This is a genomic window from Streptomyces sp. NPDC002835 (genome assembly GCF_053591995.1).
This window is the reverse complement of record NZ_JBSFUW010000028.1, coordinates 57672-103851: the sequence shown is the minus strand read 5'-3', so window position 1 is coordinate 103851 and position 46180 is coordinate 57672. Positions and strand designations below refer to the sequence as shown.

General features: G+C 71.8%; 49 protein-coding genes, 1 tRNA gene and 1 riboswitch. Of the genes, 24 read left to right on the top strand and 26 right to left on the bottom strand.

Features of this window, described 5'->3' with window-relative positions:
* Positions 1–255: 255 nt before the first annotated feature.
* The gene (locus tag ACWD01_RS26440) at positions 256–1005 is read right to left on the bottom strand and encodes a TerD family protein (RefSeq protein WP_451165293.1); all 750 of its coding nucleotides are present in this window, start codon (positions 1003–1005) and stop codon (positions 256–258) included.
* Between the two features lie 212 nt (positions 1006–1217).
* Between ACWD01_RS26440 and ACWD01_RS26435 the strand changes: the two genes are divergently transcribed.
* Genes ACWD01_RS26435 through ACWD01_RS26425 form a run of 3 tightly spaced genes read left to right on the top strand, consistent with a single transcriptional unit; the run spans position 1218 to position 5763 of the window.
* Complete coding sequence (locus ACWD01_RS26435; protein WP_451165292.1) at positions 1218–2381, top strand: HpcH/HpaI aldolase/citrate lyase family protein; 1164 nt, start codon at positions 1218–1220, stop codon at positions 2379–2381.
* Positions 2381–4909: a phosphoribosyltransferase gene (locus ACWD01_RS26430; RefSeq protein WP_451165291.1), complete on the top strand. Its 2529-nt coding sequence runs from the start codon at positions 2381–2383 to the stop codon at positions 4907–4909. Before ACWD01_RS26435 ends, ACWD01_RS26430 begins: the two co-directional genes overlap by 1 nt.
* Complete coding sequence (locus ACWD01_RS26425; RefSeq protein WP_451165290.1) at positions 4906–5763, top strand: HAD family hydrolase; 858 nt, start codon at positions 4906–4908, stop codon at positions 5761–5763. The genes ACWD01_RS26430 and ACWD01_RS26425 overlap by 4 nt, the downstream gene beginning before the upstream one ends.
* A gap of 111 nt (positions 5764–5874) precedes the next feature.
* Here ACWD01_RS26425 and ACWD01_RS26420 read toward each other — a convergent pair whose 3' ends face one another.
* The 4 genes from ACWD01_RS26420 to ACWD01_RS26405 all read right to left on the bottom strand — a co-directional run bounded on the left by ACWD01_RS26420 (position 5875) and on the right by ACWD01_RS26405 (position 9293).
* A complete protein-coding gene (locus ACWD01_RS26420) occupies positions 5875–6087 on the bottom strand; it encodes an FmdB family zinc ribbon protein (RefSeq protein WP_451165289.1) in 213 nt (70 codons plus the stop codon).
* A 10-nt stretch (positions 6088–6097) separates the two neighbouring features.
* Positions 6098–6853 carry a DUF4383 domain-containing protein gene (locus tag ACWD01_RS26415; protein ID WP_451165288.1) on the bottom strand — a complete coding sequence of 252 codons (756 nt, stop codon included), beginning with the start codon at positions 6851–6853 and terminating at the stop codon, positions 6098–6100.
* Between the two features lie 122 nt (positions 6854–6975).
* The gene (locus tag ACWD01_RS26410) at positions 6976–8421 is read right to left on the bottom strand and encodes a hypothetical protein (protein WP_451165287.1); all 1446 of its coding nucleotides are present in this window, start codon (positions 8419–8421) and stop codon (positions 6976–6978) included.
* Positions 8422–8504: 83 nt separating this feature from the next.
* A complete protein-coding gene (locus ACWD01_RS26405) occupies positions 8505–9293 on the bottom strand; it encodes a DUF4097 family beta strand repeat-containing protein (RefSeq protein ID WP_451165286.1) in 789 nt (262 codons plus the stop codon).
* A gap of 232 nt (positions 9294–9525) precedes the next feature.
* Between ACWD01_RS26405 and ACWD01_RS26400 the strand changes: the two genes are divergently transcribed.
* Both ACWD01_RS26400 and ACWD01_RS26395 read left to right on the top strand, forming a co-directional pair.
* Positions 9526–9600 (top strand) — tRNA-Val (locus tag ACWD01_RS26400).
* A gap of 347 nt (positions 9601–9947) precedes the next feature.
* Positions 9948–10049, top strand: coding sequence for a hypothetical protein (locus tag ACWD01_RS26395; RefSeq protein ID WP_451165285.1), 102 nt, complete (start codon positions 9948–9950; stop codon positions 10047–10049).
* Positions 10050–10107: 58 nt separating this feature from the next.
* On the opposite strand, the gene ACWD01_RS26390 is transcribed toward ACWD01_RS26395, so the two are convergent.
* The 3 genes from ACWD01_RS26390 to ACWD01_RS26380 are packed head-to-tail and all read right to left on the bottom strand — an operon-like array spanning position 10108 to position 11212.
* Positions 10108–10239 (bottom strand): hypothetical protein, encoded by a 132-nt coding sequence (locus ACWD01_RS26390; protein ID WP_451165284.1) that lies wholly within the window; start codon positions 10237–10239, stop codon positions 10108–10110.
* A gap of 17 nt (positions 10240–10256) precedes the next feature.
* On the bottom strand, positions 10257–10766 hold the full coding sequence (locus ACWD01_RS26385) for a hypothetical protein (protein ID WP_451165283.1): 510 nt from the start codon (positions 10764–10766) through the stop codon (positions 10257–10259).
* Complete coding sequence (locus ACWD01_RS26380; RefSeq protein WP_451165282.1) at positions 10697–11212, bottom strand: hypothetical protein; 516 nt, start codon at positions 11210–11212, stop codon at positions 10697–10699. The genes ACWD01_RS26385 and ACWD01_RS26380 overlap by 70 nt, the downstream gene beginning before the upstream one ends.
* Before the next feature lie 143 nt (positions 11213–11355).
* Here ACWD01_RS26380 and ACWD01_RS26375 point away from each other — a divergent pair, with 143 nt between their 5' ends.
* Together ACWD01_RS26375 and ACWD01_RS26370 are read left to right on the top strand one after the other, a co-directional pair.
* Positions 11356–12123 carry a GntR family transcriptional regulator gene (locus ACWD01_RS26375; protein ID WP_451165281.1) on the top strand — a complete coding sequence of 256 codons (768 nt, stop codon included), beginning with the start codon at positions 11356–11358 and terminating at the stop codon, positions 12121–12123.
* 638 nt (positions 12124–12761) lie between these two features.
* Entirely contained in the window at positions 12762–13892 is a 1131-nt protein-coding gene (locus tag ACWD01_RS26370) for a phosphotransferase (RefSeq protein ID WP_451165280.1), read from the top strand.
* Between the two features lie 163 nt (positions 13893–14055).
* Here ACWD01_RS26370 and ACWD01_RS26365 read toward each other — a convergent pair whose 3' ends face one another.
* Together ACWD01_RS26365 and ACWD01_RS26360 are read right to left on the bottom strand one after the other, a co-directional pair.
* Complete coding sequence (locus ACWD01_RS26365; protein ID WP_451165297.1) at positions 14056–14523, bottom strand: DUF4240 domain-containing protein; 468 nt, start codon at positions 14521–14523, stop codon at positions 14056–14058.
* 259 nt (positions 14524–14782) lie between these two features.
* Entirely contained in the window at positions 14783–15307 is a 525-nt protein-coding gene (locus tag ACWD01_RS26360; protein ID WP_451165279.1) for a TetR/AcrR family transcriptional regulator, read from the bottom strand.
* Between the two features lie 176 nt (positions 15308–15483).
* On the opposite strand from ACWD01_RS26360, the gene ACWD01_RS26355 reads away from it, so the two are divergent.
* Together ACWD01_RS26355 and ACWD01_RS26350 are read left to right on the top strand one after the other, a co-directional pair.
* Complete coding sequence (locus ACWD01_RS26355; protein WP_451165278.1) at positions 15484–15897, top strand: nuclear transport factor 2 family protein; 414 nt, start codon at positions 15484–15486, stop codon at positions 15895–15897.
* Positions 15898–15902: 5 nt separating this feature from the next.
* A complete protein-coding gene (locus tag ACWD01_RS26350) occupies positions 15903–16403 on the top strand; it encodes an anthrone oxygenase family protein (protein WP_451165277.1) in 501 nt (166 codons plus the stop codon).
* 118 nt (positions 16404–16521) lie between these two features.
* On the opposite strand, the gene ACWD01_RS26345 is transcribed toward ACWD01_RS26350, so the two are convergent.
* Positions 16522–16683, bottom strand: a complete 162-nt coding sequence (locus ACWD01_RS26345; protein WP_451165276.1) for a hypothetical protein — start codon at positions 16681–16683, stop codon at positions 16522–16524.
* Entirely contained in the window at positions 16680–16949 is a 270-nt protein-coding gene (locus ACWD01_RS26340; protein ID WP_451165275.1) for a DUF7848 domain-containing protein, read from the bottom strand. The genes ACWD01_RS26345 and ACWD01_RS26340 overlap by 4 nt, the downstream gene beginning before the upstream one ends.
* A 164-nt stretch (positions 16950–17113) precedes the next feature.
* On the opposite strand from ACWD01_RS26340, the gene ACWD01_RS26335 reads away from it, so the two are divergent.
* From ACWD01_RS26335 to ACWD01_RS26320, 4 genes are all read left to right on the top strand, one after another.
* Positions 17114–17704, top strand: coding sequence for a hypothetical protein (locus tag ACWD01_RS26335; RefSeq protein WP_451165274.1), 591 nt, complete (start codon positions 17114–17116; stop codon positions 17702–17704).
* A 323-nt stretch (positions 17705–18027) separates the two neighbouring features.
* Positions 18028–18213, top strand: coding sequence for a hypothetical protein (locus ACWD01_RS26330; protein WP_451165273.1), 186 nt, complete (start codon positions 18028–18030; stop codon positions 18211–18213).
* A gap of 365 nt (positions 18214–18578) precedes the next feature.
* Positions 18579–18725: a hypothetical protein gene (locus ACWD01_RS26325; protein ID WP_356891264.1), complete on the top strand. Its 147-nt coding sequence runs from the start codon at positions 18579–18581 to the stop codon at positions 18723–18725.
* A gap of 483 nt (positions 18726–19208) precedes the next feature.
* Positions 19209–20534 carry a phosphatase PAP2 family protein gene (locus ACWD01_RS26320; RefSeq protein WP_451165272.1) on the top strand — a complete coding sequence of 442 codons (1326 nt, stop codon included), beginning with the start codon at positions 19209–19211 and terminating at the stop codon, positions 20532–20534.
* Between the two features lie 181 nt (positions 20535–20715).
* On the opposite strand, the gene ACWD01_RS26315 is transcribed toward ACWD01_RS26320, so the two are convergent.
* Positions 20716–22326 carry a right-handed parallel beta-helix repeat-containing protein gene (locus ACWD01_RS26315; RefSeq protein WP_451165271.1) on the bottom strand — a complete coding sequence of 537 codons (1611 nt, stop codon included), beginning with the start codon at positions 22324–22326 and terminating at the stop codon, positions 20716–20718.
* A 430-nt stretch (positions 22327–22756) separates the two neighbouring features.
* Here ACWD01_RS26315 and ACWD01_RS26310 point away from each other — a divergent pair, with 430 nt between their 5' ends.
* Complete coding sequence (locus tag ACWD01_RS26310; RefSeq protein ID WP_451165270.1) at positions 22757–23230, top strand: carboxymuconolactone decarboxylase family protein; 474 nt, start codon at positions 22757–22759, stop codon at positions 23228–23230.
* A 48-nt stretch (positions 23231–23278) separates the two neighbouring features.
* Positions 23279–23665 (top strand): hypothetical protein, encoded by a 387-nt coding sequence (locus tag ACWD01_RS26305; RefSeq protein ID WP_451165269.1) that lies wholly within the window; start codon positions 23279–23281, stop codon positions 23663–23665.
* A 340-nt stretch (positions 23666–24005) separates the two neighbouring features.
* On the opposite strand, the gene ACWD01_RS26300 is transcribed toward ACWD01_RS26305, so the two are convergent.
* A complete protein-coding gene (locus ACWD01_RS26300; RefSeq protein WP_451165268.1) occupies positions 24006–24344 on the bottom strand; it encodes a hypothetical protein in 339 nt (112 codons plus the stop codon).
* Between the two features lie 272 nt (positions 24345–24616).
* Between ACWD01_RS26300 and ACWD01_RS26295 the strand changes: the two genes are divergently transcribed.
* Positions 24617–24982, top strand: a complete 366-nt coding sequence (locus tag ACWD01_RS26295) for a PH domain-containing protein (RefSeq protein WP_451165267.1) — start codon at positions 24617–24619, stop codon at positions 24980–24982.
* Between the two features lie 39 nt (positions 24983–25021).
* On the opposite strand, the gene ACWD01_RS26290 is transcribed toward ACWD01_RS26295, so the two are convergent.
* From ACWD01_RS26290 to ACWD01_RS26280, 3 genes are all read right to left on the bottom strand, one after another.
* Complete coding sequence (locus tag ACWD01_RS26290) at positions 25022–25750, bottom strand: class I SAM-dependent methyltransferase (RefSeq protein WP_451165266.1); 729 nt, start codon at positions 25748–25750, stop codon at positions 25022–25024.
* 303 nt (positions 25751–26053) lie between these two features.
* Positions 26054–26470 (bottom strand): four-helix bundle copper-binding protein, encoded by a 417-nt coding sequence (locus ACWD01_RS26285; protein ID WP_451165265.1) that lies wholly within the window; start codon positions 26468–26470, stop codon positions 26054–26056.
* Between the two features lie 59 nt (positions 26471–26529).
* The gene (locus ACWD01_RS26280) at positions 26530–27165 is read right to left on the bottom strand and encodes an NADPH-dependent F420 reductase (protein WP_451165264.1); all 636 of its coding nucleotides are present in this window, start codon (positions 27163–27165) and stop codon (positions 26530–26532) included.
* A 221-nt stretch (positions 27166–27386) separates the two neighbouring features.
* On the opposite strand from ACWD01_RS26280, the gene ACWD01_RS26275 reads away from it, so the two are divergent.
* The 3 genes from ACWD01_RS26275 to ACWD01_RS26265 all read left to right on the top strand — a co-directional run bounded on the left by ACWD01_RS26275 (position 27387) and on the right by ACWD01_RS26265 (position 28645).
* Entirely contained in the window at positions 27387–27521 is a 135-nt protein-coding gene (locus tag ACWD01_RS26275; protein WP_451165263.1) for a hypothetical protein, read from the top strand.
* Between the two features lie 75 nt (positions 27522–27596).
* Positions 27597–28253 (top strand): hypothetical protein, encoded by a 657-nt coding sequence (locus ACWD01_RS26270; protein WP_451165262.1) that lies wholly within the window; start codon positions 27597–27599, stop codon positions 28251–28253.
* 86 nt (positions 28254–28339) lie between these two features.
* On the top strand, positions 28340–28645 hold the full coding sequence (locus ACWD01_RS26265; RefSeq protein WP_451165261.1) for a hypothetical protein: 306 nt from the start codon (positions 28340–28342) through the stop codon (positions 28643–28645).
* Between the two features lie 24 nt (positions 28646–28669).
* Here the strand turns inward: ACWD01_RS26265 and cobN are convergent, their stop codons facing one another.
* Positions 28670–32302 carry a cobaltochelatase subunit CobN gene (cobN, locus tag ACWD01_RS26260; RefSeq protein WP_451165260.1) on the bottom strand — a complete coding sequence of 1211 codons (3633 nt, stop codon included), beginning with the start codon at positions 32300–32302 and terminating at the stop codon, positions 28670–28672.
* A gap of 54 nt (positions 32303–32356) precedes the next feature.
* Positions 32357–32429: riboswitch (cobalamin riboswitch) on the bottom strand.
* A gap of 136 nt (positions 32430–32565) precedes the next feature.
* Between cobN and cobG the strand changes: the two genes are divergently transcribed.
* The 3 genes from cobG to ACWD01_RS26245 are packed head-to-tail and all read left to right on the top strand — an operon-like array spanning position 32566 to position 36094.
* Positions 32566–33882: a precorrin-3B synthase gene (cobG, locus tag ACWD01_RS26255; protein ID WP_451165259.1), complete on the top strand. Its 1317-nt coding sequence runs from the start codon at positions 32566–32568 to the stop codon at positions 33880–33882.
* An 11-nt stretch (positions 33883–33893) separates the two neighbouring features.
* Positions 33894–34520, top strand: coding sequence for a precorrin-8X methylmutase (locus ACWD01_RS26250; protein WP_451165296.1), 627 nt, complete (start codon positions 33894–33896; stop codon positions 34518–34520).
* 41 nt (positions 34521–34561) lie between these two features.
* Positions 34562–36094, top strand: coding sequence for a precorrin-2 C(20)-methyltransferase (locus tag ACWD01_RS26245; RefSeq protein ID WP_451165295.1), 1533 nt, complete (start codon positions 34562–34564; stop codon positions 36092–36094).
* Here the strand turns inward: ACWD01_RS26245 and ACWD01_RS26240 are convergent.
* Positions 36082–36822, bottom strand: coding sequence for a cobalt-precorrin-6A reductase (locus tag ACWD01_RS26240; protein ID WP_451165258.1), 741 nt, complete (start codon positions 36820–36822; stop codon positions 36082–36084). The genes ACWD01_RS26245 and ACWD01_RS26240 overlap by 13 nt on opposite strands.
* 11 nt (positions 36823–36833) lie before the next feature.
* Between ACWD01_RS26240 and ACWD01_RS26235 the strand changes: the two genes are divergently transcribed.
* Positions 36834–37949 carry a cobalt-precorrin-5B (C(1))-methyltransferase gene (locus ACWD01_RS26235; protein ID WP_451165257.1) on the top strand — a complete coding sequence of 372 codons (1116 nt, stop codon included), beginning with the start codon at positions 36834–36836 and terminating at the stop codon, positions 37947–37949.
* Between the two features lie 292 nt (positions 37950–38241).
* On the opposite strand, the gene ACWD01_RS26230 is transcribed toward ACWD01_RS26235, so the two are convergent.
* The 3 genes from ACWD01_RS26230 to cbiE all read right to left on the bottom strand — a co-directional run bounded on the left by ACWD01_RS26230 (position 38242) and on the right by cbiE (position 41011).
* Positions 38242–38664 (bottom strand): DoxX family membrane protein, encoded by a 423-nt coding sequence (locus ACWD01_RS26230; RefSeq protein ID WP_451165256.1) that lies wholly within the window; start codon positions 38662–38664, stop codon positions 38242–38244.
* 362 nt (positions 38665–39026) lie between these two features.
* The gene (gene cobM, locus ACWD01_RS26225; protein ID WP_451165255.1) at positions 39027–39776 is read right to left on the bottom strand and encodes a precorrin-4 C(11)-methyltransferase; all 750 of its coding nucleotides are present in this window, start codon (positions 39774–39776) and stop codon (positions 39027–39029) included.
* Positions 39773–41011, bottom strand: coding sequence for a precorrin-6y C5,15-methyltransferase (decarboxylating) subunit CbiE (gene cbiE, locus ACWD01_RS26220; protein ID WP_451165254.1), 1239 nt, complete (start codon positions 41009–41011; stop codon positions 39773–39775). The genes cobM and cbiE overlap by 4 nt, the downstream gene beginning before the upstream one ends.
* A 177-nt stretch (positions 41012–41188) precedes the next feature.
* On the opposite strand from cbiE, the gene ACWD01_RS26215 reads away from it, so the two are divergent.
* Positions 41189–41488, top strand: a complete 300-nt coding sequence (locus ACWD01_RS26215; RefSeq protein WP_451165253.1) for a DUF2277 domain-containing protein — start codon at positions 41189–41191, stop codon at positions 41486–41488.
* On the opposite strand, the gene ACWD01_RS26210 is transcribed toward ACWD01_RS26215, so the two are convergent.
* The 4 genes from ACWD01_RS26210 to ACWD01_RS26195 all read right to left on the bottom strand — a co-directional run bounded on the left by ACWD01_RS26210 (position 41442) and on the right by ACWD01_RS26195 (position 46061).
* Positions 41442–42104 (bottom strand): DedA family protein, encoded by a 663-nt coding sequence (locus ACWD01_RS26210; protein ID WP_451165252.1) that lies wholly within the window; start codon positions 42102–42104, stop codon positions 41442–41444. The genes ACWD01_RS26215 and ACWD01_RS26210 overlap by 47 nt on opposite strands.
* 244 nt (positions 42105–42348) lie before the next feature.
* Positions 42349–42819: a DoxX family protein gene (locus ACWD01_RS26205; protein WP_451165251.1), complete on the bottom strand. Its 471-nt coding sequence runs from the start codon at positions 42817–42819 to the stop codon at positions 42349–42351.
* A gap of 337 nt (positions 42820–43156) precedes the next feature.
* Positions 43157–44896, bottom strand: coding sequence for an alkaline phosphatase D family protein (locus tag ACWD01_RS26200; RefSeq protein WP_451165250.1), 1740 nt, complete (start codon positions 44894–44896; stop codon positions 43157–43159).
* Between the two features lie 478 nt (positions 44897–45374).
* Positions 45375–46061, bottom strand: coding sequence for an HNH endonuclease family protein (locus ACWD01_RS26195; RefSeq protein WP_451165249.1), 687 nt, complete (start codon positions 46059–46061; stop codon positions 45375–45377).
* Positions 46062–46180: the final 119 nt, after the last annotated feature.

The window sequence follows — 46180 nt, the reverse complement described above, 5'->3', positions numbered from 1 at the left end:
GGTGGCCTCAATCTCCCCCTACGGCCTGGCGGCCGTGGGTGGGGGCACCTCCCACGCCGCCAGGCGTAGGGGGAGTACCCCCAGGCCGGGCTGGAAATGCCGCTGCGCGGCAAACCGAGCCCGGCCAATCCAGCCCCGCCGGCGTTTGAGGCGCCGGGTTCGGGGCGGAGCCCCGACAGGACCGGCAAGTTCCAGCCTCGCCGGCGACTACGCCGCGGGGTTCGGGGCAGCGCCCCGACGAGGGGGCAGGCGTGGCTAGGGGCGCTGGAACTGGGGGCCCATCGGCGGCAGCCGGAACGTGGGGTCGGGGGCGTACGCCGCCGCCGCGGCCGGCTGCGGGTAGCCGTAGGCCGGCGGCGCCGCCGGAGCGTACGCGGGCGCGGGCTGCGTCACGTCCGACGGCGGATAGCCGTACGCCGGCGCCGCAGGCGCCTCCGGCTCCGCCGGAGCCGCGCCGCCCGACTCCTCCACCGAGATGCCGAACGCCGTCGCCAGACCCACCAGCCCCGTCGGATAGCCCTGCGCCACCGCGCGGAACTTCCAGCCGTCGCCGCGCCGGTACAGCTCGCCGCAGATGATCGCCGTCTCCTCGCCGGTCTCCGGCTTCACATCGAAGACGGCCAGCGGTTCACCGCCGGCCGCCGCACCGGCGTCGTGCAGCAGTATCCGCAGGTCGTGCACGTGCTCGAAGGTGCCGCCGTCCGAGGACGCCGCGATCACGACCTGGTCGACCGACGCGTCCAGCGTCGCCAGGTCGGCCTCGACGGTGTCCGTCAGATGGTCGGCGACGCGCTTCTTCGGCAGCCGCCGCACCAGCCCGGAGGGATGACGCGGCTGGTTGTAGAAGACGAAGTCCTCGTCGGAGCGCACGCGGCCGTCGGTGCCGAGCAGCAGGGCGGAGGCGTCGACATCCGGCACCCCCGCGCCCGGCGTCCAGCGCAGCACGGCTCGTACGGCCGGGGCATCAAGAGGGACGTTCGAGCCCTTCAGCATCGCGTGCGTCATGTCCGTCATCCTGCCTGTACGAGGGGTCTGGGGACAACGCGGGGCCCAGTTCCGGGCCGTGGCGTCTCTCCCTTGGCCACATGGGGGACAGGGGCGAGAAGCGGACGAGTTACCTCGATTTCATGCACTTGGGGAACTCTTGACACCTGTGCTTACGTACTATTACCGGCCACATGTTGTCACGGCCTATCCGGCGGTACGGGGGATTCTTTATGCGTCATTTCGGGCACATCACGCCCGCGGTCCGGGCGCGGCTGTTCCACCAGGAGCCGTGCGACTTCGACGGGGACTCGTCTGCCCGGACGCTGGCCGCCGCCCTGGGCGCCACGCTGTACAGCCCGGCCACCCGCCCCCGGCTGGTGGACGACGTGCTCAAGCAGGCCGCCCGCGGGGTCGTCTCCATGGTGCTCTGCCTGGAGGATTCCATCGACGACGCCGAGGTGGCGGACGCCGAGGAGAACCTCGTCCGGCAGTTCGCCGAGCTTGAGGCGCGTGGCATGGAAGCACCGCTGCTCTTCATCCGGGTCCGCACCCCGGAGCAGATTCCGGACCTCGTGAAGCGTCTGGGGTCAGCGGGACGCCTGTTGTCCGGATTCGTACTACCGAAGTTCACCGAGGACCGTGGCGTACCGTTCCTGGACGCGACGGCCGCCGCGGAGGCCACCGGTGGACGGCGGCTGTTCGCCATGCCCGTCCTCGAGTCGCCCGAGCTGCTGCACCTGGAGACCAGGACCGAGGCGCTCACCGGCATCGCCCGCACCGTCGACAAGTACCGTGACCGGGTCCTCGCGCTGCGCCTCGGGGTCACCGACTTCTGCTCCGCGTACGGGCTGCGCCGCTCGCCCGACATGACGGCCTACGACGTACGGATCGTGACGTCCGTCATCGCCGACGTGGTCAATGTGCTCGGCCGCTCCGACGGCACCGGGTTCACGATCACCGGACCGGTGTGGGAGTACTTCAGGTCCCAGGAGCGCATGTTCAAGCCGCAGCTGCGCCGCAGCCCGTTCCTCGAGGGCCGCGCCGAGGAGCTGCGCACCGCGCTGATCGAGCACGACTTGGACGGTCTGCTCCGCGAGATCGAGCTGGACCGGGCCAACGGCCTGATGGGCAAGACCTGCATCCACCCCTCCCATGTGCTGCCGGTGCACGCGCTGTCCGTGGTCAGCCATGAGGAGTTCAGCGACGCGCAGGACATCCTGCGGCCGGAGCGCGGCGGTGGCGGAGTGCTGCGCTCCTCGTACACGAACAAGATGAACGAGGTGAAGCCGCATCGCGCCTGGGCCGAGCGGACTCTGCTGCGGGCCGAGGTCTTCGGCGTCGCCAAGGAGGACGTTGGTTTCGTGGAGCTGCTCGCGGCCGGGCTCATCGACTGATGACGAAAAGGGACGAAGAAGACGTGGTGTGGTCGGGAAGCTGGGTCGCGGAGCGGCTCGGAGTCGGACTCGTCGGCGAGGGACTCCAGGAGCTGCTGGGCCTGGCCCTGCGCCGCAACCCCAAGCGGGCGCACCTGCTGGTGTCGAACGTGCTGGGCAAGCACGTGCCGCAGCGGCCGAGCGTGGTCTGGGGGGCGGGCCACGACCTCGGCGTGCGTGTACGTGAGCTGCTCGGCGCGGACGAATGCCGGCGCGCGGTCGTCCTCGGGTACGCGGAGACGGCGACCGGGCTCGGCCACTCCGTGGCGGACGGCATCGGACTCGCGCCCTATCTGCACTCCACGCGCCGCCCGGTCGACGGCGTGCCTCCCGCGGGCGGCTTCGAGGAGTCCCACTCGCACGCCACCTCCCACCTGCTGCTGCCCGGCGACCCGGACCTGCTGGCGGGCACGGGCCCGCTGGTGCTCGTCGACGACGAGTTCTCCACGGGCAACACGGTCCTCAACACCATCCGCGACCTGCACGCGCGCTACCCGCGCGAGCGGTACGTGGTCGTCGCGCTCGTCGACATGCGCTCCGCGGCGGACCTCGGCCGGCTGGACGCCTTCGCGCAGGAGATCGGCGCCCGCGTCGACCTGGTGGCCATGGCCTCCGGCGCGGTCAGCCTGCCGGACGACGTCCTGGAGAAGGGCCGGGCGCTCGTCGCCCACCACGAGCAGCCGGACACGGACACGCCACCGGCCGCCGACCCGTCCCCAGCCGCCGACCCGCGCCATGTCCGGGTCGACCTCGACTGGCCCGCGGGCGTCCCCGACGGAGGACGCCACGGCTTCGAACCGGCCCACCGCGCCGCTCTGGAGGCCGCGCTGCCCGCGATGGCCGCCCGGATCGCCGAAGCCGTGGGGGACGCCCGCCGGGTGCTCGTCCTCGGCTTCGAGGAGCTGATGTACGCGCCGCTGCGCCTCGGCCTCGCCCTGGAGCGGGCCGGTGACGTGCCGGAGGTGTACTGCTCCACCACCACCCGCTCGCCCGTCCTCGCCGTCGACGACCCCGGCTACGCGATACGCACCCGGCTGGTCTTCCCGGCCCACGACGACCCGGCCGACGGCCCCGGCGAGCGCTACGCGTACAACGTGGCGGGCGCCGGTTTCGACGCCGTCGTCGCCGTCGTCGACTCGGCCGCCGACACCCCGCAGCTGCACGCACCCGACGGCCTGCTGGCCGGGCTGGCGGCGCACACCGGACGCGTCGTGCTCGCGGTCGTCCCCAGCTACGTACCGGAAACCGGCTACGTACGGGAAGCCGGCCACGTACGGGAAGCCGGCTGCGTACGGGAAACCGTCCGCGTACCGGAGAACCACGCCCTCGAAGGACCCGAAAGGCCCTCCATGCTTGCCGAGCCGCTCCGCGGACCCGCGTTCTCCTCCTACGCGCCCGAGGAGGTCGGCTGGCTGCTCCAGGACCTCTCCGGCGTGGAGCTCGAAGCGCCCACCGAGGAGCGCGAAGAGGCCATCCAGAGCGGCGGCGCGCACTACGCGGAGTCGCTGCCCGTCGAGTACCAGCCGAACGAGCAGTACCAGCAGCTGTTCGAGGCCGCGCTCACGGTGTCGGCCGCCCGGATCGCCCGCGCCGTCGGAACGGTCACCGACACCGTCCTCGCCGAACGGACGCCGCGGCCCGTGCTCGTGTCGCTGGCCCGCGCCGGCACCCCCGTCGGGGTGCTGATGCGCCGCTGGGCCCAGCACCGGCACGGCCTGGACCTGCCGCACTACGCCGTGTCCATCGTGCGCGGCCGCGGCATCGACGCCAACGCCCTGCGCTGGCTCGCCGAGCACCACGACCCGGCCGACGTCGTCTTCGTCGACGGCTGGACGGGCAAGGGCGCCATCACCCGCGAACTGGCGGATGCGCTGCGGGAGTTCCCCGGCTTCGACCCGGAGATCGCCGTACTCGCCGACCCGGGCGGCTGTGTGCGCACGTACGGCACGCGTGAGGACTTCCTCATCCCCTCCGCCTGCCTCAACTCCACGGTCTCCGGCCTGATATCCCGCACGGTGCTCCGTGCCGACCTGGTCGGCCCCGACGACTTCCACGGCGCGAAGTTCTACCGCGAACTCGCCGGCACCGACGTCTCCGGCCACTTCCTCGACACCGTCGCCGCCCGCTTCGACGAGGTCGCCTCCGCCGTCGACGCCGACGTCAAGGAACTGCTCTCCGCCGACCGCACTCCCACCTGGGAGGGCTGGCGCGCCGTCGAGCGCATCAGCGAGGAGTACGGCATCCACGACGTGAACCTGGTCAAGCCCGGCGTCGGCGAGACGACCCGCGTCCTGCTCCGCCGCGTCCCCTGGAAGATCCTCGCGAGCCGCGGCGCCGGCGCCGACCTGGACCACGTACGGCTGCTGGCGGAGCAGCGCGGCGTACCGGTCGAGGAGGTGGACGAACTCCCGTACAGCTGCGTCGGGTTGATCCACCCGAAGTACACGCGGGGCGCCACCGGCGCCGACGGCAGGGCGGTGTCCCAGTGACGGTGCTCGTCGCCAGTGACCTCGACCGCACGCTCATCTACTCGTCCGCGGCGCTCGGCCTCGCCATGCCCGACGCCGTCGCCCCCCGGCTGCTCTGCGTCGAGGTGTACGAACACAAGCCCCTGTCGTACATGACGGAGCGCGCCGCCGGGCTGCTCACCGGGCTCGCCCAGGACACGGTCTTCGTCCCGACGACGACCCGCACCCGGGAGCAGTACCACCGCATCAGCCTGCCCGGCCCGCCGCCCCAGTACGCGATCTGCGCCAACGGCGGGCATCTGCTCGTCGACGGCGTCAGCGACCCGGACTGGCGCGAAGCCGTCGCGGCCCGGCTCACCGCCGAGTGCGCACCCCTCGGCGAGGTCCGGGACCATCTGCACCGGACCGCCGACCCGGCCTGGCTGCTCAAGGAGCGGGTCGCGGAGGACCTGTTCGCGTACCTCGTCGTCGAGCGGTCGCTGCTGCCGGAGGACTGGGTCAAGGAACTCGCCGTGTGGGCCGAGGCCCGCGGCTGGACCGTCTCCCTCCAGGGCCGCAAGATCTACGCGGTGCCGAAGCCGCTGACGAAGAGCGCCGCCGTGCGCGAGGTCGCCCGCCGCACCGGCGCCGGACTGACCCTCGCGGCGGGCGACTCGCTGCTCGACGCCGACCTGCTGCTCGACGCCGACCGCGCCTGGCGGCCCGGCCACGGCGAACTGGCGGAGGCGGGCTGGCAGGCCCTGCACGTCGTCGCGCTGCCGCAGACGGGCGTCGCGGCGGGCGAGGAGATCCTGCGGCTGCTGGGCCAGGAGGCGCGCCGGTTCCGCCACGAGCGGCAGGCCGTCAGCGAGATCGTGGTCCCGCCCGTGGCGTGACCGACGGCGGGGCGTTTTCGACCGGGCGGTGGGGCGGGCGCGGCACGCTTGTGTGACGCTCCCCGCCCCGGGGCCCGCCCGCCCGGCCCGCCCGGCCCGGCAGCTGTCGGGTCAGCCGCAGCAGCCGCCTCCGCAGCAGCCCCCACCGCCACCGCTCGGTGCGGGCGCGGCGGACTTCGAGCCGCCGACGGCGACCGCGGAGAGCAGCTTCACGGTGTCGTCATGGCCCTCGGGGCAGTTGGCGGGGGCCGAGGACTCGGCCATCGGGCGGTTCACTTCGAAGGTGTCGCCGCAGGTCCGGCAGCGGAATTCGTAACGAGGCATGCCGGTAAGGCTAGCGGCGTGCGCGCGGCTTCAGGGAGAACAGCCGGCGTCTGGTCCTCGGCGGAGCGCCCGCCGGAGGTTCGGCGGCGCGTTCGGTCGCGGGCCGGGCCGCACGGGCCGGGGCTTCCAGGGACGGAGCTTCGGGGGACGGCCGGGCGAGTGGCTGCCGTGCCGCGAGGTCCGCTCGGCGGCGGCTCGCGCGCTGCTCCCGTTCGGCCTCCTCGGGGTGGCGGGCCTTCCAGTACGGGTTGTCGTGCGGCAGGCCCGCGCTGACCCGCCCGTACATGCCGAAGAACATCAGCATCACGCCCACCACGAAGCTGAACAGCACGTTCTGGATCCGGAAGGCGAGCGGGTTGAAGCTGCGGTCGAGCAGGGCCAGGTTCACGAAGCCGCTGAGGATGAACAGGACGCCCAGCACCATGTTCAGCGTGGAGGCGAAGTTCCCGCCGATGACCATGCCGACGAAGAGCAGCAGCCCGACGGCGATGGAGAGCACGCTCAGCGCGCCGTTGGTGTTCAGCCCCGCGACGGTGTCGCCGCGGGTGTCGAAGAAGCCGATCCGGTCGATGAGCCCGAGGATTCCGAACGCGACCAGGACCAGCCCCATCAGCCCGGCGCCGACGCGGTAGAAGCGGCTGAGCCGGTGGTCGACGGGCAGGTGCTCGTCCAGTCGGATACGCCGCCGGGCCGGACTCGGAAGCCGTTCGTGGCCCCGGCCGTCCGACCGGTCGGTTCTCCTCGAATGCAGTACGTGTGCGGCCATCGCCGGCCTCCTTCGTACGTGCGCGTGAACCCGGAACCCCAGGATCCGCCCGGCGCCGCAGCGGTACAACCGGCGGCGGCGCCCGGTGCTGCGAGCCCCCTCGTCGGGCCCTCATGGGCAGGTCAGCCGCCGCCGGCGCCCCGGTCCTCGCGGATCTGCTCGACCACGCGGGCCACCGTCCGCCGTACGCCCTCGGTCTCGGTGAGGAAGTGCCAGTAGTCGGGGTGCCTGCCCTCGAGCCCGGTGACGGCACGCTCCAGCCGGGCCACCGAGTCGTCCAGCGGGCGCGCGTGGCGCGGGTCCGGGGTGTTGCGGCCGGCCATCGCGAGGCGCTGGGCGTCGCGGATGGCGAAACGAGTGCGTTCGATTTCCTGCTGCGGGTCCTTGGCGACGGCGTTCAGGCGCCGGAGCCGGTCACCGGCGGCGGAGACCGCCTCGTCCGTCTGGTTCAGCAGCGCGCGGGCCGTGGACAGCAGGGCGGCCGCGTCCGGCCAGCGCTGCTCCTCGCGCGCCTTGCCGGCGTCCGCCAGCCGCTCCTCTGCCTGGCGGACGGCGAGCGCCGCCTGCTCGGGGACGGGCTGGAGGTCCTGCCAGCAGGCGACCGTGAACCGGCGGCGCAGCTCGCTGAGCACCGGCTCGACCTGCGCGGACCGGGTGGTGAGCGCCTGCGCGCGGGTACGGAGCGACACCAGGCGCTTGTCGATCTCGGCGGCGCGCTCGGGCAGCCGTTCGGCCTCGGCGCGTACGGCTTCTGCGTCGCGCAGCACACGGTCGGCGCGCTGCAGGGTCTCGGGGACGCCGTGCCGTCCGGCGCCTTCGTTGAGCCTGGTCAGCTCGGGGGCGAGGGCGGCGAGGCGGGCGGCGAGGTCGTCCGCTCTCAGACCGGAGCCGCGTACTGAATCGAGAGCAGTGCTCGCGCCGATGAGCGCCTGTCGCGCCCGTTCCACCGCCGGTGCCAGCCTGGCCAGCTGCGTCTCCGCCTTGTCCAGCAGCGGCCCGAGCCCCTGCTCGAACCGGTCGAGATCCCCCTTGACCCGGACCAGCTCGTCCTTCGCCCGGGTCAGCTGCGTACGCGCCTGCGCCGCGACCGACGCGTCCAGGTCGTCCCGGTCCAGATCGTGCGCGTCTACGGCCGAGATGTAGGCGTGGCTCACCTCGTCGATCCGCCGCCCCAGAGCGGCGAAGTCCTCCACGGCACGCCGCGCCCCCGGCGAACTGTCCACCGCCGTGATCGTCTCGATCGAGATCCGCAGGTCCCGCTGCGCCGTGTCCAGCTCGTAGAAGGCGGCTGCGGCGGCGTCCTTCGCGGCCTGCGCGTCCGCCCGCTGCCCCTCGCTCCGGCCACCGAACCAGCGACGCGTCCCCCCGCCCCCGGAGAACGCCGTGGGCAGCAGCACGGCAGCGGCGACGAGCACCGGCACGGGGACGAGCATCAGCGCCACGACGCCCCGCAGGTCGCGTCGAACACACTGCGCGATCCGTCCGGGGCCCCGGGGCGTCCTCGTGGGAACACCCCGGACGGCGAGCGCTCGTGCCTCATGGCGCGGCTGTGCGTCTCTCGCCGTCACATCCCTCTCCCGTGCTGTGTCCGCCCTGCCCGGTCCCGGTGCGGTTAATTCTCCCACCAGGTAAGGACGAACACACGGGCCCGTTAGTTCGCGCTGCGCACGACGACTTTCCCGTTGTCACTCACGGCCTTGACGACGTGACCGCTGCCGGGGTCGGTCGGCACGGCGACATCCACGTCCCCGTTGTCGCTCCTGGCGTCGACCGCGTACGGCGCGCCGGCGGCCGGCAGGCGGATCTCGACGCTCCCGTTGTCACTCACGGTCTCCACCAGATCGGGCACCGCGGCCAGCTCCAGCCGCACCGACCCGTTGTCCGACCGGGCGACGACACTCTTCCCCGTCACCCGCTCCGCGACGACGCTGCCGTTCTCGCTGTCCAGCTCGAGCGCCCCGCTGGAGTCGGTGACCGTCACGCTGCCGTTGTCCGACCGCAGCGTCAGCGCGGTGTCGAAGCCGCTCGCCCGCACGCTCCCGTTGTCGTCGTCCACGGTCACGGCCGTACCCCGCGGCACCTTCACGGTGTGCTGCGCCACGCAGTCACTGGCGATGGCGTCGCACTTCACCTTGAGCGTGAGCGTCCCGTCCTTCATCTTCCAGGTGGCGTCCGGTCCGTTCCCGAACAGCACCCACCCGTCGACCTGCCGGGTCACCTCCACGTCCGCGACATCGGCCGGCACCAGCTCGATGTCGGAGTTGTCGGACTCGATGGTCAGGGCCTTGCCGCTGACCGGGAACGACTTCTTCTCCACGGGCGCCTCACTCGCGTCCGCACTCCCGCACCCGGCGAGCCCCGCCCCGAGCAACAGCACCCCGGACACGGCGAGCCCGCCTCGTACGGCACGGCGGTGATGGCGACGGAGTCGGCGTGTCATGGCGATCGTTCCCCCAGGTAGCTCTCTGTGATGTCCCTTCACGCTACGAGCGCCCCCGCCCCCGATCGATCCGGCCGCCCACCGTCTCCCGGGTGGGGCTATCCCCCGTACGCGACCGGGGACTGCGTCGGGCGGCCCGGTATCGGGGACCGCGCAGGGTCGCGTACGGGGGCACCGGCGGAACGGTTTGGAGCTGCACGGTGTGCGCCATGTACGCTGTTGCCTCATCCACGGGTGCGTAGCTCAGGGGTAGAGCGCTGCTCTTACAAAGCAGATGTCGGCGGTTCGAAACCGTCCGCGCCCACCAGTGCGAAGGCCTCCGCAGCGAGTTGCTGCGGGGACCGAATCAGAGCGGGTCGACACGACCGCAGCGGATGTACGGACGCTGGTGGTCGTTCCCGCCCGCCCGGCCAGTTGCCCGACCAGGTGGGCGCTCATGGATTGAAGGCTGGCGAGTACCCGCCCCCCTCATGAGTAACTCTTTTACGGTGCACCGTAAAGACAACCCGATCATGATCCGGCAGCGTGGGCAGGTGCACCACCAGCCGATGCCCCCGACCGCGTCATCGCCAGACGCCGGGCCATCGGCGACCAGATCCGCGCAGCCCGTCTCCACGGGACGTCGCGCTCCGGACCGAGATCCGCATCGCCACCGTGAGCGAGATCGAGCAGGGCCACCGTGCGGCACTGATCGACAACCTGATCCGCATTGCCGACGCGATCGGTGTTCCGCTCTCCGACCTCGTGCGCGAGTAAGCCCCGGCCTGCCTGCGACGGGGGGCGCGGGCAGACCGGGGCGGCAGTGGTGCGAACGTCAGGGCTTCGACGGGATGACGAACATCCGCCGCGGCCTGGGCGCCGGCGGGTTACGGGACGGCGGCTGCTGCGCACGCTTCCAGGCGGCGACCAGCTCGGCGTACTGCGGATCGATCCACTCGTTGGCCATGACGCTCACGGTAGCGGTCAGCCCTTCGGCTTGGGCCTGGGCTGCGTGACGATCGGCCCGCCCTGGTCGCCGTGCTGGCACTGCGCGGCCACCGGCACGGTGCTGTCCTCCGGGCCGCGCCACAGGTTGTGGTGCACCCGGTATCCGGCCGCCTCGATGAACTTGATGGTGCGACGGATGACGGTCTCGTCCCAGCGGCCGGCGTTCGGCGGCTCGGGGATGTGGTGCACGAAGTTCCCGAACCGCAGGCACAGGTTCCAGTAGATGGAGGTGTGCAGGATCAGGGCGTGCCACCCCTCGTCCACTACACGGCTCGGCACCAGGCCCCGGCCAGGGTTGCGGGCGGAGGTGGCGACGAACGCCAGCGCGTCCTCGAGGATCTGGCTGGCGAGGTCCGGCGCCATGCCGTAGTTGTTGTTGAGGATCGCGATGCGGACGCTGGTGAACTCAGGGTCGGTCAGCAGGGCGCGGGGCGAGTCGAGGACCGGGATCGGGGTGCCGGGCGGGTCGGGTACGGGCTGAGACATGGTCGGTTCCCTTCGCTGGTTGGTGTGGTGCTGGCCCGTTCCGGCCGTCGACCTGTCCAGGGGCGTGGCGGCCGGAGCGGGGGGCATGGGGTGGGCGGTGAGCCTGCGTCGAGCAGCTGCGCCCACAGGCCGTAGAAGTCGGTGGAGACGCCCGATGCGGCGGACAGCTGGGTGACGATCAGGGCGCCGGGGCCGTGCATCTGGAGGACGGGCAGCGGATAGGGCCCGGTCGCGGTGAGCCGGATGCGGCGTCCTGCGGTGGAGATGGCCATCTCGATGACGTCGGGGCGGTCGACCCGGCTGCCGAGGATGGCGGTGAACAGCTCAGTGGCGACGAGCGGGGCGTCCTCGTGGTGGACGTGGCTGCGTGTCCAGTCGCGGACGTGGCTGGCTTCTTCGGGTAATCCCTTGAAGGCCTGCTGCCAGGTGTGCCCCGATTCGGGCATGGCTCTACCCCGGTTCCGTCGCTATCTGAGTACGGATAGTGTTTTTCTGTACTCAGATTGTCGCTGGAGTTGGCGTAGGTCAAGTGGGAGGGGAGAGTATGTGTGCACAGATTGACGCGATCGTTCGGCAAGGTGGTGTGGGAGTGGCGCAGCCCGAGTACCTGCGGATCGCCGCTGACCTGCGACGTCGCATCGCCTCCGGCGAGTACGGTCCCGGCGAACGGCTGCCGACGCTGCCCGATCTGTGCGTCCAGTACCAGGTCTCAGAGACGACGATCCGAAACGCGATCGGTCTGCTGCGCACCGAGGGCCTCGTCGAGACTCGGGCCCGCGCCGGCACCATCGTCCGGCCGCGGCCGCCGATCCACCGCATGGCCGCCGACCGGTACCGGGTGAAGCCCGGCGCCAAGTCCACGCCGTACACGCGGGATCAGGGGATCGGCTGGTCGGAGTACCGGCTCGACAAGCGGTTCGAGAAGGTCAGGGCCGACGCCGAGCTGGCGGCGCTGTTCGAGGCCGAGCCGGGTGAACGTCTGCTGGCCCGGCACTTCGTGTTCTTCGACAACGACCAGCCCACCCAGATGAGCACCAGCTATGTGCGCTGGTCGGACGTGGCCGGCACTCCGGTAGCTGACCCGATCAACGAGCCGTGGCCGGGCGGCACGCGGGCGCAGATGGCGAGCCTCGGCATCAACGTCAGCCGTATCACCGAGTCGTTCACGGCGGCCATGCCGACCGAGGCGGAGGCGGCGACCCTGCGTATCGGACAAGGCGTGCCGGTCCTGCGGTACACCCGGCGGCATGTTGCCGACACCGGCCGGGTGGTGGAGGTTGCACACCCCATCGTGAGGCGCGCGGACACGACGGTTGTGGACTTCGTCATCGACCTCGACGAGCCGTCCGGTAGCTGACCTCGGGCATGACGAAGGCGCCCCCTGCCCCGGCCACGTAGGCCAGGGCAGGAGGCGTGGTGTTCAACGGAGCCGGGTCCCCTTAGTAGCCGCCGAGCTCCGCAGAGCGTCCGTCACCTGCTGCCGCAGCTCAGGACAGTGCGACTTCACTGCCAGCACTATCAGTTCCTGCGCATCCGGCTTCCGTGTCCCCCACCCCGAGCCCAGCGGATACAGCTCGCCGCGTCCGCGTTGAGCACGTGGTCCACGCTGTGGCCCTTCTCCAACTCGGCACACCACAACGGCGGGTAGTTGGCCAACTCCTTGTCCGTAGGGCCACTGGCGCCCAGCTCTCGAACTCCTGGGCGTGGACAGCCGCGAGGAACTCCTCGCCCGGGCTGACCGTGGGCGTCCCGGCGGCGGTCGGTTGCTGTCCGCGCCGGTGCTGCTGGAGCAGCCGGCCAGTGCGGCTACCCGCGGTCTGACCGGCGGGACTCACTGTTCGAGCCGGTGACGAGATACTCGTGAACGGCGTTCCGCGTGCGTCAGCAGACAGGTTCGTTGGCTGAGTGAACGCGGCGAGCGTCCCGTTTCCGTTTCCGAACGGGACCGTGCGATGCCTGACCGCCTGAGCGGCCGGCTCCCGTATCGTCGCCGGAGTGACCGACGCGAACGTGGCGGACAGGACGCGCATCCCCTCGGATGATCTTGCCGAGCTGATCAAGGCATTCGACATCGGTGAAGTGCTGGATCGGCAGTACCTGTCCGATGGCCTGATGAACGTGAACTGGCGGCTGGACACCCCGGTCGGGAGGTTCGCTCTCAAGCGAGTCACGGACGTGCCGCTTGATCGACTGCGTCGCAACCTCGCGGTCCTCCCCGCCCTCGCCTCGCACGGCGTGCCAGTGTGTGCCGCGCTGTCCACCGTTTCGGGTGATGTGATCGCCGAGGTCGGCGGCAGCGGCTACTGCCTGCTTCACTGGTCGGCCGGGCAGCACGTTCCGGGCATCGACCTGCCCATGCCCCAGGCGTCCGAACTCGGCGCACACCTTGCGCAACTGCATGCGGCGCTCGGCCGCGCTGCCGACGACGCAGCACTGCCCACCGTGCCGGCCTCGGCCCCTGCCGAGGTTACGCAGCCCGGGCGAGCCATACAGCAGGCTGACCGGCTTGCCAGGTTGGTGTCTGCCCGGGGTGTGGGTGGTGCCTTCGACGCAGCCGCGGGCATGGCCCTCGAAGAGCGCAAGATCCTCCTGGACAAGCACGCCCACCTACGCCCCGAGAGTGGCATCCCGACAGGGCCATGTGGCTGGACGCACGGTGACTTCCAGTACCGGAACCTCCTCTGGGCGGACGGCGAGCTGATCGCCGTCCTGGACTGGGACCGGCTGGGCGTTCGCCCGTACGCAGAGGAAGTCGTACGGACGGCGCAGGTCCAGTTCGGAGTGGAGGGTGTCTTCGACCTGGAACGCGTCTCTGCGTTCGTGGCTGGCTACCGGTCGGTGATTCCGCTGGAGCCGGCCGCACTGCTCGACGCTGCGCGTCGGCTGTGGTGGAAGCGGATGACGGACTTCTGGCAGCTCGAGTTCCACTACGACCGGGACGACCGCTCCTGCGACGAACTGTTCGTCGCTGACGAGGCGCTCCTTCACTGGTGGACGGAGCGACTCGACGTGGTGGAGCGGGCGTTCGCGGGAGCTGCCTGGACACCGAGCTCCTGGGGTTCGGGAAGGCATGGTTGCGTGTACCGGACCGTCCGGCGCCGGGCCCTCATACCCAGCGCCTCATGACCGGCGTCCCGGATCGCGCCCACCCACGCCTCGGGGTGGCGGGGGAAGGGCGCCATGCGCCCTCTTCGTCGTCGTAGGGAATGCGATGCGTGTCCAGGTGGGCGCGCGTTCCCCAGCGCCGGCGCGAGACCGTCTACGAAATCCCCGTCAACGACAGTCCCGCTCAGTCCCGTAGATGCGGCCAGCCGTCCCGGTTGGAGTAGCTCTCGAAGCAGTACCGAGTCGAGCGGTCCCACTCCTCGCCGGTGGCCAGCTCGTACGCCTTGTCCGGTACGTACAGCAGCGATTCGCCGTCGTACTCCGTGGAGGTGTACGGGGTGAACTTGTCGACGTCGAAGAAGACGCTTTCCCAGACGGTTTGGCCTGCGGCTACCACGGCGCAGCGTGTGTACAGGAACACGTCGGACGACTGCGGGAACGGGCTGCCGTCCCGGGCTGTCAGGTCGATTACGGGGAGGGTGCCGAACTTCTCCTGGTCCAGGCGGTAGAGGGCCTCGGCGTGACGTTCCGCGAAGCCGACGATGTCGGGGACGGAACGGCGGCTCAGCTCCTCGGCGAGGCGCCGGCAGCTCTCTTGGGTTGCTTCGCCGTCCAGGGTGGCTATCAGCGCCCAGAAGTCGGCCCATGTCATTCTCACCAGCGCAGGATGTCAGGGCGGTCTGACATCCATGGTGAACAGACCCTCTGAGAACCGGCGTGCCTGGATGGCGGAGGTGGCCCGTGATGCCGAGGCCGGGAATCCGGGGCCGGAGTGTGCCGGCGCGGCGGCGATGTACCCCGAGTCCTTGCTGAAGGCGACGGACTGGGCGCTGAAGGCGTTCGAGACAGAAAGTGCGTGGGCTCGTGGAGCCTTTCGACGACGAGGTCTTCGGAGTAGGGTGCCGAGTTCCTCAGCCTGACCTCAGGAGGGCGCGCGTGGCGGTCCGTAGCCATGTCGCCGCCTCTTGCGCTGACATGCGGTGGGCCCTGACTTCGTCGCCTGCCGCGTGGCCGAGAGCGGTGACTGCGGCCGCCAGCCAGGTGGCCGGCGGCGCGGCGGCGAACTCGCCTGACGCCTGGCCCTTCTCGATCATCCGGGCGAGCCGGGCTGCGACGGGCTCATGCCGGGCCAGGTCGGCGTCGACGCCGGCGCGGGTACTTCCGAGCTGGAGGAGCACCGGGTTACGTTCGAACAGCCGCCAGCCGATGTCCTGTAGCCGCAGTAGCGCGTCCAGGGCGGAACCACTCTCCTCTTCCGCCTCGTCCATCGCGGCCATGGCCTGGTCCGTGATCCGGTCGGCGACAGCGTCCAGCAGCGCGTCACGGGTCCCGAAGTGCGCGTACACGGTCTGGCGGGTGACGTCGGCCGCGGCGGCGATGGCGGCCATACCGGCGTCGGGTTGCTCAGCCAGCAGTCGGACCGCGGCGTCCAGCACTGCGGCCCTGCTGCGCTCAGCGTCGGCGCGACGGCGGGGCCGAACCCGTGGTGAGTCGCCCGGGGTCTCGAAAGCAGTCAACTCTTACACCCTTGTCAGATATGAACGCCTCGCTATATCTTACAGACATGTAAGAGATCGTCGCGGGGGTGTAGCTCCGCACGCATGGCAGGAGCATGGTGAACCCTCTCCACACGAAGCCTCCCGAGCAGTTCATCGCCGACTTCTATACGACCTTGACCAACGCCGTCGTCCATGGCTCGGAAGACGCCGCCGACCTGATGTCCAGGTACTACACCCGTGACGTCGTTCAAGTCGCCGACGGCGTACCACTCGACTGGGACCGCCTCGTCGCTCACCTCCGCCCGGTGCGCAAGAACCTGCGCGAGTTCCGGTTCGAGGTGCACGAGGCGTTCACGGACGGAGCCCGCATCGCGACCAGGTTCACGATTCACGCCCGGATGCGCAAGGGCGGACCGGTTTCCACGCGAGTCCACATGTTCGCGGAGTTCACCCCCGACGGCCTGTTGCGACGAGCTGAGCAGCTCACGCGAGCCGTCGCCCCCACCGAACCCGAGACGGGGGAGTGATCCGTATGCGCGTCCGACTCGTCCAGGGCCTCGCCCTGCTGTCCACCGGTGCCCTCGCCGGCGCATTCGGCTACGGAGCGGCCAACCTCGTCCCCACCTTCAATGCCGTACCCCTCGACATGAGGCTGTCCTTCCACACCCAGTTGATGCAGATGAACGGCATCACCATGCAAGGCACCATGGGCGCGTCGGTGCTCAGCGCCCTCGGGCTTGCCGCCATGACGCGGGGCGCCTCACGGCGGCTGGCCGGAGGGGCGGGACTCCTTGCCCTGGCGTCCTTCTTGATCACCCGTCTCGGTGACGTCCCCATCAACGGCCGCATCAAGCAGTGGGCAGCCACCTCGGCACCCGCCGATCACGCCGAAATCCTGGCTCGCTGGGAGGCGTTCAACTACGCACGCACAGGCGCCGCATTCGCAGCCTTCGCGCTGCTGATCCTTCTCTCCCTGCGCGGCCTTGATGGCGGCCGGCACGTAGGGTTTCACCGAGCCGCAGCAGCCGCTTGACCTTCCTGGCGTGCAACGACACCGGCATCCTCCCCAAACACGACATCGGCCTTCACGACCACAACGGGCCATGAGGACCGACGCCACGCGGGCGCTCGGCAGGCCGTGGGCAGGGGGCTCATGGATCGATGCGTGTGCGCGGCCGGCACTCGGGGTCGCCGTCGCGGTGGTCGTCCGGCCTGGCGCCGCTGGTCGCGAAGAGCTGCGGCACGGTTACGGCCTCACCGGCGATCGGCCGGTCGCAGCGGACGCAGATCCGGATGCTGTTCATCGCTGTCATGGCGTCACCTGCCGTTGCTTTGCGCGCGGGTTGCCGGCCGTCGGGACGACGCGGAGGAACGCGGTCATGATCTCCCTGTACCCGGTGTGGTTGGTCATCCCGGCGTGCTCCATCGCGGCCAGATCGGTGACCTCCTGGCGGGTGCTCGCGACCGACTGCCAGTCGCAGGTGGTGCACTCCGACTGCCGGATCGGCGGGGACGACCCCTCCTCGCGGTCCAGTCCGATGGTCCACTGCGCGGGCCTGATGATTCGTCGCGGGCTCATGCGAAGTGCTCCGCCCTGATGGTGCCCAGCAGCACGGGCGCACGGCGCTTCTCGGCGCAGCAAACCGTCCGCGCCCATCACCAGCTTGTTCGGGAGGAGCCGATCACCCCCTGGCTGTGTCGGTGGCAGGCCGTAGTGTGCGCAGCGTCTCAAGGAGGGATCTCGTGGGATTCTCGGGTCAACTGGTCTTTGCTCGTAGCGAGCGTCCGCTGCTGGAAGCGCCTGTGTTCGACAGCATCGATCAAGGGCTGAAGAGCACCGTGCACGAGTGGTGGCCGCGGTCGGACGGCTGGCAAACCCTTCAGCTCGATCAAGGACTCTGGGCGGACGACCACCTGTCCGCCCTGGTCGATTGGACGGGCGCGCCGGCCTGCGTCGCCGACGTCTCCGACAGCGACCTTGCCGTCGTGACCGGCCTGTGCACCAACGGGCAGCGGTGGGAGGCATGGCTGAACCTGGACAAGGCTGCGGCCCTCCTCGCCGAGGAGCCCGAGGACCTGGACGACACAAGCCTGTGGGCAGCCACCCCCGAGTTCGACGAGGCCGTCAGAAGCAAACGCGCGGAGCTGGACATGGAGGTGCCGGCCGATGCTGAAGGCGCTCTCATGTGGGCTTCGGCGGCCGGCGTCCAAGCAGCAGCGCAGCAGTCCCGAATCGAGGAACTCCTGCGCTCGCGGGAGACCTTCGCGGAGGACCTTTTCAGTGACCTGTTGGACGAGTTGGGCTTCCCGAAAGCCATCGAGCCCCCGGAGTAGCCGTAAGAAGCGACATCTTGGCAGTCACAGGAGAACACCATGAGGGAAGTCACTCGCGATGAGTCGTTCAGCGTGGGTGATGTCCTGAGGGTGAGCTGCCCGTCAGCGAAGGCACGCGTGGCAGAGGTCTCGCAGTTCTACGTCTCCATCGAGTGGCCGTGGGCGCGGGTCGATCCGGAGTCAGCAGTCGAGTGGAACGGCCGGGTGGCGACACCGCGCAACGAGGACTCCCGCGAGTGGGTAGCAGGGCTCTTTCGTACCACCCAGAGCCTTGGCACCTGGAAGCAGGCGACACGTGCCACGTCGGCATTCAAGAGAAGTTGGTGCGGGTCATCGACATTGGTTACTACGGCCCGCCGGCGGACGTCGGTTGGCTGCCACGGCCGCACACCATGCTGATCGTGCTTCCCGCGGATCATCCGCATGAGCCCGTGAGCAATGACGACGGAGAGACGATCGACCTGGAGTCGGCTGCGCCGATCAAGATCGAGCTGGTATCTCGGGGCTGAAGTTTTCACGTCCCCCAAGCGCGTTGGCTGCGGCAGTCGAGACGAGCAGTGACGGCCAGCCGGTTTCTGTTGCAGGCCTCCGGGATCAGCGTCGTTTCGCCGGGCGATCGAGCTTCGATGGCCGTGCGTGGTGGGCGTGCTGAGCAGCGGGCGGGATACGGCAAACAGCCCGACGGCAGCTCGCAGCGACCGGCGGCTGAGCTCCGCAGGGCGGCCAAGTGCGCTTGTGAACGTCATAGCCGGCGGGTTAGGAGGACACTGAACGTATGGCCCTACCGAAAACGCATCATTGCTCGGCCTGCTCGAACGGAGAAGCCCCGGACGAAGTCCTTCACGAAGACCTCGTCGTCGGAGCGCCTCTGTCCATGGAGGATCTCACCGACGCGCAGCGCCTCGACCGGTTTGCCCTCAAGTACGCCCACGACAGGTGCCAGGTCAGAGAGGTCCGGCGGGTGCCGCACGACGGCTTGAGCGGCTACGCCTGGTCCGTCCGCTTCACCGAGAGTCCGTGACAAGTTGATCACTGGGCAGCGAAGGGGAGATGCCTGAGAGGATGAGAGCGCGGCGCGGGCTTCCCCCGTGTCGCGCTTTCTTCGCGGACTGAGATTCGGCCGGCACACGTCGTGCTCCGCTATGGAATGGCTGCCGGCGACTTCGTGAGCGAGTGCGTTGCGCTCTGAGGCACGGGCGCGCAGACGCCCCACTCTGTGCCCGGCGGCGTTCCGGCTCACGGAGCCGCCCGCCGCCCCCGGCATTACATGACCACCGTGGACGCGCCGTGGCCAGAGAGAAGCACATCGCTGTATTTCAGCTATACGTGATGAGCGGAACCCGCTTGTTCCGCTAGCATGTTCGAGCTCATAACGATCATATGTAAACATCACAAATCGGCTGAAAAATTGACATCCACACTAACGCGAGGGTCTTCGCGGCAAGGCAGCAGCCCTCGGCCGCCGGCTGCATGGCGTCAACCGCGCGTCCTGCTGTGGGTCGCGGTGAGCGCGGTGGGCCTCGCGTTCCTCGTCGCGCTGGAGATCACCGCGCGTCGGTACGGCGAGCGCGGGCCGATCACCGACCAGGCGCGCGAGGTCATATTCGCCCCCAAATCGGGGACGGTGCTGTACGTCAGCATGGCCCTGATGATGGTGGTGCTCACCTGGCGCCAGCGCTTCATCGCGGTCGGTGCCGCGATCGGCATCGACGTCGTCTTCTGGCTGGTGCGCTGGGCCGTGGGCGCCCAGATGATGGTCGGCAACGGCGCGCTGTGGGTGACGCTGGCCTGCGGCGTCATCGCCATCACGCACCGTACCGGCCGCGACCGTGCCCTGCTGCTGAAGGGCGTCGGACTGGCCCTGCTGCTGGTGACCGGCCGCAAGACCGGCTACACCTGGCTGCTGATCACGTCCGAGACGCGCCCGACGGTGCTCGACCAGTACGTCGCGGCCGCCGATCGCGCGCTGGGCGACCCGTCGTGGGTGGTGGGCCGGATCGTCGAGGCCACCGGCCCGGTCGGCGCCCACGTCCTCGACTGGGTCTACGTCCAGCTCGCGGTGGCCGCGGTCGTCGTCGCGCTCTACCAGCTGCGCAACGTGGCGGTCGAGCGCCGCTTCCCGGGCCACCACCTGGTGCGTACATTCCTGGTCATCGGCCTGCTCGGGCCCGGCATCTACATGATCTTCCCGGTGGTCGGACCGGTCTTCGTCTACGGCGCCGACGGCGCGCAGTGGGCGATCGCCGACCTGTGGCCGGAGACGCCGCCGCCGGTCGGCACCCCGCAGCCGATGCCCTTCGACGGGTTCACCCCGCGCAACTGCATGCCCAGTCTGCACACGGCGTGGGCCACCGCGATCTTCATCCACTCCCTCAAGGGCCCGTGGGCCCTGCGCTGCCTGGGCACGTTCTGGCTGATCGCCACGCTCGGCGCGACGCTGGGCTTCGGCTACCACTACGGCGCGGACATCATCGCCGGTGTGGTCTTCACGCTCACCATCGAGACGGCGCTCCGCGCGCTCGACCGCGGCTGGGACCGGCGGGGCATCCAGCTGGTCGCCTACGGCACCGCGGTCTTCATCGCGTTCCTGGTGTCGTATCGCTACCTGCCGGTGCAGATGGCCGAACAGCCCTGGGTGTACGGGCCGCTGCTCGTGCTGGCGACGGGCTCGGTGATCTACGGCTACGTACGGACCACCAGGCTGTGGGACCGGACGCCGGTGTCGGTGCGTCTGCCGGAACCACGACGCGAACCCCAGCCCGAACCGGTCGAGTCAGGCGGGGCCGGTGGGGTCGGTATGGTCGCCGCCGACCGTGCCGGCCAGAGCTGAAGGGCAGAGGGACGTCGGGCCCGGTCCCTGCCCGACAAGGTGGGCGATTGGGCAGCGATACCTGCCTGGTCCAGTGCGGTCGATGTTGGACGGGTGGACGTAAGGGGAGGGGCGGCCGGCGCCGGGCCTCCGCGCGGCCCATATGGGTGGACCGTGCGGAGGTCTGGTGAGGCCCCTTGGTTCAGCTGAGATTTCCGTTCGCCACCGTCGCCGTCCCGCGGTCGAGGACCGCAGCGGCGCCCCAGCCGCGTAGGTCGTTGCCGGTGATCCACGCTCCCTTGCTGCCGGCCATCACGGCCACCCCCGCTTCGGCCGTTCCGCCCTCGCCGACGCGAGACGTGTTGCCCTGGCAGGACACGTTCGCCGCGTTGCCACCGATACGGATCGCATAGGTCCCGGTCTGTTCGGTGGCGCCCGCACCGCTGATCCGGTTGTCGCGGACGGCAACGTCGGAGGAGGCCACCGAGATGCCGTTGCGGGTCGCGTTCAGCACGGTGTTGTGGGCGACGACGGTTCCCGTCGAGCCGCTGTCGATTCCGATACCGTCGCCGTCGATGTCCGACAGATAGTTGCCTGTGACCACGGCGTCCGGCGACCCTTGCAACTGGATGCCCTGGCAGTTCCCGCCGGAGGGATGGCGGGTCGTGTCGATCATGTTGCCAGTGACCGAGGCTCCGTCCGTCTGCCCGACGTAGATCGCCGTCTCGCCGTTCGTCGCGCGGATCAGGTTGCCGCTGACGATCACCGAACTGTTGCGTCCCGCATCGGCGTTGGACACCACGATCGCGCCGCCCGAGCCCGTGCCGCGGATGGTGTTGCCGGTGACGGCTATGTCCTGCAGCGCGTTGCCGGAACCGGAGCTGACGTAGATGCCGGTGACCGACGCCGAGTCGATCGTGTTGTCGGCGATCAGCGACTGCTGCCAGTCGGTAGCGCGGACGCCGTACGCGGAACTGCTCTCCACGCGATTGCCCAGCACACGGATGTTCCGGTGAAGCGGCCGCGGAGCGCCCGCCGAGGCGACATAGTGGTCCCCGCACAGCGCGTCGTACGGTGCAGTGGCGGAAGAGGAATTGCGCATCGTGCACCCGGTGATCAGCACGTCCTCGCAGGGCGTGCCGTCATAGTCGGGCGCGGGCAGGTTGTAGGAGTTGGTCGCGCCGGTGATCTGTACCGCCTCCCGCCGATACCGTACGGTCGGCTCGCCGGGTGCGGCGTACACGCCGTCGAAGAGACAGTCGACGATCCTGACCCGCCGCATTGCGTTCAGTTCGATCGCGTGTGCCTCGGGAACGTCGAGGATGGCGGCGTCCCGGACCGTGACACCGTCGGCATGAGTGAACACGAAGCCAGGGCATGTCGAGGTGAACCGGCTGCCGCGCATGTCCCACGTGCCGCCGAACACGGATATGTTCCCGGCTCCGCCGTAGCCGGCGACCGCCGGCATGCTGCTCGTATAGTTCTTGATCAGGGCCGAAGTGTTGCCGGTCCGGAATAGCCGGGCCCCGTATGCCTGCACGGTCATACCGTGGCCGAGCAGCAGGGATTCTCCGAGTGCGTACGTGCCTGGCGGCACCAGCAGCGTCGCCCCACCCCCGGCCACGGCACGCGCGTCAGTCAGCGCACCACGGAATGCCGCGGTGTCGTCGGCGACTCCGTCCCCGACGGCGCCGTAGGCACGCACGTCGAAGACGGTGCCCACCATTGCGTCCGCTTCGGCGGCCGCGGCCGCCGAACCCGCCAGCACCTGGGTGGCACCGAGCCCGCCGAACACTCCGCCGGTCGCCAGCATCAGGGCACGTCTGTCCATGGTTCGTTCATCCTTCGGTGGGTGGAGTGGTCTCACGAGGGCACGGATACGGGGGAGGCGGCGTGGGAGAGCGAGGCGGAACAGTTGTCGCCACTGCAACTGAAGGTGTTCCGGACCTTCGCGTGTTCCGTTCGCATAGCGCTTCTCGCTCCGCTCAACGGGCCCGCCGTGTTCGCGCGGCCCAGAACCGAAGCGCATCCTGTCACAGCAGTGGATCACGGCGTCGATCAGCTTGTGGCTGGAGAGGACGGGTTGCGGGCGCGCATCCGGCAGGCCGGTTCACGGCCGCCCGGGGCGGTCCCTGCCGACTGCACGGCAGCAGGTGACGGGCGTCACATCAAGGCGTGTCACATCGTGTCGAGTTGCTCCGTCAGACAGGTGTAAGCACCACAACGACGCCTAGGAGCGCACCATGGATGCTCGTCTGAACCTCTTCGGCAACCCGGTCGCGGCCAAGTTCGTGAGGCACCTCGTCTCTTCGGGCAAGGCGGTCTCGGACTCGGCGCTGCCGGCCGCGACGCAGGAGCTCGTGAAGATCCGCGCCAGCCAGATCAACGGCTGCGGGTTCTGCACCGACATGCACACCAAGGAGGCCACGGAGGCCGGGGAGACCTCGACGCGGCTCAACCTGATCGCTGCCTGGCGCGAGGCCACGGTGTTCACCGACGCCGAGCGCGCCGCGCTGGAGCTGACGGAGCAGGGCACCCGTATCGCCGACGCGGCCGGTGGCGTCACGGACGAGGCCTGGGCGAACGCCGCCAAGCACTACGACGAGGAGCAACTCGCCGCGCTCGTCTCGCTCATCGCCCTCATCAACGCCTTCAACCGCGTGAACGTCATGGTCCGGCAGCCCGCCGGCGACTACCGGCCCGGCCAGTTCGCCTGACGAGGACCACCCCGCCGGGGCGTTTGGCCGGCCGTATCGTGAGGGCGCGTGCGCGACGAGCAGCACGACGAGCCACTGGGGGTCACGGTGTTGTTGGGCGGCGTCTGTTGCCTCGTCGGAGGGCTTCTGCTCGTCGTCAACCCGTGGCGGATCGGAGAGTGGTTCACCCAGCAGAAGCCCGGCGCCGTGCCCGCCGGGGTGAGTGCCCGCTTCGTCTCCAGGCGCTTCGGGATCGTCATGCTCTGGCTCGGCGGCGGGCTCCTCATCGCCTGGGGACTACAAGCCCTGGAAGCGGACCGGAGCGTGCTCACCGTCCTGATGCCCGTCGCGTTCGTGACCGGGTTCGCCCTGCTCGGGTGGACCCTGTACGGCATCTACGCCAGTGAGGCAGGCCGTATCGAGGGCTCCGACGGGGAGCGACCACGAGACGGGTGAGGCGGGGCCGCTGCCCCGCTCGTGGTGGGGTCACTCGTGGCTGCCCCCGCGCCTCCGCCCCCCGGGCGGTGCCGATGTGCGGTTGCTCGTCCGGGCGGGGGCGGTGGCTGTCTGCAGGAGGTCACCAGCGCAGTCTGCTCTGCCGGTCGACGGAAGGACCACGGGGCAAGTACGCACCCTCCGAGTACCGATTGCTGCCGAAGCCCGGTAGTCGGCCTCGGCCGCTATCGAGGACAGCCGTGCGTCAGGCACTCAGACGCCGTCGCCGGACTCCGCCTCCTCGTGCACGATCACGTCACGGACCGGAGTCCATGAGCACGTCGAGCGTCAGTGAGCAGGCTCAGTGGACGAAGCTGTAACTGAGCCAGGGACCCGCGTTCGGGGCGGGGACGTCGGACATCTTCGAGGGGACGTAGATCGACTCGCCGGAGCAGTCGTCCGTCGGGTAGAGGAGGGCGTCGGCCTCCGTGTTGTTCTCGACCGCGACCGCGCCCGGTGGCTCGAAGCGGTGGCAGCCCGTGATCCGGGGGCTCGTCACCGTCGTGTGGTGGTCGTGCCCGCCCTCGTAGATGAACGTCCCCACCGCGGTCCGGTCGAGGCCCGAACAGCCCGCGGCGGTGAGGGCGAGGAGCACGGTCCCCGCAGCGACGGCGGCATGCCGGTAGGGGGTCACGGACATGGGCGCTCCTCGTCCGGTCGGAAGGGTCCTGGTGAAGGGCCTGGCGAAGGCCACCTTGCCGCCTCGCCCGGGTCAGGGCATCCGGGGCGCGGCCGGGCGGGTAACGGCGGCCGCGGCGGGACGCCGTGACGGGGTGTGGAGGCGGGCCGGAACGGGCGCCGGCAACCGGGTGCCGTGCCGGCGGACTTGCGGCGGGCTCAGCCACACGGCTCGGCTGTACGGCTCCGCTATACAGTGTGAAAATCTTGTGACTTCAACGGGTGGGGGCATCCATGGCACTTTTCGGGAACGCGCACACGGTCGATCCGGGCCAGGCGCAGCAGGAGTACGCGCGACTCCTCGGGCACGGCGAGCAGGTGCAGGCCGCGTACGTGCTCATACGCGACACGATGCTGTTCACCGACCGCCGGCTGATCCTCGTGGACAAGCAGGGCATCACCGGGCGGAAGGTCGAGTACCACTCGATCCCGTACCGCAGCATCACGCACTTCGCCGTCGAGACCGCCGGTACGTTCGACCTCGACGCGGAGCTCAAGATCTGGATCTCCGGCACTCCCGCGCCGATCGAGAAGACGTTCACCAAGGGCGTCGACATCTACGAGGTGCAGGCCATCCTGACGCAGTTCGTGGCGCGGTAGTCCTCCGCGAGGCGTCGCTGACCCGGGTCGCGGTCCGGGTCAGCGGCGGAACAGGGCCGTCCACAGGAACGGCTCGCCGAAGTACGCGGAGTCCGGGGCCTCGTCGTGCATACGGCGCAGTTCCACCTCCGTCAGATCGGAGAAGATCCGGCGCAGGGACTCCGGCGTGTAGGCGAGCCCGCCGTGCAGGCCCGGGCGGCCCTGGTAGAAGTCCGCGTCCGGGAGTTCGCTGCCCATCGCGCCGGACGCGAAGCAGGTGAGCGCGAAGCGGCCGCCGGGCGCGAGGGCCCGGTCGAGCAGAGCGAGATAGCTGACGCGGCGGTGCGGCGGCAGGTGGTGGAAGCACCCGGAGTCGTAGATCAGGTCGTACGGGCCGGTCAGTTCCGTAGCGGTGAGCTCGAAGGCGTCGCCGCAGTGGAAACGGACCTCGGCGCCCGCCTCGCGGGCGCGCTCCTGCGCCCAGTCGAGGGCCGTCGGCGACAGGTCGACGGCGTCCACGTCGAACCCGGCGGCCGCGAGGCGCAGGGCGTTGCGGCCCGGGCCGCAGCCCAGGTCGAGCGCCCGGCCGGGGGTGAGCAGACCCTGCTCGAGGTACGCGGCCAGATTCTCGTCGGCCTTCTCCACGAAGAACGGCACCGGTCTGGTGCGGTCGGTGTAGAAGTCGTCCCACCAGGCGGCGCCCTGGGCCGTCCAGCGGTCCGCCGCAGGCGCGAACAGCGTGTCCATGAGCTTCAGTACGTCGTCGACCGTGCGTATGTTCCGGTCCATCCGGCCCCCTTCCGCGTAACCGCAACGGTACGGCCTTGCGGGGTGAAAGCCCAGGTCAGGGTGGGTACGGCGAAGGTGTAGGCGCGTGCGGGCGGGGCGACGGCGACGGCGGGAAGGGCGTCACCCGCGGGGGGCGTGCGCCGGGGCGCACGGCACCGCGCAGGGCCGTCACGGGGGCGTTCCGGGCGGCGCGCGGACCGGTTTTTGCACCGGTTTCTGCGCCGCCTCGGGAGCGGGCGGGTGCCCGACTCCCTTGCGGCGGGCGGGGGTTGCCGGTTCTGCCCGAGGGGCGCTGTCCGGGCGCTATCCGAGGGTCGCCAGGAGGTCGTTGCACGCCTGCTCACAGCTGCGGCACGCCTCGGCGCAGATACGGCAGTGCTCGTGCATGTCCGCGTGGCGCGCGCACTCGTCCGCGCACGCCTTGCAGGCGGTGGCGCACGCCTGCACGATCGCGCGCGTGATGTTCGCGTCGTAGCCGGTGTGGCGCGAGAGCACGGCGGCGGTGGCGGTGCAGATGTCGGCGCAGTCCATGTCGGTGCGGATGCACTTCGTCAGGTCGCCCACCATGCCCTCGGACAGACACGCGTCCGCGCAGGCGGTGCACGCCTGGGCGCAGGCGACGCACTCCTCGATGCACCGGGTGAGGGCTTCGCGGTCGACGTTGCCGAGGTCGGCCGGGTAGGTGTTCAGCATGTCCTTCACGGACGTGGTCGTGGCCATGTTCGCCTCCTGGTCGGTTCCTGGTCGGTCGGTGCGCCCCGTTGGGCCGGCGACCCCGGTCACGCCGCGGCGCCTGCCCGGAGCAGGTCGTTCATCTCGTGCGCGGACATCTCGGCCCCGTACAGGCGCGAGCCCGGCTGATGGCTGCGGCCGCCGTGACCGATGTCGCCCGCGTCCACCGGGTCGAACCCGATGTCCCGGATGAGCCCGGCGACCACGGCCTTGGCCTCCGTGTCGGTCCCGGAGATGGGGATGGCCAGCCGGTCCGGGTCGCCCTTGTCGTGGCCCCGGTCGCGCAGGGTCTTCCAGTGGATCGCGTTGAACGCCTTCACGAGATCGGAGTCCGTGTGGGCCCGGATCTTCTCGCTGGACGTGGTGCTGTCGTTGTCCAGGTCGGGGTCCTGGCCGTCGCGCTCGGGGTAGTAGTTGCAGGTGTCGATCACGATCTTGTCCTTGAGGGCGTCCGCCGGCAGCTCCTTGTAACGCCCGTACGGGATGCTCACGACGACGACCTGCCCGAACTCGGCCGCCTCCCGCGCGGTGACCGCCCGCAGCCCGCCGCCGATCTCGTCCACGAGCCCGGCGAGCGTCTCGGGCGCCCTGGAGTTGCTGATGACCACGTCATGACCGATCCGCACGAAGTGACGGGCCAGGGTGGACCCGATGTGGCCTGCGCCGATGATGCCGATCTTCATAAGGGCCTCCTTGTCGCAACGCCCTCCGCCGTGGTCCCGCCCGGGGCTGCGGTGCGACGAGTGCCCTGGCCGCACACGAGGAAACGACCGCGGGCCCGCGGTAGGGCGCCCCACCGCCCGGGACGGCGGCCCGCCCGGGTGGGGCGGCTTGCGGTCACTTGCCCGCGGCAACGGTCAGTGTGCGGCGGGTCGGGTTCGGGGGGTTCGTCGGGGGAGTGGTGGTGGCGCTGGGCTTCTTCGCATTCTTTCCGGGGCTGCCCCATGTCATCGACTCGGGTGCCGTCGTCGTCTCGCTCGTCGTCGGCGGCATTACGCGCTGGGCGGTGCAGCGGCGGCTGGACGGGCGGCGGCCGTGACCGGGGGAGGGGTCGAGTTGCGCGGGGACATGAGGGGCGGATGGTGGAGGTGGGGCTGGGAAGGGAGCCGGGAACATGGCCGAGCGCCGGAAGGACGTACGGGGCGTCGTCGCCGTCGTGGTGCTGCTGGTCGTGGCGCTGACCGGCGTCGCGGGTGTGCAGCAGCCGACGCCGTCCGTGCCGCCGATCACGCTCAGGGGGACGGGGCAGGAGGTGACGGAGCAGTTCGCGCTGACCGGCGGGCTGGCCGTGGTGCGGTCTGAGTGCGTGTCCTGTACGGGGGACTTCATCGTGGAGATCGTCGACGACCGGCGCCAGGTGAAGGACCTCGTCGTCGACCGGACCGGGTCGTACGAGGGCAGCAAGGGCGTCGGGGTGAGCGCCGGGGACCATGTGCTCCAGGTGATCGCGGACGCTGCCTGGACCGTCGAGATCGCGCAGCCCGGCGACCCGTCGTCCGCCGCCGTGCTGCCGCAGAACTGGTCGGGCAGCGGGGACCGTCTCGAAGGGCCCTTCGACGCGGACCGAGCGGTCTCCGTCGCGGCCACCCACACCGGCGACAGCGACTTCGTCGTCTCGGTCATCGACGCCAAGGGCAGGCCCCAGGATCTGGTCTTCAACGAGACCCGCGACTTCGAGGGCTCGGCCGTCGCGAGGATGCGCAGCGAGGGGCCGTACTACGTCAACGTGAGCTCGGAAGGGAACTGGAGCCTGACCGTGACCGGGCCCTAGGGTCCAGAGGCGGCCGCTGTGGCATGATCTGCTGACTTCACAGCACTTCACAGCGCGACACGGCACGGCACGGCAAGGGTGGGGCGATGAACCTGTACGTAGGAGTCACGGTCGGCGTGCTCGCCCTGTTCGTGGCCGGGCTCGGCGTCCTCGCCGTACGCACCGGCTGGCTGCTGCCCGCCCAGCGCAAGCACATCCTGCGGCCGCGGATCTTCGGCTACGCGCAGCTGCTCGTCGCCGCCGGGCTCGCGGCGCAGGTCGTCGCGGCGGTCCTGGTCGCGGACCCGGTGGGGCAGGACTACGTACGGTTCGGCGGCCTCGCCGTCATGCTGGTCGCGCCCGGCATGATCTGGGCCGCGCAGCGGCGGGCCCGCGCCGCCGCCGCACGCTGACGCGGCCCGGGCCCGCCCACCCCGCTACGCCTCGTCGTCCTCCAGGTCGCCCTCGGTCTCCAGGAAGACCTGCCGCAGCTGCTCCAGTACCGCCGGGTCCGGCTTCGCCCACATGCCGCGGGACTCGGCCTCCAGGAGCCGTTCCGTGATGCCGTGCAGTGCCCACGGGTTGGCCTGCTGGAGGAAGGCGCGGTTCTCCGGGTCCAGGACGTACGTCTCGGTGAGCTTGTCGTACATCCAGTCCGCGACGACGCCCGTCGTCGCGTCGTACCCGAAGAGGTAGTCGACGGTGGCCGCCAGCTCGAACGCGCCCTTGTAGCCGTGGCGGCGCATCGCCTCGATCCAGCGCGGGTTGACCACGCGGGCGCGGAAGACGCGGGACGTCTCCTCGACGAGGGTGCGGGTGCGGACCGTCTCGGGGCGGGTGGAGTCGCCGATGTACGCCTCGGGGGCCGTGCCGCGCAGCGCGCGGACGGTGGCGACCATGCCGCCGTGGTACTGGAAGTAGTCGTCCGAGTCGGCGATGTCGTGCTCGCGGGTGTCGGTGTTCTTCGCGGCGACGGCGATCCGCCGGTACGCGGTCTCCATCTCGGCCCGCGCCGGGCGGCCCTCCAGGCCGCGGCCGTACGCGTAGCCGCCCCACACCGTGTAGACCTCGGCCAGGTCCGCGTCGGTGCGCCAGTCGCGGCTGTCGATGAGCTGGAGCAGGCCCGCGCCGTACGTGCCCGGCCGGGAGCCGAAGATACGGGTCGTGGCGCGGCGCTCGTCGCCGTGCTCCGCCAGGTCGGCCTGGGCATGGGCGCGGATCAGGTTGTCCGCCGCCGGCTCGTCGAGCGAGGCCGCGAGGCGGACCGCGTCGTCCAGCAGTCCGATCGTGTGCGGGAACGCGTCGCGGAAGAAGCCCGAGATGCGCAGGGTGACGTCGATCCGGGGGCGGCCCAGCTCCGCGAGCGGTACGGGCTCCAGCCCGGTGACCCGGCGGGAGGCGTCGTCCCACACGGGGCGGATGCCGAGCAGGGCCAGCGCCTCCGCCACGTCGTCGCCCGCCGTGCGCATGGCGCTGGTGCCCCACAGGGACAGGCCGACGGAGGTGGGCCAGTCGCCGTTGTCGGCGCGGTAGCGCTCGAGGAGCGACTCCGCGAGGGCCTGGCCGGTCTCCCAGGCGAGCCGCGAGGGGACGGCCTTGGGGTCGACGGAGTAGAAGTTGCGGCCCGTCGGCAGGACGTTGACGAGGCCGCGCAGCGGTGAGCCGGACGGGCCTGCGGGGACGAAGCCGCCGTTCAGGGCGTGCACCGCGTGGTCGATCTCGTCGGTGGTGCGGGCGAGGCGCGGCACGACCTCCGTCGCGGCGAACCGCAGGATCGCCGCGACGTCGGGGCCGTGCGAGTCCGGCACCGCGGCCGGGTCCCAGCCGGCCGCCTCCATCGCCTCGACGAGCGCACGGGCCGTGGCCTCCGCCTCGTCGGCGGTCGTACGGGTCGCGGCGGACTCGTCCAGACCGAGCGCCTCCCGCAGGCCGAGCAGGGACTGCGAGCCGCCCCAGATCTGGCGGGCGCGCAGGATGGACAGCACCAGGTTGACCCGCTCGGGGCCGGTCGGCGCGCCGCCCAGCACATGCAGACCGTCACGGATCTGCGCGTCCTTGACCTCGCACAGCCAGCCGTCGACGTGCAGCAGGAAGTCGTCGAAGCCGTCGTCGTCCGGGCGGTCGTCCAGGCCCAGGTCGTGGTCGAGCCGCGCGGCCTGGATCAGGGTCCAGATCTGCGCGCGGATCGCGGGCAGCTTGGACGGGTCCATGGACGAGATCTGCGCGTACTCGTCCAGCAGCTGCTCCAGGCGCGCGATGTCGCCGTAGGACTCGGCGCGCGCCATCGGCGGCACCAGGTGGTCGACGAGTGTCGCGTGCGCGCGGCGCTTGGCCTGGGTGCCCTCGCCCGGGTCGTTGACCAGGAACGGGTAGATCAGCGGCAGGTCGCCGAGCGCGGCGTCCGGGCCGCAGGACGCGGAGAGGCCCGCGTTCTTGCCGGGCAGCCACTCCAGGTTGCCGTGCTTGCCCAGGTGGATCATCGCGTCGGCGCCGAAGCCCCCGTCGGCCGCGGCGGCGGCGATCCAGCGGTAGGCGGCCAGGTAGTGGTGGGAGGGCGGCAGGTCGGGGTCGTGGTAGATCGCGATCGGGTTCTCGCCGAAGCCGCGCGGCGGCTGGATCAGGATCAGCAGGTTCCCGCGGCGCAGCGCGGCGAGCACGATGTCGCCCTCGGGATTGCGGGACCGGTCGAGGAACATCTCGCCCGGCGGCGGGCCCCAGTGCGCCTCGACGGACTCGCGCAGCTGTGCCGGCAGGGCCGCGTACCACTTCTTGTAGTCGGCGGCCGGGATGCGGACCGGGTTGCGGGCGAGCTGCTCCTCGGTCAGCCACTCCTGGTCGTGGCCGCCGGCCTCGATCAGCGCGTAGATCAGCTCGTCGCCGTCGCCCGACTCCAGGCCGGGGACCGCCTCGTCGCCGAAGTCGTAGCCCTCCTCGCGCAGCCGCCGCAGCAGCGACACGGCGGAGGCGGGGGTGTCCAGGCCGACGGCGTTGCCGATCCGGGAGTGCTTGGTCGGGTACGCGGAGAGCACCAGCGCGAGGCGCTTCTCGGCGTTCGGGATGTGGCGCAGCCGGGCGTGGCGGACGGCGGTGCCGGCGACACGGGCGGCGCGCTCGGGGTCGGCGACGTACGCCGGGAGGCCGTCCTCGTCGATCTCCTTGAACGAGAACGGGACGGTGATGAGCCGGCCGTCGAACTCGGGCACCGCGACCTGGCTCGCCGCGTCCAGCGGGGAGAGGCCCTCGTCGCTCTCCTCCCACGCCGAGCGCGAACCGGTCAGGCACAGCGCCTGCAGCACGGGCACGTCGAGGGCGGCGAGCGCGCCCGCGTCCCACGACTCGTCGTCACCGCCGGCGCTCGCGTCCGCCGGGCGGGTGCCGCCCGCGGCGAGCACGGTCGTCACCAGGGCGTCGGTCTCCCGCAGTTGGTCCAGCAGCGCGGGCTCGGGGGCGCGCAGGGATGCCACGTACAGCGGCAGGGCGCGGCCGCCGGCGTCCTCGATCGCGCCGCACAGGGCGTCCACGAAGGCGGTGTTGCCGCTCATGTGGTGGGCCCGGTAGTAGAGCACCGCGATCAGCGGGCCGCCGGGGTTCTCCGAGCGGGGGGTGCGGGGGAGCCGGCCCCAGGTGGGGGCGGCGGCCGGCGGGTCGAAGCCGTGGCCGGTGAGCAGGACCGTGTCCGACAGGAAACGGGCGAGCTGCTCCAGGTTCGCCGGGCCGCCGTGGGCGAGGTAGGCGTGGGCCTCCGCGGCGATTCCGATCGGGACCGTGGAGGTCTCCATCAGCTGGGCGTCGGGGGCCTGTTCGCCGGTGAGGACGACGACGGGCTGGCCCTGCGCGAGCAGCAGGTCGATGCCCTCCTGCCAGGCGCGCAGCCCGCCGAGGAGGCGTACGACGACCAGGGCCGTGCCCTCCAGCAGGGCGGGCAGCTCGTCGAGTGCCAGCCGGGACGGGTTCGCGAAGCGGTACGGGACCGGGCCGGCCGCGGCGCGTGCGCTCAGCAGGTCGGTGTCGGACGTCGACAGGAGCAGGATGCCCGGGGGTGCGGGGTGTCCTTCGGGCGAGTGCGACATGCGGCGTCTGGCCTTCCTCGGGGTTTCCGCGCCCCGGGCTGGTGAGGACGGCGGGAGTTCCTGGCTCACCCGACAGGTGTCGGGCTCACAGTGGCGGGACCGCGCCGGAATCTCACCGGGCTTCCTCCCCTGACGCCGTCTTCGGCGGTGGTGGGCCGTTCGACCCGCCGAGCAGCATAGTAGGCCGGTCACCTGCACGGGTAGGGCGCCCGAGCGGGCCGGGGGCGAGGGGGGCCTGTGTGATGGTCGGTATGCTCGCCGCCATGCCTCCGGCCCCCTCGAACCGCCCGGACCCGGACGAAACTCCCGTAACTTCCGCAACTCCCGTCCGGGACCGCGGTGATGCCTGCCCCGGCGCACTGCGTCTGCACAACGCGGACGACGGTGCGCTGGCGCGCGTCCGCGTCCCGGCCGGCGTCCTGAGCGCCGCGCAGGCGTACGCGCTCGCCGACGCGGCCGAGCGCCTCGGCGACGGCGCGCTGGACATCACCTCCCGGGGCAACCTCCAGCTGAGGGGCCTCGAACCGGGCTGCGCGGGGGAGTTGGCCCGGCTGCTGGACACGGCCGGCCTGCTGCCCGCGCCCCGCCACGAACGCGTACGCAACGTCGTCGCCTCCCCGCTGTCCGGACTCGACGGCCGGGGGCACCTGGACGTGCAGCCGCTCGTACGGGAACTGGACGCGCTGCTGTGCGCGAGCGAGCGTGCGCCGGAGCTCTCGGGACGCTTCCTGTTCGCGCTGGACGACGGCCGCGGGGACATGGCCGAGTTCGCCGCGGATGTGATGTTGCTCGCACAGCCGGGCGGCGCGGCGGTGCGCGTGAGCGTCGGGGACGCGGCGGTACGCGTCCGCGCCGAGGACGGGCCGCGCGCGATGCTGCTCGCGGCGGAGGCGTTCCTCGACGCGGCCGACGTGAGCTTCACGCGCGCGTGGCGGGTCGGCGAACTCCCGCCGGAACACGGGGTGTCGGCCGCGGACCTCACCGCGCGGGCCGCGGCGGCGGGCCTGTGCGACGTCGCGTGCGCGGGCACGCCGGAGCCTGCGGACGTGGGGGACGGGCCCGTGCCCGGGGCCGGACCCGGGGGGCTGTACGTGGTCGCGCCGCTCGGACGGCTCAGCGCCGTCCAGTGGCGGCTGGTCGCCGAGGTCGCCGAGCGGCACGGCACCGGCGAGTTGCGCGTCACTCCGTGGCGTGGGGTCGTCGTGCCGGGTGCCGGGCCCGAGCAGTTGGACGTGCTGGCCGGCGCAGGGCTCGTCACCGATCCCGACTCGCCCTGGCTCGGCGTCGGCGCCTGCACCGGGCGCCCCGGCTGTGCCAAGTCCCTCGCCGACGTGCGCGCCGACGCCACCGGTCATCTCTCTGCCGGCGTGGGCGGCCTGCCCGTCCACTGGTCGGGCTGCGAACGCCGCTGCGGCCACCCCCGCGGCGCCTGGGTCGACGTCGTCGCGACCGGCGACGGCCGGTACGAGGTGTCCGCACCCGGCGCCCCGCCCCGTGCCGTCCCCCTCCCCGAACTCGCCGACGCCCTCGCGGCGGCGCGCACCATCACGAATACGCCGACCAAGGCCCCGACGAAGTGAGCGAGAGCACCGTGTTCGAGTACGAGAAGGACGGCGCGGCCATCTACCGCCAGTCCTTTGCCACGATCCGCGCGGAGGCGGACCTCGCCGGACTCCCGGCCGACGTCTCACAGGTCGCGGTCCGCATGATCCACGCCTGCGGAATGGTCGACCTCGTCCGCGACCTCGTCCACAGCCCGGACGTCGTCGTCCGTGCCCGCGCAGCCCTGCGCTCCGGCGCGCCGATCCTCTGCGACGCGCAGATGGTCGCCAGCGGCGTCACCCGCAAGCGGCTGCCCGCCGACAACGAGGTGATCTGCACGCTGTCCGACCCGTCCGTGCCGGACCTGGCCGCGAAGATGGGCACCACCCGGTCCGCCGCCGCCCTCGAACTGTGGCGGGACCGCCTCGAAGGCTCTGTGGTCGCCGTCGGCAACGCGCCCACCGCGCTGTTCCGGCTGCTGGAGATGATCGCGGAGGGCGCGCCGCGCCCGGCGGCGGTCATCGGCGTGCCCGTCGGCTTCATCGGCGCGGCCGAGTCGAAGGACGCGCTGGCCGCGCACCCGCTGGGCCTGGAACACCTGGTGGTGCGCGGGCGCAGGGGCGGCAGCGCGATGGCCGCCGCCGCAGTCAACGCGATCGCGAGCGAGGCGGAGTAGTGGCCGACAACCAGAACGACGACCGCCGGAACGGCGACAACGTGAGCGACGGCACCCGGAACACCGGCGACGCGAACCCCGGCACCGCGGGCACCGGCCGGCTGTACGGCGTCGGGCTCGGCCCCGGCGACCCGGAGCTGATGACCCTGCGCGCGGCCCGCGTCATCGCGGAGGCCGACGTCATCGCGTACCACTGCGCCCGCCACGGCCGGTCCATCGCCCGGTCGATCGCCGCACCGCATCTGCGCCCCGAGCACATCGAGGAGCGCCTGATGTACCCGATCACCGTCGAGACGACCGACCATCCCGGCGGCTACCGCGGCGCGCTCGACGACTTCTACGAGCAGGCCGCCGCCCGGCTCGCCGCGCACCTCGACGCCGGCCGCAGCGTCGCCGTGCTCGCCGAGGGCGACCCGTTCTTCTACGGCTCGTACCAGCACATGCACAAGCGGCTCGCGCACCGCTACCCGACCGAGGTCATCCCCGGCGTCACCTCCGTCAGCGCCGCGGCCGCCCGGCTCGGCACCCCGCTTTGCGAGGCGGAGGAGGTGCTGACGATCATCCCCGGCACGCTGCCGGAGGAGGAGCTGACCGCACGCCTCGCCGCGACCGACTCGGCCGTGGTGATGAAGCTCGGCCGCACCTTCCCCGCCGTCCGCAGGGCGATGGAGACGTCCGGCCGGCTGGACGAGGCCCGCTACGTCGAGCGGGCCACGATGAGCGGCGAACGCACCGGTCGACTGGCCGGCATCGACCCGGAGTCCGTGCCGTACTTCTCCGTCGCCGTCGTGCCCAGCCGGATCGCCAACCCCCGCCCGGACACCGGCCGCGGCGAGGTCGTCGTCGTCGGCACCGGGCCCGCGGGCCCCCTGTGGCTCACCCCCGAGACCCGGCGCGCACTCGCCGACGCGGACGAACTCGTCGGCTACACCACCTACGTGGACCGGGTGCCGCAGCGGCCGGGCCAGATCCGGCACGGCTCCGACAACAAGGTCGAGTCCGAGCGCGCCGAGTTCGCGCTCGACCTCGCCCGGCGCGGGCGCCGTGTCGCCGTCGTCTCCGGCGGCGACCCGGGCGTCTTCGCCATGGCCACCGCCGTGCTGGAGGTGGCGTCCCAGGACCCGTACAAGGACGTGCCCGTACGGGTGCTCCCCGGCGTCACCGCCGCCAACGCCGCCGCCGCGAAGGCCGGCGCGCCGCTCGGCCACGACTACGCCGTCCTGTCGCTCTCCGACCGGCTCAAGCCCTGGGAGGTCATCGCGGAGCGACTGGCCGCCGCGGCCGCTGCCGACCTGGTGCTCGCTCTCTACAACCCGGGTTCCCGCAGCCGGACCTGGCAGGTCGGCAAGGCCCGCGAACTGCTCCTCGGACACCGCGCGCCCGACACCCCCGTCGTGCTCGGCCGGGACATCGGCGGGCCCGAGGAGAGCGTACGGATCGTACGGCTCGGCGAACTCGACCCGGCCCAGGTCGACATGCGCACCATTCTGCTGATCGGTTCGTCGCAGACCCAGGTCGTGCGCAGGGGCGACGGCGAGGAGATCGTCTGGACCCCGCGGCGCTACCCGGAGTAGGCCGCCAGCCAGGCGGCGGCCTCCTCGGGGCCGGCGGCGACCGGCACCCCGTCCGGGACCGGCGGGCGGCGCACGATCACCACGGGCACGCCCGCCTCCCGCGCGGCCGTCAGCTTCGGCGCGGTCGCCGCGCCGCCGCTGTCCTTGGTGACGAGCACGTCGACGCGGTGCCGGCGCAGCAGTTCACGCTCGCCGTCGAGGGTGAAAGGACCCCGGTCCAGCAGCACCTCCGTACGGGGCGGACGCGGACCCTCTGGGGCGTCGACGGACCGCACCAGGAACCAGACGTCGTCGATGTGCGCGAAGGAGGCGAGCCCCATGCGGCCGGTGGTCAGGAACACCCTGCTGCCGAGCGTGCGGGCCGTCTCTGCGGCCTCCTCCAGGGAGCCGACGGGGTGCCAGTCGTCGCCCTCGTCCGGGGCCCAGCCGGGGCGGCGCAGCGCCAGCAGGGGAACATGGGCGTCGGCGGCGGCCCGGGCCGCGTTGAAACTGATCGTTCCGGCGAAAGGATGGGTGGCGTCGATGACCGCGCCGACCTCGTGCTCGCACAGCCATCGCGCCAGGCCCTCGGCCCCGCCGAAACCTCCCACCCGGACCTCCCCGGGAGGCATCCTGGGAGTGGCGACCCGGCCGGCGAGGCTGCTCGTGACGCGCACACCCGGCAGGGCGTGCAGTGTCCCGGCGAGCCGCCGGGCCTCGGTGGTACCGCCGAGGACCAGTACGTGCATCGGATCCGTCCATGACTGAGTCGAGCGGAGGGCGTGACGCCCAACTCAAGCACACCGGTCTGCGGCCCGGCTGGACCACCGGTGCCTGCGCGACGGCCGCGACGACCGCGGCGTACACGGCGCTGCTGACCGGCGAGTTCCCCGACCCGGTGACGATCACGCTCCCCAAGGGCCAGACACCGGCGTTCGCCCTGGCCGCCGAGTCGCTCCCCGCCGACTCCGCCGACTCGGCCATGGCCGGGATCGTCAAGGACGCCGGCGACGACCCGGACGTCACGCACGGCGCGCTGGTCCGCGCGACGGTACGGCTGCTGCCGGCCGGCTCCGGGGTCGTCTTCCGGGCGGGGCCGGGGGTCGGCACGGTCACCCGGCCGGGGCTGCCCCTCGACGTCGGTGAGCCCGCGATCAACCCCGTACCGCGGCAGATGATGTGCGACCACGTGGCCGCGGTCGCCGCGCGGCACGGCGGCGCCGGGGACGTCGAGATCACCGTCTCCGTCGACCACGGCGAGGACATCGCCCGCTCCACCTGGAACCCGCGGCTCGGCATCCTCGGAGGGCTGTCCATCCTCGGTACGACGGGGATCGTCGTCCCGTACTCGTGCTCGGCGTGGATCGACTCGATCCGGCGCGGCGTGGACGTCGCCCGCGCGGCGGGCCGCACGCACCTCGCCGGCTGCACGGGCTCCACGTCGGAGCGGACCGTCGTCTCCCTCTACGGGCTGCCCGAGGACGCGCTGCTCGACATGGGCGACTTCGCGGGCGCGGTGCTCAAGTACGTGCGGCGCCATCCCGTCGAACGCCTCACCGTCTGCGGTGGCTTCGCCAAACTCTCGAAGCTGGCCGCCGGTCACCTGGACCTCCACTCGGGCCGCTCCCAGGTCGACAAGTCGTTCCTCGCGGACCTGGCGCGGCGCGGCGGCGCGGACGAGACGCTCGCGGCGGAGGTCGCCGCGGCCAACACGGGGCTCGCCGCGCTCCAGCTGTGCGGCGCGGCCGGCGTCCCCCTCGGCGACCTGGTCGCGGCAGCGGCCCGCGACCAGGCCCTCGCGGTCCTCCGGGGCGCGCCGGTGGCGGTGGACGTGGTGTGCGTGGACCGCGCGGGCGCGATCGTGGGCCGCGCGTAGCCCTTGGGCGGGCGGCGGACCGGTTTACGCCTCCGGGTACGGTCCCGGTTTCCGGGCGCGGCCCGTGCCGTGTCGTCTGGTGTCCGGGTGCCGCGCGTCCGGGCGTGGCCCGATCCTGGTTGTTCGGTGTCCGGGTGCCGCTCCGGTGGCCGTGTCCGGGACTGCTGTCCTCACCGCGCTTCGCGCGAGTTGCGACGCTTTACGTCCCGGCCCCGACCCCCTGCGCGTCCCCCTGCCCGGGCTCGGGGTCCCGGCGCCGACCCCTGCGCGTCCCCCTGCCCCGGTGGCCCGCTCAGGTGATGTCGAACAAGGGGCCAGTGATCGTCAGACCCAGTTCGTCGCCGGTGTACGAGAAGAAGGCGAGCAGCATCAACGCCGCCCCGCCCAGGGCGAGATCCTTCATGAAGTGGAGCATCTCCGGGGTTCTGGCGTCGCCTTCCTCTTTCCAGAACGCGTGCATCACCAGCGCGGTCGGGATCAGGAACACCGCCAGCAGCAGCGCCCCGAGATCGGCCCAGATGCCGAGGAGCACGCTCAGCCCGCCCGCCAGGAGCAGCAGCCCGGTGAGCAGGGTGGCCGGCGTGGCCATCGCGGCGGGAATGCCGCGGCTACCGGCGTAGGCGGCCATCTGCTTGGTCTGCGTCAGGTGGTTGAGCGCCGAGCCGAGGAAGAGGATCGTGAAGAGGATGCGTCCGACGAGGACCAGGACGTCCATGGGTGGCCTCCGGCCTGTGAAATCGGTGCCATGTCGCCTCTCTGCCACGCTACTCCGCACCACCCCTGCCCGCCCCTCCGGCGCAAGTGTCACCGGCCTGTGGGGCGACCACTGGGCGGGACGGGCCCCACCCGGCGGGAGGGGGGCGGGGTCGGAGGAGGGGGGTGACCGGACGTAAAGCGACGCAACTCGCGCGAAGCGCGGTGAGGACAGCAGTCCGGGATCCCCCCTCCGGAGGCCCCGACCCCCGCACCCACCACCGGCGCAGCGCACCCACCACCGGCGCAGCGCACCCACCCCGGGGGACGCCGCGCCCACTGACCCGGCCGACCCCGACCCCGGCCACGTCCGAACCCGCGGCGTCAGCAGACGTGCCGGTCGCGCTCCGCCGAGTACAGGTGGCTGTCGCGGAAGCCCGTCGCCGCCAGGACGCGACCCACCATGATGACCGCCGTGCGCGTCACGCCCGCCGACTTCACCTGCGCCGCGATGTCCTCCAGCGTGCCGCGCAGCACGAGTTCGTCCGGGCGGCTGGCCATCGCCACCACCGCGGCCGGGCAGTCGGCGCCGTAGTGGGGGACGAGCTCGGACACGATCCGGTCGACGTAGCGTGCGCCGAGGTGGAGGACGAGGAGCGCGCCGCTGCGGCCGAGGGTGGCGAGGTCCTCGCCGTCGGGCATGGGGGTCGCCTGCTGGGAGATGCGGGTGAGGATGACGGTCTGGCCGACGGTCGGGACCGTGAGCTCCCGCTTCAGCGCCGCGGCCGCCGCCGCGAACGCCGGGACGCCCGGCACGATCTCGTACGGGATGCCCGCCGCGTCCAGGCGCCGCATCTGTTCGGCGACGGCGCTGAAGACGGACGGGTCGCCCGAGTGCAGCCGGGCCACGTCGTGGCCCTCCTCGTGGGCGCGGACGACCTCGGCGGTGATGGCGTCCAGGTCGAGCTGGGCGGTGTCGACGAGGCGGGCGTCCGGCGGGCATTCGGCGAGGAGTTCGCGGGGCACGAGCGAGCCCGCGTAGAGGCAGACGCCGCACGACGCGAGCGTGCGCGCGCCGCGGACGGTGATCAGGTCGGCGGCGCCGGGGCCCGCACCGATGAAGTACACGGTCATGTCGGATCTCCTGCTTTGGTGACGGACCATTGGGTGACGGGCATGGCCTGGCGCCAGCCGGTGAAGCCGCCGACGGGTACGGCGTGCGAGACGGCGAGGCGGACGAGTTCGCCGCCGTGGCGTGCGTGACGACGGGCGAGCAGCGCCTCGGACTCGAGGGTGACCGTGTTGGCGACGAGGCGGCCGCCGGCCGGCAGCGCGTCCCAGCAGGCGTCCAGGAGCCCGGGGACGGTGAGCCCGCCGCCGATGAACACCGCGTCGGGGGCGGGCAGTCCGGCGAGAGCGTCGGGCGCCGCGCCGGTGACGACACGCAGTGCGGGGACGCCGAGGGTGTCGGCGTTACGGGCGATGCGCGCGGCCCGCGCCGGGTCGCGTTCGACGGTGACGGCCCGGCAGGACGGGTCCGTACGCATCCACTCGACGCCGATCGAACCGGAGCCGCCGCCGACGTCCCACAGCAGTTCGCCGGGTGCGGGCCCGAGGGCGGCGAGCGTCGCCGCGCGGATGTGGCGCTTGGTGAGCTGCCCGTCGTGCTCGTACGCCTCGTCGGGCAGGCCGGGCACGGCGGCCAGCCGCAACGCGCCCTCGTCGCGGTGGCATTCGAGGGCGACGACGTTCAACGGGTCGCCGGGCGGCACGGTCCAGCCGTCGGCGCGGCCGTCCACGACGCGTTCGGCGGGCGCGCCGAGCTGTTCGAGGACCCGCATCCGGGTGGCGCCGAAGCCGCGGTCCCGGAGCAGGGCCGCCACTTCGGCGGGCGTGTCCGCGCCGGCGCTGAGCACCAGTAGCCGGCGGCCGTCGTGCAGCGCGGCGGCCAGCTGCCCGGCGGGACGGCCGACGAGCGTGACGGTCGGGGTGTCCTCGACGGGCCAGCCGAGCCGGGCACAGGCGTACGAGACGGAGGAGGGGTGCGGCAGGACGCGCAGCGCGTCCGGGCCGAGTTCTTCGGCCAGCGCGCGGCCGATGCCGTAGAACATCGGGTCGCCGCTGGCCAGGACCGCGAGCCTGCGGCCCTCATAAGAGGCGAGCAGCCCGGCGACGGCGGGCCGCAGCGGGCTCGGCCAGGTCACGCGCTCCGCGGCGCAGTCGGCGGGCAGCAGCTCCAGCTGCCGCGGCCCGCCGATGACGGCCTCCGCGTCCAGCAGGGCGTGCTGTGCGCCGGGGGACAGTCCGGGCCAGCCGTCCGCGCCGATCCCGACGACGGTTACTGCTGGTGAGCGTGGTGCGGGGGTCACTGAGCGGTACCTCGTCGACGGTCGGCAGGGGACGGAGCCGCACTCTACTGGCCGCCCGGTCGGGCCCTTCCGGGCACCCGGGGTTATCGCCGGTGCCGGACGGTGTTGCCCGGCGTCCTCCGGTGTCCTTCGGCGCACGCCGGCCCGGCTGTCAGTGGCGCGCGGCACACTGGAGGCATGTGCCGCAGCATCAAGACTCTCCGTCCACCCGTCCTTCCGGAAGAGGCCACGGAGGAGGACGTCCGGGCCGCCGCCCTGCAGTACGTGCGCAAGGTCTCGGGTTTCCGCGCCCCCGCGGCGCACAACCGCGAGGTCTTCGAGCAGGCCGTCGAGGAGATCGCGGAGGCGACCCGCAGACTTCTCGACGGGCTCGAGGTGCGTGGTTCCGGCGGCCGCTCCGGGCAGGCCGCCGGCGAGGCGCCGCAGGCCGCTAGACGGTCGGCTCAGGAGCCGGCGCCGCAGCCGGACGCCGCATGACGTAGGCGGCGAGCGACCCCGCACCGAACAGCGCGAGTACGGAGACGGCCGCGCCGATCCAGCTCGCGCCGAGCCACTGGCCGCCGAACCAGCCGAGCCCCACGGCGTATCCGGCCCAGGCGATGCCGGCCAGGGCCGACCACGGCAGGAAGTCCTTCACCTTGCGGTGCGCGGCGCCCGCGCCCAGCGAGACGACGGAACGGCCGGCGGGCGCGAACCGCGCGATGACGACCAGCGCGCCCCCGCCCCGGCTCAGGGCGGCGCCGAGACGTTCCTGCGCCCGGGTCAACCGGCGTGAGCGGGCGATGGCCCGGTCGAGCCGGTCCCCGCCCCGCCAGGCGAGCCGGTAGGCGACGAGATCGCCGAGCACGGAGGCGGTCGCCGCGCACAGCACGAGGACCAGCAGCGACGGGACCTCCTGCGGCACCTGGCCCGCCGCGACTGCGGCGGCGGTGCCTGCCGCGTCGGCGGTCGACCCGGCGGCGGCCGCCGTGGCGGCGGTGATCACCAGGACTCCGCTGGGCAGCACGGGCAGGAAGACGTCGAGAAGCACGGACAACGCCACGACGGCGTAGATCCATGGGCTGCCGGTCAGCGACCCAATGCTCTCGAGCACCTTGACTCTCCCCGTTCGTCGCGAGGCCACGGCTCTCGCGGGAGAGCGGCTGGTCGGCCGGACAGCTGTACAGCGTACGCCCGGACTTCGGGAGAGATCGACAGGGGGCGTTTCCCGGGCGCGCGCGGGGCGGAAACCGCCCGTACGGATGGATTGGGACGCGACAGACTGACGCCCGGACCCTTCGCCGGGGAGGCGACGGGGCCGGGTGTCAGCTCATGCCCAGAGGTTTGTGCTCAGCGGATCAGGCGGCGGTGGTCGCCCGCTCCTTCGGTGCCTCCTCGGCCGGGCGGTCGGCGCCGCGCGGCGAGAGCAGCCGGTCCAGCGCCAGCGCGCCGGGCCCGGTGAAGACCAGCAGCAGGAACGCCCAGCAGAACATCGCCGACGCCTCGCCGTGGTTCTGCAGCGGGAACAGCGCCTCGGGCTGGTGCACCTTGAAGTACGCGTACGCCATCGAACCGGAGGCGATGAACGCCGCACTGCGGGTACCTATGCCGAGCATCACCAGGCCGCCGGCGACCAGTTGGATCACCGCGGCGTACCAGCCGGGCCAGGTGCCGGCCGGAATCGTTCCGCCGCCCATGGCGCCGCCGAGGACACCGAACAGGGATGCGGCCCCGTGGCACAGGAACAGCAGGCCGACGACGGCGCGGAACAGTCCGAGCGCATACGGCTGCGCCTGGTTCAGGCGGGTGGGAAGGCTGGGGGTGGCCACGTTGTGGCTCCTTCGGTTTCGGGGACAGAACCGATGAGGGGGTCACAGGTTAGGCAGACCTAATGAGTACTTGCAAGTTCAACTTTTATTGGCCGGCTTATTCCGGCCAGGGGTTCGCCTTTCCGCCGTCGCGTGTTCGCCGGTGCGGGCGTCGGGGTCCGGACGCCGGTACGTCTGTGACGTGGGGTGTTCCCGGGGTGTCCCGGTTTCGAGGCACGGCGCACGGAATGTCGGGCGCCCGGCCGAGGGAGGCTCCTCGGCCAGGCGCGCAGGGGTTTGGCGGGAAACCGGCGCTCGGGGCGGCTGGGGCTGTTGGTTCGTGTGGGGCGTGGGAGGTTCAGGAACCGCCCGTGGGGCGAGTGGTGTTCGACGCGTCGGCGGGCGACGCGCCGACCGTCAGTCGGCGTTCGAAGAGCGTCGTCAGCCGGCCGCGGCCGGCGCCCTTGCGTTCCGCCCGCGCGTGCTCCAGCCGCAGCGACGCGGAACGCCCGCGGAGCGTCAGCGTCATCAACTGGTTCCCGAACCACGGTCCGCCGGTACGGCGCCAGCGGACGAGAGGCAGCCCGGTGCGCCCGTGCCGGGCGAAGAGAAGGCCCAGACGCCGCCCCACTCCGCTCCAGCCGAACCGGAAGCCGAGCCTCACCGGGCGCGGGATGGAGTTGTGCACGGGCGAGCACGTCAGCTGGAGCACGCGGGCGTCGGGCCGGACCACGGCGTTGTGGCCGTCCGCCCCGTCCCCTCCGTCCGGCCACTCCGGTTCCGCCACGTACGCGTGATGGACGTCGCCCGAGAGCACGCACACCGTCGCCGGTGCGTCCGGGCCGCTGCCCGCCTGCGCGATCAGCCGCGACAGCTCCTCGAAGGACGACGGGAACGCCGACCAGTGCTCCAGATCCGCGAGGCGGCGCAGCCGCTCGCCGAAGCGCGACCAGCGCGGGCCGCGCTCGCCGCGGCACAGCGCCGCGTTCCAGCTCTCCGCGTGGTGGACCAGGGGCGGCAGCAGCCACGGCAGCGAGGTGCCGATGAGGAGGTGGTCGACTGCCCCGGGGTCGTCCAGTGCCTGTTCGCGCAGCCACCGGGCCTCGCCCGGGTCGAGGATCGACCGGCTCTGCTCGTCCAGCACCCGGGCGGCCCGGGTGTCCACCATCAGCAGCCGGGTGCGGCCGAAGTCGCGGCGGTAGCTCCAGCGCACGGAGGCCGCGTCCTGGTCGGCCTTCTCCGCGAAGGACCGCAGGGCGGCGGTCCCGTCGGGCGCCGACCGCACTTCCTCGTACAGCGGGTCGGCGGCGAGCTCGGCGGGCGAGAGATTGCCCAGGTGCTGATACACCCAGTACGACATCAGCGCGCTGACGATCCGTTCCTGCCACCAGGGCGTGGCCCGCATGTCGGCGAGCCACGCCGTGCTGGTGTTCCAGTCGTCGATCACGTCGTGGTCGTCGAAGATCATGCAACTGGGCACGGTGGAGAGCAGCCAGCGGACGTCCGGGTCGCGCCAGGACTCGTCGTACAGCCAGGTGTACTCCTCGTAGTCCGCCACTCCTTCACCCGGCGGCACATCCGGGTCGCGCCGGGCGGCCAGGCGGGCGCCGGTCGCGTCGGAGGTCTCGTCCGCGTACACCTGGTCGCCGAGGAGGAGCAGCACGTCCGGGCGCTCGTCCTCCGGCACGTGGGCGAGCCGCGCGGCGAGCGTGTCCAGGGCGTCCGGCCCCACCGGGTCGTGCCCGTGGGCGGGCCGGGCCGCCCAGCGGCACGACCCGAACGTGACGCGCACGGCGTCGGCCCCCGGGACCGGGGTGCGGATCGTGCTCGGCGGCAGCGCGGAGCCCTCCGCGGGCCAGACGCGCTCGCCGTCGAGCAGTACCTCGTAGGCGGTCGCCGAGCCGGGTGTCAGGCCGGTGACCGGGATCAGGGCGTAGTGGTGGCCGGCGATCGCGAACGTCCGGGCGGAGCCGGCGCCGGCCGCGTCGCAGCGCACCTCGGCGGTGCACGCGCGGTCCGTCTCGACCCAGACGGTCGCGGCGGTGCCCGTCTCCCAGTCGACGTGCCGCAGCAGTGGGCCCAGGCGCAGCCGGGTCATGTGACGCCCCTTCCTGTCGCCCCGTACGGTACGGAACGAATCAGGGGGGCGGAGGGGTTCCACGGCGGGGTGGCGCCTGCGGCGGACCTGTTCCCCTACCCGCCCCTTCCCGAACCGGGCTCCGCCCGGACCCCGTGCCGCCCTCCGCGCGGGCGGGCCGGGCTTCGCCCGGTCCCCGTACCGCGCTCCGCGCGGTGGCCTCAATCGCCGGCCGGGCACCTCCAGCCTCGCTGGGGGCACCTCCCACGGCCGCCAGGCCGTAGGGGGAGTTTGAGGCGCGGGCTCGGGGCAGCGCCCCGACGAGACCGGCAAGTTCCAGCCCCGCCGCCGAACGCTGCCCGCTGCGCGGGCGTACCGCGCTCCGCGCGGTGGCCTCAAACGCCGGCCGGGCTGACTTTGTCAGCCCCGCCGGCGATTGAGGCGCGGGGTTCGGGGCGGAGCCCCGACAAGGCCGCCGGGCCCCGCGCCCCCCGGCGCCTCAGCAGTTATTCAGGACCGACTGGAGCTTGCTCTTCTCCGCCGAGTCGACCTTCAGGTTCCAGTAGTACTTCGTGTGCACCCACATCCGCGCGTAGTAGCAGTGGTACGAGCTCCGCGGCGGCATCCACTCCGCCGGGTCCTTGTCGCCCTTGGACTGGTTGACGTTGTCCGTGACGGCGATCAGCTGAGGACGGGTCAGGTCGTTGGCGAACTGCTGGCGCTTGGAGGTGGTCCAGCTGTTCGCGCCTGAGCGCCACGCCTCCGCGAGCGGGATGATGTGGTCGATGTCGACGTCGGAGGCCGCGTACCAGGTGGCGCCGTCGTAGGGGGAGTACCAACGGCCGCTCACGGCCGCGCAGGTGGAGCTCTGCACGACGTTCGTGCCGTCGCGCTTGAGGACGACCTCGCGGGTGTTGCAGGACCCCGACTGGGTGATCCAGTGCGGGAAGAGGTCGCGGCTGTAGCCGGAGGAGGAGCCCTCCGCGGACACGGTCAGCTGGCTGAGGTAGCTGCGGGCGGTGGAGGCGCTGACGGGGGTGGGGGGCGCGGCCTGGGCGGCGGGGGCGGTGGCCAGCAGACCGGTCGTGGCGAGGGCCGAGGCCGCGGCGAGCACGCCTATTCGGCGGGCGACGGTACGGGAACCGGCACCGGCACCGCGGCTTCGACGCGCGTAGACACCTGACATGTGAACTCCTCTGAGGTGGGGGGAGCTTGGCCGTACGGGCATGGCCATGCTGGCGGCGCAGGGTTTCCTGGGGATGGGCGCCAGGTAACAGAGTGGCGACATGGGCACGTCACATCAAG

Excerpts from the sequence above, each read along its gene's own strand:
- ACWD01_RS26300 (WP_451165268.1), bottom strand. The coding sequence starts at position 24,344 with ATGTCCGTGACCCCCTACCGGCATGCCGCCGTCGCTGCGGGGACCGTG.
- ACWD01_RS26290 (WP_451165266.1), bottom strand. The coding sequence starts at position 25,750 with ATGGACCGGAACATACGCACGGTCGACGACGTACTGAAGCTCATGGAC.
- ACWD01_RS26435 (WP_451165292.1), top strand. The coding sequence starts at position 1,218 with ATGCGTCATTTCGGGCACATCACGCCCGCGGTCCGGGCGCGGCTGTTC.
- ACWD01_RS26200 (WP_451165250.1), bottom strand. The coding sequence starts at position 44,896 with ATGACCCGGCTGCGCCTGGGCCCACTGCTGCGGCACGTCGACTGGGAG.
- ACWD01_RS26295 (WP_451165267.1), top strand. The coding sequence starts at position 24,617 with ATGGCACTTTTCGGGAACGCGCACACGGTCGATCCGGGCCAGGCGCAG.
- ACWD01_RS26430 (WP_451165291.1), top strand. The coding sequence starts at position 2,381 with ATGACGAAAAGGGACGAAGAAGACGTGGTGTGGTCGGGAAGCTGGGTC.
- ACWD01_RS26380 (WP_451165282.1), bottom strand. The coding sequence starts at position 11,212 with ATGCCCGAATCGGGGCACACCTGGCAGCAGGCCTTCAAGGGATTACCC.
- ACWD01_RS26195 (WP_451165249.1), bottom strand. The coding sequence starts at position 46,061 with ATGTCAGGTGTCTACGCGCGTCGAAGCCGCGGTGCCGGTGCCGGTTCC.
- ACWD01_RS26310 (WP_451165270.1), top strand. The coding sequence starts at position 22,757 with ATGGATGCTCGTCTGAACCTCTTCGGCAACCCGGTCGCGGCCAAGTTC.
- ACWD01_RS26240 (WP_451165258.1), bottom strand. The coding sequence starts at position 36,822 with ATGCACGTACTGGTCCTCGGCGGTACCACCGAGGCCCGGCGGCTCGCC.
- ACWD01_RS26215 (WP_451165253.1), top strand. The coding sequence starts at position 41,189 with ATGTGCCGCAGCATCAAGACTCTCCGTCCACCCGTCCTTCCGGAAGAG.
- ACWD01_RS26345 (WP_451165276.1), bottom strand. The coding sequence starts at position 16,683 with ATGACAGCGATGAACAGCATCCGGATCTGCGTCCGCTGCGACCGGCCG.
- ACWD01_RS26365 (WP_451165297.1), bottom strand. The coding sequence starts at position 14,523 with ATGACATGGGCCGACTTCTGGGCGCTGATAGCCACCCTGGACGGCGAA.
- ACWD01_RS26325 (WP_356891264.1), top strand. The coding sequence starts at position 18,579 with ATGGAGGATCTCACCGACGCGCAGCGCCTCGACCGGTTTGCCCTCAAG.
- ACWD01_RS26285 (WP_451165265.1), bottom strand. The coding sequence starts at position 26,470 with ATGGCCACGACCACGTCCGTGAAGGACATGCTGAACACCTACCCGGCC.
- ACWD01_RS26415 (WP_451165288.1), bottom strand. The coding sequence starts at position 6,853 with ATGGCCGCACACGTACTGCATTCGAGGAGAACCGACCGGTCGGACGGC.
- ACWD01_RS26235 (WP_451165257.1), top strand. The coding sequence starts at position 36,834 with ATGACTGAGTCGAGCGGAGGGCGTGACGCCCAACTCAAGCACACCGGT.
- ACWD01_RS26405 (WP_451165286.1), bottom strand. The coding sequence starts at position 9,293 with ATGACACGCCGACTCCGTCGCCATCACCGCCGTGCCGTACGAGGCGGG.
- ACWD01_RS26350 (WP_451165277.1), top strand. The coding sequence starts at position 15,903 with ATGCGCGTCCGACTCGTCCAGGGCCTCGCCCTGCTGTCCACCGGTGCC.
- cobG (WP_451165259.1), top strand. The coding sequence starts at position 32,566 with ATGCCTCCGGCCCCCTCGAACCGCCCGGACCCGGACGAAACTCCCGTA.
- ACWD01_RS26385 (WP_451165283.1), bottom strand. The coding sequence starts at position 10,766 with ATGTCTCAGCCCGTACCCGACCCGCCCGGCACCCCGATCCCGGTCCTC.
- ACWD01_RS26340 (WP_451165275.1), bottom strand. The coding sequence starts at position 16,949 with ATGAGCCCGCGACGAATCATCAGGCCCGCGCAGTGGACCATCGGACTG.
- ACWD01_RS26315 (WP_451165271.1), bottom strand. The coding sequence starts at position 22,326 with ATGCTGGCGACCGGCGGAGTGTTCGGCGGGCTCGGTGCCACCCAGGTG.
- ACWD01_RS26230 (WP_451165256.1), bottom strand. The coding sequence starts at position 38,664 with ATGGACGTCCTGGTCCTCGTCGGACGCATCCTCTTCACGATCCTCTTC.
- ACWD01_RS26440 (WP_451165293.1), bottom strand. The coding sequence starts at position 1,005 with ATGACGCACGCGATGCTGAAGGGCTCGAACGTCCCTCTTGATGCCCCG.
- ACWD01_RS26265 (WP_451165261.1), top strand. The coding sequence starts at position 28,340 with ATGAACCTGTACGTAGGAGTCACGGTCGGCGTGCTCGCCCTGTTCGTG.
- cobN (WP_451165260.1), bottom strand. The coding sequence starts at position 32,302 with ATGTCGCACTCGCCCGAAGGACACCCCGCACCCCCGGGCATCCTGCTC.
- ACWD01_RS26355 (WP_451165278.1), top strand. The coding sequence starts at position 15,484 with ATGGTGAACCCTCTCCACACGAAGCCTCCCGAGCAGTTCATCGCCGAC.
- ACWD01_RS26420 (WP_451165289.1), bottom strand. The coding sequence starts at position 6,087 with ATGCCTCGTTACGAATTCCGCTGCCGGACCTGCGGCGACACCTTCGAA.
- ACWD01_RS26280 (WP_451165264.1), bottom strand. The coding sequence starts at position 27,165 with ATGAAGATCGGCATCATCGGCGCAGGCCACATCGGGTCCACCCTGGCC.
- cobM (WP_451165255.1), bottom strand. The coding sequence starts at position 39,776 with ATGACCGTGTACTTCATCGGTGCGGGCCCCGGCGCCGCCGACCTGATC.
- ACWD01_RS26270 (WP_451165262.1), top strand. The coding sequence starts at position 27,597 with ATGGCCGAGCGCCGGAAGGACGTACGGGGCGTCGTCGCCGTCGTGGTG.
- ACWD01_RS26390 (WP_451165284.1), bottom strand. The coding sequence starts at position 10,239 with ATGGCCAACGAGTGGATCGATCCGCAGTACGCCGAGCTGGTCGCCGCC.